General features: G+C 67.8%; 53 protein-coding genes (1 of these 53 running past the window's edge). 20 read left to right on the top strand and 33 right to left on the bottom strand.

All coding sequences use genetic code 11. The features are described 5' to 3' along the window. Positions 1-190, bottom strand: partial view of a DNA topoisomerase (ATP-hydrolyzing) subunit B gene (gene gyrB / locus ACP7AU_RS07980; RefSeq protein ID WP_426037849.1) — the 5' end (the start) only. The gene continues 2,258 nt to the left of window position 1, outside the view; the window shows 190 of its 2,448 coding nt (coding positions 1-190); it begins with the start codon at positions 188-190; its stop codon lies off the left edge, out of view. A gap of 233 nt (positions 191-423) precedes the next feature. Between gyrB and ACP7AU_RS07975 the strand changes: the two genes are divergently transcribed. Next, on the top strand, positions 424-1,647 hold the full coding sequence (locus ACP7AU_RS07975) for a cation:proton antiporter (protein ID WP_426051065.1): 1,224 nt from the start codon (positions 424-426) through the stop codon (positions 1,645-1,647). Between the two features lie 139 nt (positions 1,648-1,786). Here ACP7AU_RS07975 and recF read toward each other — a convergent pair whose 3' ends face one another. The 7 genes from recF to ACP7AU_RS07940 all read right to left on the bottom strand — a co-directional run bounded on the left by recF (position 1,787) and on the right by ACP7AU_RS07940 (position 9,613). Further along, a complete protein-coding gene (recF, locus tag ACP7AU_RS07970; protein WP_426037845.1) occupies positions 1,787-2,920 on the bottom strand; it encodes a DNA replication/repair protein RecF in 1,134 nt (377 codons plus the stop codon). A gap of 25 nt (positions 2,921-2,945) precedes the next feature. Next, complete coding sequence (gene dnaN / locus ACP7AU_RS07965) at positions 2,946-4,064, bottom strand: DNA polymerase III subunit beta (protein WP_303696651.1); 1,119 nt, start codon at positions 4,062-4,064, stop codon at positions 2,946-2,948. Positions 4,065-4,157: 93 nt separating this feature from the next. After that, positions 4,158-4,955, bottom strand: a complete 798-nt coding sequence (locus ACP7AU_RS07960) for an enoyl-ACP reductase FabI (RefSeq protein ID WP_426038467.1) — start codon at positions 4,953-4,955, stop codon at positions 4,158-4,160. Between the two features lie 50 nt (positions 4,956-5,005). Beyond that, on the bottom strand, positions 5,006-6,253 hold the full coding sequence (locus ACP7AU_RS07955) for a cation:proton antiporter (protein ID WP_426051064.1): 1,248 nt from the start codon (positions 6,251-6,253) through the stop codon (positions 5,006-5,008). Positions 6,254-6,347: 94 nt separating this feature from the next. Then, a complete protein-coding gene (gene fabB, locus ACP7AU_RS07950) occupies positions 6,348-7,577 on the bottom strand; it encodes a beta-ketoacyl-ACP synthase I (RefSeq protein ID WP_426051063.1) in 1,230 nt (409 codons plus the stop codon). Positions 7,578-7,622: 45 nt separating this feature from the next. Next, positions 7,623-8,180, bottom strand: a complete 558-nt coding sequence (gene fabA, locus ACP7AU_RS07945; RefSeq protein ID WP_426037838.1) for a 3-hydroxyacyl-[acyl-carrier-protein] dehydratase FabA — start codon at positions 8,178-8,180, stop codon at positions 7,623-7,625. Between the two features lie 848 nt (positions 8,181-9,028). Next, entirely contained in the window at positions 9,029-9,613 is a 585-nt protein-coding gene (locus tag ACP7AU_RS07940) for an SH3 domain-containing protein (protein WP_426037836.1), read from the bottom strand. 62 nt (positions 9,614-9,675) lie between these two features. Between ACP7AU_RS07940 and ACP7AU_RS07935 the strand changes: the two genes are divergently transcribed. Together ACP7AU_RS07935 and ACP7AU_RS07930 are read left to right on the top strand one after the other, a co-directional pair. Continuing rightward, on the top strand, positions 9,676-10,662 hold the full coding sequence (locus ACP7AU_RS07935; protein ID WP_426051062.1) for a 2-hydroxyacid dehydrogenase: 987 nt from the start codon (positions 9,676-9,678) through the stop codon (positions 10,660-10,662). 133 nt (positions 10,663-10,795) lie between these two features. After that, positions 10,796-11,293 (top strand): superoxide dismutase, encoded by a 498-nt coding sequence (locus ACP7AU_RS07930; protein WP_426051061.1) that lies wholly within the window; start codon positions 10,796-10,798, stop codon positions 11,291-11,293. Between the two features lie 70 nt (positions 11,294-11,363). Here the strand turns inward: ACP7AU_RS07930 and ACP7AU_RS07925 are convergent, their stop codons facing one another. After that, positions 11,364-11,618 (bottom strand): GlsB/YeaQ/YmgE family stress response membrane protein, encoded by a 255-nt coding sequence (locus ACP7AU_RS07925; protein ID WP_426037830.1) that lies wholly within the window; start codon positions 11,616-11,618, stop codon positions 11,364-11,366. A 194-nt stretch (positions 11,619-11,812) separates the two neighbouring features. On the opposite strand from ACP7AU_RS07925, the gene ACP7AU_RS07920 reads away from it, so the two are divergent. Continuing rightward, on the top strand, positions 11,813-12,199 hold the full coding sequence (locus ACP7AU_RS07920; RefSeq protein ID WP_426037828.1) for a helix-turn-helix domain-containing protein: 387 nt from the start codon (positions 11,813-11,815) through the stop codon (positions 12,197-12,199). A 155-nt stretch (positions 12,200-12,354) separates the two neighbouring features. Then, positions 12,355-13,140 carry a histidinol-phosphatase gene (gene hisN, locus ACP7AU_RS07915; RefSeq protein WP_426051060.1) on the top strand — a complete coding sequence of 262 codons (786 nt, stop codon included), beginning with the start codon at positions 12,355-12,357 and terminating at the stop codon, positions 13,138-13,140. A gap of 19 nt (positions 13,141-13,159) precedes the next feature. On the opposite strand, the gene ACP7AU_RS07910 is transcribed toward hisN, so the two are convergent. Then, positions 13,160-13,774 (bottom strand): DUF1134 domain-containing protein, encoded by a 615-nt coding sequence (locus ACP7AU_RS07910; RefSeq protein ID WP_426051059.1) that lies wholly within the window; start codon positions 13,772-13,774, stop codon positions 13,160-13,162. 126 nt (positions 13,775-13,900) lie between these two features. Between ACP7AU_RS07910 and ACP7AU_RS07905 the strand changes: the two genes are divergently transcribed. After that, positions 13,901-14,446 carry a hypothetical protein gene (locus tag ACP7AU_RS07905; protein ID WP_426051058.1) on the top strand — a complete coding sequence of 182 codons (546 nt, stop codon included), beginning with the start codon at positions 13,901-13,903 and terminating at the stop codon, positions 14,444-14,446. Positions 14,447-14,471: 25 nt separating this feature from the next. Here ACP7AU_RS07905 and ACP7AU_RS07900 read toward each other — a convergent pair whose 3' ends face one another. The 9 genes from ACP7AU_RS07900 to ACP7AU_RS07860 all read right to left on the bottom strand — a co-directional run bounded on the left by ACP7AU_RS07900 (position 14,472) and on the right by ACP7AU_RS07860 (position 23,683). After that, positions 14,472-15,008, bottom strand: a complete 537-nt coding sequence (locus ACP7AU_RS07900; protein WP_426037820.1) for a TIGR00645 family protein — start codon at positions 15,006-15,008, stop codon at positions 14,472-14,474. A gap of 55 nt (positions 15,009-15,063) precedes the next feature. Next, positions 15,064-17,508 (bottom strand): phenylalanine--tRNA ligase subunit beta, encoded by a 2,445-nt coding sequence (gene pheT, locus ACP7AU_RS07895; protein ID WP_426051057.1) that lies wholly within the window; start codon positions 17,506-17,508, stop codon positions 15,064-15,066. A 39-nt stretch (positions 17,509-17,547) separates the two neighbouring features. Then, positions 17,548-17,964: a hypothetical protein gene (locus tag ACP7AU_RS07890; protein ID WP_426051056.1), complete on the bottom strand. Its 417-nt coding sequence runs from the start codon at positions 17,962-17,964 to the stop codon at positions 17,548-17,550. Then, positions 17,961-18,371 (bottom strand): hypothetical protein, encoded by a 411-nt coding sequence (locus ACP7AU_RS07885; RefSeq protein ID WP_426051055.1) that lies wholly within the window; start codon positions 18,369-18,371, stop codon positions 17,961-17,963. The genes ACP7AU_RS07890 and ACP7AU_RS07885 overlap by 4 nt, the downstream gene beginning before the upstream one ends. Before the next feature lie 4 nt (positions 18,372-18,375). Continuing rightward, positions 18,376-19,464, bottom strand: a complete 1,089-nt coding sequence (pheS, locus tag ACP7AU_RS07880; protein WP_426051054.1) for a phenylalanine--tRNA ligase subunit alpha — start codon at positions 19,462-19,464, stop codon at positions 18,376-18,378. A gap of 92 nt (positions 19,465-19,556) precedes the next feature. After that, positions 19,557-19,910: a 50S ribosomal protein L20 gene (rplT, locus tag ACP7AU_RS07875; protein ID WP_303696636.1), complete on the bottom strand. Its 354-nt coding sequence runs from the start codon at positions 19,908-19,910 to the stop codon at positions 19,557-19,559. Between the two features lie 111 nt (positions 19,911-20,021). Beyond that, positions 20,022-20,219, bottom strand: coding sequence for a 50S ribosomal protein L35 (rpmI, locus tag ACP7AU_RS07870; protein ID WP_131250811.1), 198 nt, complete (start codon positions 20,217-20,219; stop codon positions 20,022-20,024). A gap of 160 nt (positions 20,220-20,379) precedes the next feature. Then, positions 20,380-21,675, bottom strand: coding sequence for an MFS transporter (locus ACP7AU_RS07865; RefSeq protein WP_426051053.1), 1,296 nt, complete (start codon positions 21,673-21,675; stop codon positions 20,380-20,382). A gap of 43 nt (positions 21,676-21,718) precedes the next feature. Beyond that, positions 21,719-23,683, bottom strand: a complete 1,965-nt coding sequence (locus ACP7AU_RS07860; protein ID WP_426051052.1) for an alpha/beta hydrolase family protein — start codon at positions 23,681-23,683, stop codon at positions 21,719-21,721. A gap of 208 nt (positions 23,684-23,891) precedes the next feature. Between ACP7AU_RS07860 and ACP7AU_RS07855 the strand changes: the two genes are divergently transcribed. Next, positions 23,892-25,496 carry an ATP-binding protein gene (locus tag ACP7AU_RS07855; RefSeq protein ID WP_426051051.1) on the top strand — a complete coding sequence of 535 codons (1,605 nt, stop codon included), beginning with the start codon at positions 23,892-23,894 and terminating at the stop codon, positions 25,494-25,496. Here ACP7AU_RS07855 and ACP7AU_RS07850 read toward each other — a convergent pair. The 5 genes from ACP7AU_RS07850 to ACP7AU_RS07830 all read right to left on the bottom strand — a co-directional run bounded on the left by ACP7AU_RS07850 (position 25,493) and on the right by ACP7AU_RS07830 (position 29,447). Further along, positions 25,493-26,287 (bottom strand): alpha/beta hydrolase family protein, encoded by a 795-nt coding sequence (locus ACP7AU_RS07850; RefSeq protein WP_426037804.1) that lies wholly within the window; start codon positions 26,285-26,287, stop codon positions 25,493-25,495. The genes ACP7AU_RS07855 and ACP7AU_RS07850 overlap by 4 nt on opposite strands. Continuing rightward, on the bottom strand, positions 26,233-27,333 hold the full coding sequence (locus tag ACP7AU_RS07845; protein ID WP_426051050.1) for a hypothetical protein: 1,101 nt from the start codon (positions 27,331-27,333) through the stop codon (positions 26,233-26,235). The genes ACP7AU_RS07850 and ACP7AU_RS07845 overlap by 55 nt, the downstream gene beginning before the upstream one ends. 162 nt (positions 27,334-27,495) lie before the next feature. Then, complete coding sequence (gene infC / locus ACP7AU_RS07840; protein WP_303696632.1) at positions 27,496-28,017, bottom strand: translation initiation factor IF-3; 522 nt, start codon at positions 28,015-28,017, stop codon at positions 27,496-27,498. Positions 28,018-28,139: 122 nt separating this feature from the next. Beyond that, entirely contained in the window at positions 28,140-29,093 is a 954-nt protein-coding gene (locus ACP7AU_RS07835; RefSeq protein ID WP_426037800.1) for a glycosyltransferase family 9 protein, read from the bottom strand. A gap of 39 nt (positions 29,094-29,132) precedes the next feature. Beyond that, a complete protein-coding gene (locus ACP7AU_RS07830) occupies positions 29,133-29,447 on the bottom strand; it encodes a DUF5076 domain-containing protein (RefSeq protein ID WP_426037798.1) in 315 nt (104 codons plus the stop codon). 43 nt (positions 29,448-29,490) lie between these two features. Here ACP7AU_RS07830 and ACP7AU_RS07825 point away from each other — a divergent pair, with 43 nt between their 5' ends. Further along, positions 29,491-30,249 (top strand): alpha/beta fold hydrolase, encoded by a 759-nt coding sequence (locus ACP7AU_RS07825; protein WP_426037796.1) that lies wholly within the window; start codon positions 29,491-29,493, stop codon positions 30,247-30,249. An 11-nt stretch (positions 30,250-30,260) separates the two neighbouring features. Here the strand turns inward: ACP7AU_RS07825 and ACP7AU_RS07820 are convergent, their stop codons facing one another. Continuing rightward, positions 30,261-31,622, bottom strand: coding sequence for a peptidoglycan DD-metalloendopeptidase family protein (locus tag ACP7AU_RS07820; protein ID WP_426051049.1), 1,362 nt, complete (start codon positions 31,620-31,622; stop codon positions 30,261-30,263). 396 nt (positions 31,623-32,018) lie between these two features. Between ACP7AU_RS07820 and ACP7AU_RS07815 the strand changes: the two genes are divergently transcribed. The 4 genes from ACP7AU_RS07815 to ACP7AU_RS07800 all read left to right on the top strand — a co-directional run bounded on the left by ACP7AU_RS07815 (position 32,019) and on the right by ACP7AU_RS07800 (position 37,991). After that, positions 32,019-35,195, top strand: coding sequence for an intermembrane phospholipid transport protein YdbH family protein (locus tag ACP7AU_RS07815; protein ID WP_426051048.1), 3,177 nt, complete (start codon positions 32,019-32,021; stop codon positions 35,193-35,195). Positions 35,196-35,271: 76 nt separating this feature from the next. Continuing rightward, positions 35,272-35,469 carry a YnbE family lipoprotein gene (locus ACP7AU_RS07810; protein WP_309627265.1) on the top strand — a complete coding sequence of 66 codons (198 nt, stop codon included), beginning with the start codon at positions 35,272-35,274 and terminating at the stop codon, positions 35,467-35,469. Positions 35,470-35,486: 17 nt separating this feature from the next. Continuing rightward, complete coding sequence (locus ACP7AU_RS07805) at positions 35,487-35,846, top strand: YdbL family protein (protein ID WP_426037790.1); 360 nt, start codon at positions 35,487-35,489, stop codon at positions 35,844-35,846. Between the two features lie 84 nt (positions 35,847-35,930). Further along, entirely contained in the window at positions 35,931-37,991 is a 2,061-nt protein-coding gene (locus ACP7AU_RS07800) for an OPT family oligopeptide transporter (RefSeq protein ID WP_426051047.1), read from the top strand. Between the two features lies 1 nt (position 37,992). Here ACP7AU_RS07800 and ACP7AU_RS07795 read toward each other — a convergent pair whose 3' ends face one another. Then, positions 37,993-38,418: a hypothetical protein gene (locus ACP7AU_RS07795; RefSeq protein WP_426037786.1), complete on the bottom strand. Its 426-nt coding sequence runs from the start codon at positions 38,416-38,418 to the stop codon at positions 37,993-37,995. Positions 38,419-38,467: 49 nt separating this feature from the next. Beyond that, positions 38,468-38,926 carry a cytochrome c gene (locus ACP7AU_RS07790; protein WP_426051046.1) on the bottom strand — a complete coding sequence of 153 codons (459 nt, stop codon included), beginning with the start codon at positions 38,924-38,926 and terminating at the stop codon, positions 38,468-38,470. Positions 38,927-39,106: 180 nt separating this feature from the next. Between ACP7AU_RS07790 and typA the strand changes: the two genes are divergently transcribed. After that, a complete protein-coding gene (gene typA / locus ACP7AU_RS07785) occupies positions 39,107-40,939 on the top strand; it encodes a translational GTPase TypA (RefSeq protein WP_426037782.1) in 1,833 nt (610 codons plus the stop codon). A 131-nt stretch (positions 40,940-41,070) separates the two neighbouring features. Here typA and ACP7AU_RS07780 read toward each other — a convergent pair whose 3' ends face one another. Together ACP7AU_RS07780 and ACP7AU_RS07775 are read right to left on the bottom strand one after the other, a co-directional pair. After that, entirely contained in the window at positions 41,071-41,808 is a 738-nt protein-coding gene (locus tag ACP7AU_RS07780; protein ID WP_426037780.1) for a HesA/MoeB/ThiF family protein, read from the bottom strand. 31 nt (positions 41,809-41,839) lie between these two features. Further along, positions 41,840-42,181, bottom strand: coding sequence for a BLUF domain-containing protein (locus ACP7AU_RS07775; RefSeq protein ID WP_426051045.1), 342 nt, complete (start codon positions 42,179-42,181; stop codon positions 41,840-41,842). Between the two features lie 189 nt (positions 42,182-42,370). Between ACP7AU_RS07775 and hslV the strand changes: the two genes are divergently transcribed. The 5 genes from hslV to ACP7AU_RS07750 all read left to right on the top strand — a co-directional run bounded on the left by hslV (position 42,371) and on the right by ACP7AU_RS07750 (position 47,798). Next, entirely contained in the window at positions 42,371-42,925 is a 555-nt protein-coding gene (gene hslV, locus ACP7AU_RS07770) for an ATP-dependent protease subunit HslV (protein ID WP_426037776.1), read from the top strand. Between the two features lie 198 nt (positions 42,926-43,123). Beyond that, positions 43,124-43,999 (top strand): DUF4440 domain-containing protein, encoded by an 876-nt coding sequence (locus tag ACP7AU_RS07765; protein ID WP_426051044.1) that lies wholly within the window; start codon positions 43,124-43,126, stop codon positions 43,997-43,999. Between the two features lie 19 nt (positions 44,000-44,018). Then, positions 44,019-45,320 (top strand): ATP-dependent protease ATPase subunit HslU, encoded by a 1,302-nt coding sequence (hslU, locus tag ACP7AU_RS07760; protein ID WP_426051043.1) that lies wholly within the window; start codon positions 44,019-44,021, stop codon positions 45,318-45,320. A 210-nt stretch (positions 45,321-45,530) separates the two neighbouring features. Further along, a complete protein-coding gene (gene rlmN, locus ACP7AU_RS07755; RefSeq protein ID WP_426051042.1) occupies positions 45,531-46,688 on the top strand; it encodes a 23S rRNA (adenine(2503)-C(2))-methyltransferase RlmN in 1,158 nt (385 codons plus the stop codon). A 324-nt stretch (positions 46,689-47,012) separates the two neighbouring features. Then, entirely contained in the window at positions 47,013-47,798 is a 786-nt protein-coding gene (locus tag ACP7AU_RS07750; protein WP_426051041.1) for a DUF3313 family protein, read from the top strand. A gap of 41 nt (positions 47,799-47,839) precedes the next feature. Here the strand turns inward: ACP7AU_RS07750 and argJ are convergent, their stop codons facing one another. Together argJ and ACP7AU_RS07740 are read right to left on the bottom strand one after the other, a co-directional pair. Beyond that, complete coding sequence (argJ, locus tag ACP7AU_RS07745; protein WP_426051040.1) at positions 47,840-49,240, bottom strand: bifunctional glutamate N-acetyltransferase/amino-acid acetyltransferase ArgJ; 1,401 nt, start codon at positions 49,238-49,240, stop codon at positions 47,840-47,842. Further along, the gene (locus ACP7AU_RS07740; RefSeq protein WP_426051039.1) at positions 49,237-50,250 is read right to left on the bottom strand and encodes a peptidylprolyl isomerase; all 1,014 of its coding nucleotides are present in this window, start codon (positions 50,248-50,250) and stop codon (positions 49,237-49,239) included. The genes argJ and ACP7AU_RS07740 overlap by 4 nt, the downstream gene beginning before the upstream one ends. A gap of 232 nt (positions 50,251-50,482) precedes the next feature. Here ACP7AU_RS07740 and secA point away from each other — a divergent pair, with 232 nt between their 5' ends. Beyond that, positions 50,483-53,338 (top strand): preprotein translocase subunit SecA, encoded by a 2,856-nt coding sequence (secA, locus tag ACP7AU_RS07735; RefSeq protein ID WP_426051038.1) that lies wholly within the window; start codon positions 50,483-50,485, stop codon positions 53,336-53,338. 68 nt (positions 53,339-53,406) lie between these two features. Beyond that, complete coding sequence (locus ACP7AU_RS07730; protein ID WP_426051037.1) at positions 53,407-54,573, top strand: aminotransferase class V-fold PLP-dependent enzyme; 1,167 nt, start codon at positions 53,407-53,409, stop codon at positions 54,571-54,573. A 7-nt stretch (positions 54,574-54,580) separates the two neighbouring features. On the opposite strand, the gene ACP7AU_RS07725 is transcribed toward ACP7AU_RS07730, so the two are convergent. Then, a complete protein-coding gene (locus tag ACP7AU_RS07725) occupies positions 54,581-55,489 on the bottom strand; it encodes a hypothetical protein (RefSeq protein ID WP_426037758.1) in 909 nt (302 codons plus the stop codon). Positions 55,490-55,691: 202 nt separating this feature from the next. Continuing rightward, positions 55,692-56,237: aldehyde dehydrogenase family protein (locus tag ACP7AU_RS07720; protein ID WP_426051036.1), on the bottom strand; the 546-nt coding region annotated here is incomplete at its 5' end.

Here is a 56,237-nt window from a genome sequence, read left to right as displayed (position 1 = left end):
CGTCGATGGCGTTGTCGACGACTTCGTACACCATGTGATGCAGGCCGGACCCGTCGTCGGTATCACCGATATACATTCCAGGGCGTTTGCGCACCGCGTCCAGGCCCTTGAGAACCTTGATGGATTCCGCGCCATAGGCGGCCTCTTCGGCCGTGTCTTCGGTGCGTGCGCTCAGGGGTTCGTCGGTCATTCAATCGTCCGGAGACGCGGGTGTCGCGGACCGCGCCCTGCGCCGTCCAACCCGCTGAGAAATGGCATTTGCCTGGCGACCGATTCAGGCCGCCCGGATGCGTCGTTTATATAGGAATTCGCAGGCGAAAAGCGAGCGATCAGGACGTTTTGCGGCCTTGTCCCTCGCCGGTTGAGACCCAATATCTGGCGTTCACCCATCAAGAGACACACCAGCCCTATCCAGGAGCGCCGATGCCGCATGCCGACAGCCTGATTTCCACCCTGGTCGCGGGCTTCGTGCTGGCTTTCGTGTTCGGCATGATCGCCAATCGGCTGAAGCTGTCGCCCCTGGTTGGCTATCTGGTGGCGGGCATCGCGGTAGGTCCCCACACCATCGGTTTCGTGGCTGACACCACCCTGGCGCCCCAACTGGCGGAAATCGGCGTCATCCTGCTGATGTTCGGCGTGGGCCTGCATTTCTCGCCCGCCGACCTGATGAAGGTCAGGAAGGTCGCCATTCCGGGGGCTCTGGTGCAGATCGCTTCCGCGACGGTGCTGGGCTGGGCGCTGGGCCGGTTCGCCATGGGCATGTCGGACATGGAGGGATTGCTCATGGGGTTCGCCCTGTCGGTCGCCTCCACCGTCGTCCTGATGCGGGCGCTGGAGGAGCGCCGCCAGAACAAGGGCGAGGTCGGCCGCATCGCGGTCGGCTGGCTGATCGTCGAAGACCTGGTCATCGTCATCGCCCTTGTCATGTTGCCGATGATCATCCTGACCAACGGCCAGGTCGTCGATCCGGCCGCCCTGGCCCTGAACGTCAGCTGGACCCTGCTGAAGGTCGCAGGTTTCGTGGTCGCCATGCTGTTCGTCGGCGGCAAGGTCCTGCCCTGGATCCTGGTGCGGATCGCCCATACCCGGTCGCGCGAACTGTTCACCCTAGGCGTCCTGGCCATCGCCCTCGGCATCGCCTGGATCGCCTACTATTTGTTCCATTCCTTTGCGCTCGGCGCCTTCCTGGCCGGTCTCGTGCTGAACGGCACGCCGCTCGGCCACAACGCGGCGGAGCGATCACTGCCGTTACGCGACGCCTTCGCAGTCCTGTTTTTCGTCTCGGTCGGCATGCTTTTCGACCCCATGATCCTCATCGAGCGCCCCCTGTCGGTGCTGGGCGTCCTCGGCATCGTCATCGTCGGCAAGACTCTCGCCGCACTGGCCATCACCCACAGTTTCGGTCTGGACCGGGCCACCGGTCTGACCGTCGCCGCCAGCCTGGCCCAGGTCGGGGAATTCTCCTTCATCCTGGCCGCGCTCGGAGTCTCGCTGGGGGCGTTGCGACAGGAGACCCACGACCTCATCCTGGCCGCCGCCCTGCTATCGATCTCGCTCAACCCCTTGGTTTTCCTGGTCATGGACAGTCTCGGGGGCAAGCCGCCCAACCCGCGCGTCGAAGGTGAAGCCAACCCGGCGACGGCATAGAGAAAATATTCCTTTTCCCCCTTGATCGTGCGCGCGGGCGAACCCACTTCACAAACAGGTTTTTGAAATCCTGAATACGGCGGCGTTCGTCCGTTTTGTCCGTTTCGTCAGCGTGTTTTCGACGGACGAAACGGACGCGTCATCCCGGCGTCAGCGCCCCACCCTCAACCCGCACGAAGGTCGCCCGCCCGACCAGCGGCTCGAACAGCTCGGCCTCGGTCCCGGTCATGAAGGCCTGCAGGCCCAGGGCCGTGATCTCGTCGAACAGGGCCGCCCGCCGATGGGAATCCAGATGCGCCGGCGCCTCGTCCAGCAGCAGGACCGGCGCGGCCCCGCCTCCCGACAGCCGCCCGACCTGGGCCAGGATCAGGTTGAGGACCAGGGCCTTCTGCTCGCCCGATGACCCCTCCGCTGCGGGTCGGTTCTTCTCCCGGTGCAGCGCGGTCAGGTCGGCCCGATGCGGCCCGAACAGCGACCGGCCCGCCGCCCCGTCCCGGCTCCGCGCCCGCGCCATCCCCTCGCGGATCGAACCCGCCAGGGCCTCCTCCTCAGCGCCGCACTCAGCCAGTCGCTCCGTTTCCCCGACCAGAGCCAGATCCGCCTGCGGGAAGGGCCGTTCCGAGCGAGCGTCGATCGCCGCCTGCAGCACCGCCAGCGCCCGCGCCCGCGCCGTCGCCGCCCGCGCCCCGGTCTCGCCCAGCCGCGCTTCCAGCGCATCGAGCCACAGCGGATCGGCTTCCCGCCCCTCGGCCCCGTCGATCAGCAGCCGCAGCCGCTCGCGCAGCGCCTTCTCGTATCCCGCGACCGCCGCCGCATGTCGGGGGTCGGCGGCGAACACCAGCCGGTCGAAGAACTTCAGCCGCTCGGCCCGCGCATCGGAGAACAGCCGGTCCTGCTCCGGCGTCGCCCAGACGGGCCTCAGATAGTCCAGCAACCGCCCGGGCTGGGCCGTCTCCCCGTCGATCCGCACCATCCGCCGCCCGGCCCCGGCGACCTGCACGCCCGTGCCCAGACGGACTTCGTCGCCATCAGCGCCGTCCAGCGTCAGCGCCACGGCCCAGGCTCGCCCCCCCGGCTCACCCGGCTCCCGCCGCCCCATCTCCTGCGCCGTCGCGGACCTCAGCCCCCTGCCCGGCGTGAACAGGCTCAGCGCCTCCAGCAGATTGGTCTTCCCCGCCCCGTTCGGCCCATGCAGCACCACCGGCCCCGCCGGAATGGGCAGGGCCGCAGAGGCATAGGACCGGAAATCGGTGAGGGTGAGGGAGGTAATCACGAGGGGCGAACCCGCCGCCTCGGGCTTAAACCCGCAGCGGCATCAGCACGTACTGGACGCCCGGATCACCCGGATCCAGCACCAGGGTGGGCGAGGCCGGGTCGGCGAACATGAAGGTGGCGTTCTCACCCGTGATCTGGCCGGCGACGTCGAGCAGGTAGCGGGCATTGAAGCCGATCTCGAACGGGGCTTCGGAATAGCCGATCTCGACCTCCTCGACGCCCTGGCCGGCCTCCATGTTGCGCACGGTCAGCGTGACGCGATCCAGCTCGAAAGCCAGTTTCACCGAGCGGCTCTTCTCGGCCGAGATGGTGGCGACGCGGTCGACGGCGGAGGCGAAGACGGCGTTGTCGATGTCGGCCTGTTTGTCGTTCCCCTTGGGGATGACGCGCATATAGTCCGGGAAGGCGCCGTCGATGACCTTGGACGTCAGGGACGCCTGGCCGAACTCGAAACGAATCTTCTGCGGCGAGACCTGGATCTCGACCGGGCCCGAGCCGTCGTCGAGCAGGCGACGGACTTGATCGATGGTCTTGCGCGGCACGATCACGCCGGGACCGCCGGCTGCGCCTTCCGGCGCCGGGGTCTCGGCCAGGGCCAAGCGGTGGCCGTCGGTCGCCACCGCGCGCAGCAGGGGGATCCCGCCCTCCGACACGGTGTGGAGATAGAGGCCGTTGAGATAGTAGCGTGTCTCTTCGGTCGAGACAGCGAAGCGGGTCTTGTCGATCAGACGCGCCAGATCTTCCTTCATCAGGGTGAAGCGTGTGCCCGAGGTCTCGGTCGACATGACCGGGAAGTCGCCGGCCGGCAGGACCGGCAGGTTGAACTTGGACCGGCCCGCCTGGACCGTCAGTCGCGGATCGTCGCCGTTGTAGATCAGGGCGACCTCGGCCCCGTCCGGGAGCTTGCGGACGATCTCGTAGAGGGTGTGGGCCGGCGCGGTGATCTGGCCCTCGACCTGGACGGTCGCATCGGCCTCGTCGACCATCTCCATGTCCAGATCGGTGGCGGCGAAGCTCAGCTTGTCGCGCCCCGCCGACAGCAGGACGTTGGACAGGATCGGAATTGTGTTCCGGCGCTCGACCACGCTCTGAACGTGGCCAAGGGCCTTCAGGAGCGCGGAACGTTCGATGGTCAGTTGCATGTCGTCTCAGGGCCCGGGGCGAGCTGAATCAGCGGTCGCCGATAGTCGTGGTCCCGGACACTAAAGGATTGGCGGCCGGGAGCAACCGTAGGGTCAGGCTTCCTCGTCCCCAGCCAGCCCCATCATGTGGAAGCCCGCGTCAACGTGGATGACTTCGCCCGTGGTGGAGAAGCCGAGGTCCGAGCACAGCCACAGGGCGGCGCCGGCGACGCCCTCCATTGAGGTGTCCTCCTTCATCGCCGACATGGCGCGGCCCTGGGCGATCATGCCCCGACCGCCGGAGATGCCGGCCAGAGACAGGGTGCGCATGGCGCCGGCCGAGATGGCGTTGACGCGGATGCCGCGCGGACCCAGATCGCGGGCAATGTAGCGGGTCGCCGCCTCCAGCGCCGCCTTGGCCACGCCCATGGTGTTGTAGTTCGGAATGGCCCGCTCCGAGCCGAGGTATGTCATGGTGATCATAGACCCGCCGTTCGGCATGATCTTCGACGCCCGCCGGGCCACATCGACAAAGCTGAAGCAGGAGATGTTCATGGCCAGCAGGAAGCTGTCGCGCGAGGTGTTGTCGACGAACGAGCCCTTGAGCTCGTCCTTGTTGGCGAAGGCGACGGAGTGGACGACGAAATCGATCGTGCCGAACTCGGCCTCGAGCTGTTCAAAGGCGGAGTCCATCGAGGCGTCGTCGGTGACGTCGGCCTGGATCAGCAGTCTGGCGCCGACGCTTTCGGCCAGCGGGCGCACGCGGCGCTCCAGCCCCTCGCCCATATAGGTGAAGGCCAGTTCGGCCCCCTGCGCGGCCAACTGGGAGGCGATGCCCCAGGCGATGGAGTTCGAGTTCGCGACCCCCATGACCAGGCCCTTCTTGCCCTTCATGAGTTCGCCTGCGGGCATGTTCCAGCCGCTCTCGCTCGCCATGGTCGTCTCTCCTTCAGGCCCGGCGGTCAGCCGAGTCGTTCGTCACGCGGAGGGTTAGCAGGGGCGGCTCTCCCCTGCAAAGACCGGCCGCCCAGTCGCTCCAGCAGTGCCATCAGAGGCGTCGCCGTGATCCCGTGGACGATGATCGACACCAGGATGATGAAGCCTGTGATCGCCCAGAGACGCTCCGAGTCTCCGAAATCCCCGTGGCTGAGGCCGTAGGCGAGGTAATAGACCGAACCCAGACCCCGGATGCCCAGCCAGGCGAGCATGACGCGATCACGCTTCAGCAGAGGCGATCCGATCAGCGACACGTAACCCACGACCGGCCGGACGATAAACAGAACCGCCAGGCCGATCAGGGCGTCGGTCCAGGTGAGGGCGTCCAGCAGGCCGTTGGCCAGGGCTCCCCCGAACAGAACCAGCACGAGCATCATCAGAAGCCGTTCGATCTGTTCGGCGAAGTCGTGCATCTCCTCGTGGAAATCGTCCTCACGCTCCGAGGCCCGGATCGTCAGGGCGCAGACGAAGACCGCGAGAAATCCGTAGCCGTGAACGATTTCGGTCGCCGCATAGGCGATGAAGGTGGCCCCTATCGCCACCAGTCCGTCGGCGTGGCGCGAGATGCCATTATTGTGGGCCTGGAAGATCAGCCAGCCCATCGCCTTGCCGACGGCCCAGCCCATGGCCGCCCCCGCGACCAGCTTCCAGGCGACATCGACTGCGGCCCATTGCGCCAGCCCCTGGCCTGTCCAGACCGCCGCCGCTGACAGCGAGACGAGAATGGCCAGATTTACGAACGGGAAGGCCAGGGCGTCGTTCAGCCCGGCCTCGGCGGTCAGGTTGAATCGGACCTCGTTCTCCTCGCCCGATTTCGGCGGTCCGGTCTGAACGTCGGACGCCAGGACGGGATCGGTCGGCGCCATCGCCGCCCCCAGCAGCAGCGACATCGCCAGGCTGAACCCCAGACCTGCGACCCCAAGCCAGGCCGTGGCCGCGATGGTCAGCGGCATGGCGATGGCGAGCAGCCGCCAGGTAGGTCCCCAGCCCTTCAGGCTGACCGGTCGATCCAGCTTCAAGCCCGCTCCCATCAGAGAGATGATGACGACCAGCTCCGTCAGCCGTTCGGTCAGGGTGTCCCACGTGCGCGGATCCGGATCGAAGGACATCACGTCCAGACTGAAGATCGCAACGCCCAGCCCGACGCAGATCATCGCCAGCGAGATGGGGAATCGGCTGAGCCCCTTTGGAGCCCAGGAGACGAGCAGAACCACCGCGCCAAGGCCCAGCAAAAAAAGGATATAGGGGTTGGGTTCCAGGGTTTCGTCTCCAGCGGTCCCGGGGGAATGCCGGCGCGTCCCGGTCGCGTCAGACCTTCGAGAAGATCAGCGTCCCGTTGGTGCCGCCGAAGCCGAAGCTGTTCGACATGACGTGCTTCAGCTCGCCGTCCTGGCGTTTGCGCAGGATCGGCATGCCCTCGAACTCAGGGTCGAGGTTTTCGATATGGGCGCTCTCGGCGGCGAAGCCGTGCTTCATCATCAGCAGGCAGTAGATGGCTTCCTGCGCACCTGCCGCGCCGAGCGAATGACCCGTCAGCGACTTGGTCGAGGAGATCATGGGCATCTGGTCGCCGAAGACATTGCGGACCGCCCCCATCTCCTTGGAGTCGCCCACCGGGGTCGAGGTGCCGTGCGGGTTGAGGTAGTCGATCTTCGGATTGCCGGCCATGTCGAGGGCGATCTTCATGCAGCGCTCCGCGCCCTCTCCCGACGGGGCGACCATGTCGTAGCCGTCGGAATTGGCGCCGTAGCCGGTGACCTCGGCATAGATGGTCGCGCCGCGGGCCACGGCCCGCTCATATTCTTCCAGCACGACGATGCCGGCCCCGCCGGCGATGACGAAGCCGTCGCGGTCCTTGTCATAGGCGCGGCTGGCGCGGCCCGGCGTTTCGTTGAAGTCGGACGACATGGCGCCCATGGCGTCGAACATGTTGGACATGGACCAGTCGATGTCCTCGACCCCGCCGGCGAAGACCACGTCCTGCTTGCCCCAGGCGATCTGTTCAGCGCCCGCGCCGATGCAGTGGGCGCTGGTCGCGCAGGCCGATGAGATCGAATAGTTGATCCCCTTCAGCTGGAACCAGGTGGCCAGGACGGCCGAGGGACCGGAAGCCATGGCCTTGGGCACGGCGAACGGGCCGATGCGCTTGGGCGCGCCCTTCTCGATCGTCGTCTGGGCCGCCTGCAGGATGACCTGGGTCGAGGGGCCGCCCTCGCCGACGATCAGGCCGATGCGCTCGGACTTGATCTCTTCCGGGGTCATGCCGGAATCCTTCAGCGCCTCCTCAAAGGCGATATGACCCCAGGCCGTGCCATTGGCCAGGAAGCGCGCCGCGCGACGGTCGACCAGCGGGGACCAGTCCTCGGCCGTCACGCCCAGCGACGGGGGCGCCCAGACCTGCGAGCGGAAGCCGTACTTGATGTGATCGGGGGCCGAGACCACGCCCGACCGGGCATTGCGCAGAGAGGCCGTGACCTCCTCCTGGCCCGTGCCGATGGAGGAGACGATGCCCAGACCCGTAACGACGACACGCCGCATAATGTTTCCTTTTGCCTTGTCCACGTTGGTCGCGGATTATGTCGATTAGCCGACTTCGGACGAGCCGCCGACCGGTTCGGAGGCGGTCTGACCCGCCCCGAACAGGCCCACGCGCATGTCCTTGGCCGTATAGATAGGCACACCGTCGGCTTCCATCACCCCATCGGCGATTCCCATCACCAGACGACGATTGATGACCCGCTTCAGGGTGATCTTGTAGGTGACCTTCTTCACGTCCGGCTGGACCTGGCCGGTGAACTTGACCTCACCGACGCCGAGCGCCCGACCCCGGCCGGGGCCGCCGATCCAACCCAGGTAGAAGCCGACCAACTGCCACATGGCGTCCAGACCGAGGCAGCCGGGCATGACCGGATCGCCGATGAAGTGGCACTGGAAGAACCACAGGTCCGGATGGATATCGAGTTCGGCCTCGATATAGCCCTTGCCATGCTCGCCGCCGTCGCCGCTGATCTCGGTGATCCGGTCGAACATCAGCATCGGCGGAGCCGGAAGCTGGGCGTTGCCCGGCCCGAAGAGCTCGCCCCGGCCAGAGGCCAGCAGGGCGGCGTGGTCGAACGACGAGGGGTATTTCGAGGCGGTCAAGGCGATTGCGACTCCGTGGTGTTGCGCCGAGGTTACACGAGGGGAGCGAAGGGCTCAACTGGTGACGGGGGCAAGCTTGGCTATTGGGCGAGGCTCTCCCTTCCCCTCGGGGAGGGTCGTCGCGCAGCGACGGGGTGGGGCGGCAGGGCGATGCGGATGCTGGGTTGCGGGGCTTTGCCTTGCCGCCCCCACCCGGTCTCCGCCTTCGGCTCCGACCACCCTCCCCCGAGGGGGAGGGAGAAGACTGGACGTGATTCATCGCTCTTCCGCTGTGAACGGGTCGGGGAAGCCGACGGAGCCCGGGCGGTCGCCCGGAACCGATATGGCCCCCTGCTTTCGCGTTACGGGGACCGGATGAGAATTTTCGGCTCGCGCCGGGGCTCCGTCGCGACCGGTTCACGCGAGCGGCCGGTGACGGGCTTCGTGCAGCCTGCCGGGGTGGTGTCTGTTCGACCCCCGGACCTTTGCGCCGCTTAAACCCAGTCCGACCTAAGCCCACGACGGGCGGAGGGTGTCAGGTCCCTCCGGGCTCCACGGTTTGTCACCCCGCAGACAGTCCTGCATCCGCGCCGGTTCGTGCCTCCACGGATCCAGGTCGTCGCCGGATCAGGGTCCTCGGCCGCGCGCAGCGATGCAGTTTCCCGCTCGATCGCGCCCCCTCGCACGTCCGGCTCCTGGGCCCAGGACGCCTTCCCCTCGCGACGGGACGGGAGAAGTGTACGCCCGGTTCGGAGGGCGCCTGCGATAAAGGCTCTAAAAAGTTTCGGCCATTGAAATCGTTGGGTGATTTCGGGCGTCCGTTGATGGGTATGAGGGTGTTTTGCCTCTCCCGGAGGGAGACGGAAGGGTCAGGGCGCTTCGCCCGCCGGGCGTGACGCGTCGCACAGGGGACGGGCGCCAGCGCCGAAGATCGACCCTTCCGCCACCCAGCCGCGCAGCTTGCGGGCGCGGACCTCGCACCAGCCGTCCTTGCAGTCGTCCAGGGCGACCACGGAGCGCGGTGAGAACCGGGCCTTCACGGCCGCGTCATCAGAGCGACCGGTGCGGATCGGGACCTCCTGCAGCGAGGCGTTGAAAGCTCCGCGTCGGGCCGAGACCACGCTGCGATGGACCCAGGCGACGGAGCCTTCAGGATCGCAGATCTTTCGCCATTCGCGCGTTTCGGCGATGACCTGCACCGGCAGGCCGGCGGCGCGATACTCCCAGAGAATACGGTAGTCGAGGCCCGGTCCCATGCGGGCGCGCACTTCCGAGGACTTCAGCGTCAGCCAGCGCGGCACCTCCAGCCCCGTCGGCGTCGGCCGCCCGTCGGGCATGGTGGCGCTCGCTCCGGCGAGGACCGCCAGACCCAGCAAGGCCGCCACGCCGCCGATGCGACGCGAGAGGCTTTGGAAGCGGCTGCGAGACTTGCTAGACCCGAACTTGCTAGTCACTGGCATCGACCCGGCGCACCCGGGCCTGCCCGTGTGGCGCCCGTGAATAACCCAAGGTCCCTATGTCCAGCCCCAGGCTTAAGGTCGTCTTAACCAGAAGATTGCCCGACGCAGTCGAGACGCGCATGCGCGAACTGTTCGACGCCGAACTGAACCTGAAGGACATCCCGATGGACCGGGCGGCGCTGGAGGCCGCCGTCCAGCGCGCCGACATCCTGGTTCCCACCATCACCGACGAGATCGACGCCGCCCTGATCGACGGCGCCGGCGCGCAGCTGAAAATGATCGCCAATTTCGGCGCCGGGGTGGATCACATCGACATCGACGCCGCCGTCGCGCGCCAGATCATCGTCACCAATACCCCGGGCGTCCTGACCGAGGACACCGCCGACCTCGCCATGGGTCTGATCCTCGCCGTCAGCCGCCGGATCGTGGAGGGCGCCGAGGTCGTGGCGGCCGGCAAGTTCGAGGGCTGGACCCCGACCTGGATGTGCGGACGCAAGCTGTGGGGCAAGCGGCTGGGGATCGTCGGCATGGGCCGGATCGGACAGGCCCTGGCCCGCCGGGCCCGGGCGTTCGGCATGCAGGTCCACTATCACAACAGGAAGCCTGTCTCGGAACGGATCGTCGAAGAGCTGGGCGCGACTTGGTGGGACGACCTGGACCAGATGCTGGCGCGAATGGACGTCATCTCGCTGAACTGCCCGGCAACGAGGGAGACGCACCACCTGCTGTCAGCCCGGCGGCTGGCGCTGCTGCCGCCGCACGCGATCCTGATCAACACGGCGCGGGGCGAACTGATCGACGAGGCGGCCCTGGCCGAGGCCGTGGCGCGCCGGGCGCTGTCGGGCGTCGGTCTGGACGTCTACGAGAATGAGCCGGTGATCCATCCGGGCCTGATCGGCCTGCCCAATGTCGTCCTGCTGCCGCACCTGGGTTCGGCGACGCTGGAGGCGCGTCAGGATATGGGCGACCGCGTGATCCTCAATGTGATGACCTACCAGAACGGCCACCGTCCCCCGGATCGTGTCATTCCCGCGATGCTCTGAGGCCGGAATCCGACGTGATCCGGCCGATACGGGCGCGGAAAAGGTCATTTCCGGGCGCCTGAAACAATCCGTAACGGATGTGGTTAGGTCCATCGGCGGGCGCTCTCGTCCCGCTCCATCAAGCGACAGAAACATGATCCGCAAGACAGTTCTTCTGGCCGGCGTGACCGCTGCTTTCCTGACCGCCGCCCCGGCCTTGGCCCAGGACGCCATGGCTCCGGCCGCGGCGCAGACCGCGCCGACCGCACAGGCCCAGGGCTCGCTCCAGCTGCAACCGGGTTCCAGCGTCACGGGCTCGGACGGCACGGTTCTCGGCATCCTCGAAGGTGTTCAAAGCAATGCCGCCGGCGAGCAGGAACTCACCGTTCGCGGCGCTGACGGCGATCTGCGCGGCGTCCCGCTGGGCGGCCTGACCCAACAAGGAGCCGATGTCGTGGTCGGCATCAGCTCGGCCGAGTTCAACACGGCTCCGGTGGTCGAAGAGGCTGCTCCGGCCGGCGAGACCAGGACTGAGCCTGCCGCCGGAGATCCGGCCACAAATCCGAGCCCGACCTCGGCGCCGGCTGAACCCAAGACGACCGACGACACCCGTGAGCCGGACGGCTCGACCCCGCCGACGCCCCAAGCCTAGGGTCTCGTCAGTCCAACGAAAAAGGGGCGGCCCGACGGGCCGCCCCTTCTTTGTTTCCGCTAACGGTGGATCAGCCGCGACGCTTGACCAGACCCAGCAGGAACAACAGCAGCACGGCGCCGCCGAATGCGACCAGCAGAGTCACCAGGTTGAAGCCGCCGACGGCCAGACCCAGCAGGTTGCCGGCGATGAAGCCGCCGAGCAGGGCGCCGATGACGCCCACGATCAGATTGGTGACGAGGCCGTGATTACGACCCATGACCTTTTCTGCGAGCCAGCCGGCGACGATGCCGATGACGATCCAGCCGATAATTCCGAGACCCATGGTTCCATTCCTTCCAAAGCTTAGGTGGCCTGAATAATGCGCTTCGGCGGCAGAGGTTGCCTGTCCATGATCGCGGGTTCCTCGACCCGCGTTCGCCATCGCTCGCCCGTCACGAGAACACGGCATGGTCGTTGCGGCAGTTCGGGCGAGCCGTGCCGCTTTGGCACAGCCCGCTAGACCAAGGGAACTGGGCAATGGCCACCGATATCGACCTTCACCTGGGGCGCCGCCTGCGCCGTCGTCGTCGCCTGCTGGGGCTGACGCAACAACAGCTAGCCGTCCAGGTCGGCATCCGCTTCCAGCAGATCCAGAAATACGAGTGCGGCGCGAACCGCATCTCGGCAGCGCGCCTGTGGCAGCTGTCCGAGGCGCTGGAGACGCCGATCAGCTATTTCTACGACGGCCTGGCCGAAGCCATGGAACGCAAGGAACAGGCCGGCGCCAACGGCGGAGAGATGTTTTCCCGCAAGGAAACCCTCGACCTGATCCAGGCCTACTACCAGCTGGGCGAGCGTCCGCGCCGCCGTCTGCTGGACCTGGCCAAGTCGCTGCACACAGAAGGCGAAGCCTCGCCTTCCTGATTTTTGAGGGCGCTACCGCTCGGCTCGCCCCCGGGTCCGATCTTCGATCGGCCGGAGGACAGGCTCCGCCTCGCTGCTTGAGCGCGGACTCGCGATTTGGATCGGAGTGTGTCTGGTGATGACGCGGGGGGGCGGCGTCTGTATGCCCTCCGCTCATGACCGAGTTTGAATCCTTCGCCGTCGAACTGGCCGCCGTGGCCGCCAGGGTGACCCTGCCCTTCTTTCGCGGCGACTACGCCGAGGAGAACAAGGCGGGCCCCGGCGCCTTTGATCCGGTCACCCAGGCGGACAAGGAGGCGGAGGCCGCCATCCGGCAACTGATCGCCAGCCGGTATCCCGACCACGGGGTCATCGGCGAGGAGTACGGAGAAGACCGGCCGGACGCGGAACACGTCTGGATCCTGGACCCCATCGACGGGACGCGCGCCTTCATCGCCGGCCTGCCATTGTGGACGACCCTGATTGCACTTTCGGTCGGTGGACGATCCACCGTCGGCGCCATCTCCCAGCCCTACATCGGCGAACTGTTCCTGGGCGGGCCTTCGGGCGCTGTCCTGATGAGCCGGGGCGAGACCCAACCGATCAAGGTCCGGGACTGCGCTAAACTGACCGATGCGGTCATCGCCACCACGGCGCCGGAGATCTTCACAGGGCCGGAACTGGGCGCCTGGACCCAGGTGATGGCGGCGGCCCGCCTGGCCCGCTACGGCTGCGACGCCTATGCCTACGCCATGCTGGCCATGGGCCGGATCGACATGGTGGCCGAGACCGGCCTGAAGCTGTGGGACTGGTCGGCCCTGATCCCGGTGGTCGAGGCGGCCGGGGGCCAAGTCACCGACTGGCGCGGCGGGCCGGTCAACGGCGACGGACGCATCATCGCGGTCGGCGACCCCCGGGTCCGCGAACAGGCCCTGGTGGCGTTCCGAAGGGGCGCTCAGTAGTCCGAACTTGTCTGCGAGATCAGAAGGGCAGCAGGTTGCGCTGGCGGCTGTAGGACATGGTGCCGACATTGGCGCCGAGACGCAGGCCCACGCCGGTACGGACCGGGGCCAGGACGATGCCGTCGGCGCGCTGATAGTTCACGCCCAGGCCGCCGATCAGATAGGCCGCGCCCTCAATGCCAGGATAGCGGCGATAGATCGCGTCGGGCGCGTAGAGGCCATAGACCAGGGTGAAGACCCGGCTGGCGTTGCCGCCGATGTCCCAGCCGATCGAGGTTCCCTGCCAGAACACGTCCTGCGAGGCGGAGTGGTCCTTCATATGCAGGGCGCCGCGGCCATAGCGCAGGCCGATCACGGCGGCGCCGGCGCCCTCTTCTCCGGCGATATAGGCGGTGGGGGCGTCGCCCTGGTCGCGGAAGATGCGTTCGATGGCGGAGCCCATGGCCTCGGCGGCGATGCCGAGTTCGCGCGAGCCGGCGGCGACCAGCTCGTCAGCCGTATAGGCCTGGGCATTGGCGTCCGAAGCGATCGGATAGTTCGGCTCGGTCGGCTGGCGCGGGCTGGTGGCGCAGGCGCCCAGCGCCGTCACGGAGGCGGCGGCGAAACCGGTCTGGATCAGGTGGCGGCGGTGCATGGCGGTGTCCCGAAAGAGGTGCGGCTCGTCCCCGCGAGCCTGTGACCAGCATCGCCGGGTTTTGCGTCAGCCTTGGGGCGACGAGGTTAACGAGAGGTTGCCGTTCGGGATCGCTATAGTGGGTCGATGGAATTGCCCCTGATCCCCGGCCGCGAATGCGGTCCCTGCGTCGAATGCTGCCGGTTCATTCCGCTGGACCTGCCCGAGCTGTCCAAGCCGACAGGGCGGCTTTGCGCCTATTGCGTCGACGGGGCCGGGTGTTCGGTCCATGCGGTGCGGCCGCAGACCTGTCGCACGTGGTTCTGCGTCTGGCGGGTCGTGGAGCTGTCGGACGACTGGCGGCCGGACCTCAGCGGCATCATCGTACGGCCGGACGGCCTGCTGACCGGCGAGATGACCCTGTATGTCGTGCGGCGGACAGAGTTTCTTCAGTCGAAACTGCTGTTCGACACCGTGGCGCAGTGGTTGTCGGAGGGGTTGAGGCTCGCGATCAGCGTGCCGGGACCGGTGGGGACGCTGCCGGTGCGGGCGGAGGTCACAGACTATCTGCTGCCGGCGGTGGCGGCCAGCGATGACGGGCTGTTCCAACGGCTGGTGCAGGCGTGCCTGGACAGTCTGGACCGGCATGAATTCGAGGCGGACGGGATCGAAGAGCGGTACGCCGTCACCTGATCCCTCTCCCTCCCGGAGAGGGCCCCTAGTGTTTGTCGGTCTTGCCGGTCAGCCAGTCCATCAGGGCCAGAAGCACCCCGGAGGTGACGAAGGTCAGGTGAATGATGACGCCCCACATGGCCTCGACCTGATTGATCTCTCCGCCCTCGGCGAAATGCATGAAGAACTTCAGCAGCTGGATGCCCGAGATCGCCACGATCGAGGCGATCAGCTTCATCTTCAGGCCCGAGAAATCGACGGTGCCCATCCATGGCGGCCGATCCGTCTCACCGTCCAGATCCAGCTTGGAGACGAAGTTCTCGTAGCCCGAGAACATCACGATCAGCAGCAGATTGCCGGCCAATGACAGGTCCACCAGCGACAAGACGGCCAGGATGACGTCGTTGGAGCTCATGCCGGGTCCGCCCGCGAAGGCCTGGGGCAGATAGTAGAAGAGCTCGCGCACGAAGACGACGAGCAGCATCAGAAGCGCTGCCGCCAGACCGACGTAGAAGGGCGCCATCAGCCAGCGCGAGCGGAACAGCAGGCGTTCGAACGCTGTCTCGAGTTTCGGCTTGGGCATGCGGTCCCCCTCAGTCCCGTCCGTTCTGGCCGAAAGGGCGCGAAGGGATCAAGGGCTAGCTTCGAAGCGTCGCACCCAGCTTGCCGGCCGCCGCGACGACCCTGGCCGACAGAGCCTCGATTTCGACGTCGGTCAAGGTGGCCTCGCGGGGCTGGACGACGACTTCGAGCGCCACCGACCTGGAGCCTTCCGGCACGCCTGCTCCGCGATAGACGTCGAACACCCGGACCTCGGCGATCAGGGCCTTGTCAGCGCCCTGGACGGCGCGGACGAGATCGCCCGCGGCCTTGTCGTCCTCGACCACGAAGGCGAAGTCGCGGGTCAGGGGCATGAGGTTGGGCAGGTCGGCGTTGCCGCGGGCCTTGGTCGCGCCGGCTTTCGACCGGGGCTCGGGCACGGCGTCGAGCACGATCTCGAACGCCAGGATCAGGCCGTCGGCGTCGAGCGCCTTCAGCACGCGCGGGTGGACGGCGCCGAACTCGGCGACGACGGTCTTCGGACCCAGCTGAAGCCGGGCGGAGCGGCCCGGATGCCACCAGTCGCGGTTCGATCCTTGCGCCAGTTGCAGCGAGGCGGTCGGGGCGCCGACGGCGTCGAGCACGGCCATCAGATCGGCCTTCAGCGCGAACAGGGCGTCGTCGCCCGAGCCGGCCCAGTGACGGGCGGCGCGCGGGCTGATCAGGCCGGCGATGACGGTGCGCTGGTCGTTCGGCTGGTCGCCGAGGTAGATCGGGCCGATCTCGAACAGGGCGACATCGCCGTGTCCGCGCGCGGCGTTGCGGGCGGCGGCCTGGATCAGGTTGGGCAGGGCCGAGGGCCGCATGCAGTCGAGGTCCGAGGCGATCGGATTATCGACGATCAGCCTTTCGTCGCCGCCGCCGAACAGGGCGGCGGTCTCCCGGCTGGTGAAGGACCATGTGACGGCTTCCGAATAGCCGAGCGAGGCCAGGGCGCGGCGGGCGATGCGGACGCGGGCCTGACGCGGGTTGAGCACGCCTTTGGACGGCGCGCCCTGATCCGGCAGGGGCGTGTTGGGCAGGTGCTGGAAGCCATGGATGCGGGCGACCTCCTCGACCAGGTCGGCCTTGCCCTCGACGTCGCGACGCCAGGACGGCGGGGTGACGATCCAGGGCTGGGCGGAACCGGCGGGGGCGGCCTGCACGAGGAAGCCGAGCTGGCCCAGGATGGCGCCGATGCGGTCGTCCTCAAGCTCCATGCCCGAGAGCTGTTTCACATAGGCGGGGTCGAAGGCGAACGGCAGCGGATTGGCCGGATGCTCGCCGGCCAGCACGATCTCCGACGGCTCGCCGCCGCAGAGGTCGAGGATCAGGCGGGTGGCCAGTTCGATGCCGGGCACGACCGAGGCCGGGTCGACGCCGCGCGCGAACCGGTACTGGGCGTCGGAGGAGATGGTCAGGGTCCGGCCGGTCTGGGCCGTCACGATGGGGTCGAACCAGGCGCTTTCGAGGAAGACGTCGGTCGTCTCGTCGGAACAGCCCGTGCTTTCGCCGCCCATGACGCCGCCGAGGCCGATGGGGCGTTCGCCGCCCGCGTCGGCGACGACGCACATGGTCGGGTCGACGGTGTAGGTCTTGCCGTCGAGGGCGATCAGATGCTCGTGCTCACCCCCCTTCTGGCTCGGCGTCGCGGCCGGGATCTGGCCGGCGCGGACGACGATCCCGGAGCCGACCAGCCTGGCCACGTCATAGACATGCAGCGGCCGGGCACGGTCATAGGCGATCAGGTTGGTGACATCGACCAGACGGTTGATCGAGCGCAGGCCGATGGCGGTCAGCCGGGTCTGGAGCCAGGCCGGCGACGGGCCGTTCTGCACGCCCCGGATGACGCGGCCGGCGAAGACCGGGCACATCTCCGGCGCGTCGAGCCGCACCGAGATCGGCGAGGGGAAGGCGCCGCGCACCGTGGCGACGTCATAGTGTTTCAGCGTGCCGACCCCGGCGGCGGCCAGGTCGCGGGCGATTCCGGCCACGCCCAGCCAGTCGGGGCGATTGGGGGTCACCTCGAAGTCGATGACCGGCTCGGCGCCGAACAATTTGGCGACGGGCGTGCCGATGGGGATCTCGGGCGGCAGTTCCTGGATGCCGTCGCTTTCCTCGGACAGGTTCAGTTCGGAGGCCGAGCACAGCATGCCGTTGGACACCACGCCGCGGACCGGCTTCTCGACCAGGGTGACGCCGAGCCCGGGCACCCAGGCGCCGATGGGAGCATAGATGGTGGTGAGGCCTGCCCGCGCGTTCGGAGCGCCGCAGACGATTTCCTTCATGCCGTCGATGGTCTCGACCTGGCAGACCTGGAGCCGGTCCGCGTTCGGGTGCCGGGTCGCCGAGACGATCTTCGCCACCGTGAACGGGGCCAGGGCGGCCGCCGGGTCGGCGACATGCTCGACCTCCAGCCCGGCCATGGTCATGGCCTCGGCGATCGCGTGGACCTCGGCGTCGGTTTCCAGATGGTCCTTGAGCCAGGACAGGGTGAATTTCACGGGATCAGGCTTTCCTGGAAGTCGAAGTAAAGGCGGGCGTCAGCCGACGGCCTTGATGGCGAGGATTTCGCTGAGGATCTGTTCATTGCCGGTGAAGCCCAGGGCGTGGAACTCACAGTTCTGGAAGATGCAGTTGATCACCGGGATCGCCCCGATGGCCATGTTGCGCACCGGGCGCAGGACCAGGTTGCCGATGTCGCCCTTGGACTCGCCGAAATTCACCGCGTCGAAGGTCGTGCCTGGAAGGATCAGCATGATCGCCGGGCCCTCGATGCGGCAGCCCGTGAAGCTGATGCCCTCGATCATCGAACGGCCGTGGCGAAGGTGGAAGGCGAACAGGTCGTAGAGGGCCATGTCCTCGTTGACGAAGGCGCGCTTGCCGAGGTCATCGGTAATGTTCAACGGGCGACCGAGGCCGGTCATCGGCAGGCCTCGCGCGGGATCGATGAAACTCATTGGCCGGACTCCTGAAGGCTGGACAGGCTGGGCACGCCGGCGGCGAACATCTCGCGGAACGCCTCGTGACCGACGAAGCCGACATAGAGGAAGCGGCAGCGCACGAAACGGCAGTCCGCCACGCCGATGGCGCCGGTGACCAGGTCTCCAACCGGCGCCAGCAGCAGGTTCTGCGGGCTCGCGGCCGCGCCCATATGGCAGTCCTCGAAGATCACGTCGCCGGCCGGCAACATGACCGCCGGACCCTCGATCAGGCATTCGGTGAAGGTCTTGCCGCGGATCGCGTCATGACCGGCGTTCAGATGCTCGACCGAGAGGCGCGGCAGCCAGATCGATTCGCCCTCGAACGCGGTGCGGGTCACGTCGGGCGACGGGGCGGCTGCGGTGGACGGGTTGATGTCGGTCATGATGTCAGCTCAGGCCGGAGGCCGGGTTGGGGGCGGCGAAGGCGGAGAAGCCATAGTGGGCCAGCCAGCGGATGTCGGCCTCGAACATCGGCCGCAGGTCGGGCACGCCGTACTTCAGCATGGCCATGCGATCGACGCCCATGCCGAAGGCGAAGCCCTGCCACTCGTCCGGGTCGATGCCGCATGACCGCAGGACGTTGGGATGCACCACCCCGCAGCCGAGGATCTCCAGCCAGTCGTCGCCTTCGTTGAGCACCAGCTTGCCGCCGGAACGGTCGCAGCGGATGTCCATCTCGGCCGAGGGCTCGGTGAAGGGGAAGTGGTGCGGGCGGAAGCGGGCGTCGACGCCGTCCAGTTCGAAGAACCGCGCCACAAAGGTCTCCAGCGTCGTCTTGAGGTGACCCATGTGGATGTCCTTACCGATCACCAGCCCCTCGATCTGGTGGAACATCGGGGTGTGGGTGGCGTCGGAGTCCTTACGGAAGGTGCGGCCGGGCGCGATGATGCGGATCGGCGGCGTCTGCGACATCATCGTCCGCACCTGGACCGGCGAGGTGTGGGTGCGCAGGACCTTGCGCTCGCCCGTCTCCGGGTCGGGCTTCAGGAAGAAGGTGTCGTGCATCTCCCGCGCCGGGTGTTTGGGCGGGAAATTCAGGGCCGTGAAGTTGTGGAAGTCGTCCTCGATGTCCGGGCCTTCGGCGACGGCGAACCCCATCTCGGCGAACAGGGCGATCATCTCGTCCATGACCTGCATGGTCGGATGGACCCCGCCCTTGCGGCGCGGACGGGCCGGCAGGGTCAGGTCAATGTGTTCCGACTTGAGGCGGGCGTCGAGTTCGGCGGCTTCGAGTTCGGCCTTCTTTTCAGCGATGGCGGAGGAGACCCGGTCGCGCAGGCCGTTGATCATCGGCCCCTGTTCGCGGCGCTCGTCGGGGCTCATGGCGCCCATGCCCTTCAGCAGGCCCGAGATGGTCCCGGTCTTGCCGAGAGCCGCGACGCGCACGGCCTCGACCTCGGTGACGGTGGTCGCGGAGCCGATGGCGTTGATCAGTTCAAGTTCGAGGACGGCGAGAGGCGTTGAAGAGTCTGGCATGGTGCGGATCGTCTAGCGGCTGGGGGCGAAAGCAAAAAGCCCCCCGGCGCGAACCGGAGGGCTTTTGATCGTTCCGGCGGACCGGATCAGTCCTACTTCAGGGCTTCGCGCACCTTGGCGGCGATGTCCGAGAAGCCGACGCCGTCCATGGCGATCGCGGCGAGGACCTTGCGGTCCAGCTCGATGCCGGCCTTCGACAGGCCGTGGATGAACTGCGAGTAGGTGAAGCCTTCCTGACGGGCGGCGGCGTTGATGCGCTGGATCCACAGGGCGCGGAAGTTGCGCTTGTTGATGCGGCGGTCGCGGTAGGCGTATTGCCCGGCGCGATCAACGGCGGCCTTGGCCGTGCGGATGGTGTTCTTGCGGCGTCCCGAAAAGCCCTTGGCCTGTTCGAGAACCTTCTTGTGACGGGCGTGCGATACGACGCCCCTTTTTACGCGAGCCATGATGTGTCTTTCTTCGGAAGGGCCCTAACGCTCGCGACGCGGTCGCTTGCTGCTTGAGGGCCCGAATTCAAATTCAATGCGGTGAGATCGGGTCTGATGTGCCGCCTACGCTTACGCGTACGGCATGTAGGACTTGATCTTCTTAGCGTCGGCGTCGGCCATGACCTTGGTGCCGCGGTTCTGGCGGATGTATTTGGAGTTGTGGCTGATCAAGCGGTGACGCTTGCCCGCAACCCCGGACTTCACCTTGCCCGTCGCAGTGAAAGAGAAGCGCTTCTTGGCGCCCGACTTCGTCTTAAGTTTCGGCATTTTCCACTCTCTTTTGGGGCTACCGTCCGGTCGGGCTACTTGAGCCCGAGGGTGGATGGTGGCCGGGATTAGGAACCGCCCAGGCATGCCTGTTAGCCCGGCGGTTCGTTACGCGAAGGCGCGGCTAGTAGGGGAACCGGCGCTCAAAGGCAAGCGGAGTCTACTCCGCGGGGACGCCGGCCGTCGTCGGGCCCCGCCGCAAGGCCCGCCCCGCGTTGATGGCGATGATCGCCGCCGGGACCGTCAGGGCCGCGCCGACCAGGAAGGGCCAGTTGTGGCCGAGGCCCGAAAACAGGGCGCCGGCGACGAGCGGGCCGAAAATGCGGGCGATCGAGCCCGTGGCCATGTTCAGCCCCAGCATGGAGCCCTGACGGTCCGGCGGGGTCGCGCGCGAGATCATGGCCGAGATGTTCGGCATCGCCATCGACATGCCGCAAGCGCCCAGCGCCATGATGATCGGGATGCTCCAGCCCTGGACGACCGGCAGGGTGAAGAGGCCGAAGTCGAGGGTGAAGGCCGGGAACCAGGCGACGGGGGCGATAGCCTGCAGCACCAGCGAGCCGCCGAACAGCAACATCCCCGTGGCCAGCACTCGGGTCTCGCCGAACCGTTTGGCCAGCTTGCCCGTGAACAGGCCCTGGTTCAGGGCCGAGACGATGCCGACAATCATGAAGCTGAGACCCACCTCGCGGGGGCCCCAGGCGTAGCGGTCCTCGGCCCACAGGCCGAACACGCTCTCCATCGCCGAGAAGCCGGCCATGTAGATCAGGGTCACAAGCAGGACGCGCGACACGACGGGATCGGCCCGCGCATCATGCAGTCCGGACATGAAGCCGGGACGGGGCACGGCCGGATCAGCCCTGGCGCGGCTCTCCTTCAGGAACACGATCACGCCGACGGCGGCGAGCGCGGCCAGGGCCGAGGCGACGAAGATCGGCAGTTGGTAGCCGATATGCCCCAGCCGCGGCTGGGTCAGGATGCCGCCGAGGCCCGGCCCCACGATAAAGCCCATGCCGAAGGCCGCGCCGATCATCCCCATACGGCCGGCCCGCTCGGCCGGCGGGGTCACGTCGGCCACATAGCCCTGCACCGTAGAGACGTTGCCGGCCCCCAGCCCTGTGAACAGCCGCACCGCCACCGCCAGCCAGATGTTCGGCACGAAGGCGAGGGCCAGATAGCCGACCGCGTTGGACACAAGCGTGATCAAAAGGACGGGCTTCCTTCCGATCCGATCCGACAGCCGGCCCCAGAAGGGCTCGGCGAAGAAATGACCCAGGGAATAGGCCGAGAACATCACCGTGATCTGCCACGGCTCGGCGTTCAGGCTCTGGGCGAAGAAGGGCAGCAGCGGCACCACCAGGCCGAACCCGACCAGGTTGATGAAGACGATCAGGAACAGCATCGCCAGCGCCGGAGCCTTGGCTTTCGGGGCGGGATCGGCGGGCGAAGAGGACATGAGGCGTTACTAGGCGGGCCGTCCCCCGGCGTCGATGCCCCGGTCAGTGGGCGGGGTTGTGGGTTTCGAGGAAACGAACCGTCTCCGTCAGCATCCGTCGCCGGGTGGCGGCGCGCGAGAGCCAGTGATCCTCGCCGGTCAGTTCGACGAACTCGTAGGGTTTGCCGGCCCTTTGCAACGCCTCCGCCAGGAAGCGGCTTTGCTCGATCGGCACCACAGTGTCGTCGCGCCCGTGCAACAGCAGGATCGGGGCGTCCGCGCGGGCCGCCTGGGCGGCGGGGGAGATCGCATCCAGATCGCGGTCGCCGAGCCGGTCCGCTCCCATGAAGCGGTTCCAGTAGCGCACCACCGGAGAGTCGCGCCGACCGCCCTGATCGGCCTCCCACTGCACCATGCGACGCAGGTCCGAGACCCCCGCGACGGAGACGGCGCAACGGTAGACTCCGGGGTCGAGCGTGGGGCCGGCCATGGCCGCATAGCCGCCATAGCTGGCGCCGACGATGCAGACGCGGGCCGGATCAACCCAGCCCTGGGCCGCCAGCCAGCGGACGCCGTCGGACAGGTCGGTCTGCATCTTGCGGCCCCATTCGCCATAGCCCGCCTCCAGATGGGCCTTGCCCAGGCCGTCCGAGCCGCGGAAATTGGGCTGCAGCACGGCATAGCCGCGCGACGCCAGGGCCTGAGCCCACCAGTCGAAACCGAGGTTGTCGCGAGCCGCCGGCCCTCCGTGCGGAAGCACCACGAGAGGCAAGTTTGCCGGCTCGGTCACCCCGGGCGGCAGGGTCAGGTATCCCGGGATCTCCATCCCGTCGGCTGCGGGGTAGTGGACCGCCATGATCCTGCCGACCCGGTCGCCCTGGATATCAGGATAGGCTTCCCCGACCATCTCGGCGCTGCGGCGGTCGAGATCGACGAGTTGCCAGGTGCCGGAATCGCCGTCGCCCTGGGTGAAGACGATGATCTGGCGAAGGTCCGCCGACCAGGAGCGCAGCGAGACCTGTTTCCCCGGGAAGGCCGCTTCGACCGAACGCCAGACTCCTTCCGCCGCTGGGTCCGTAAACCGCCGGATCGTCCGGTCGCCCTCGCCCTCGATCGCGGCGCCGATCAGCAGTCGGCTGAGCGGATGGTGGATCAGGCCGGTCACCCGGCCCTCAAACGGCAGGGGCGATATCTCGCCGCTCTGAAGGTTGACGCTGTAATAGCCCTCCGGCCTGCCGTCGATTTCGCCGGCCAGGACGACCTCGTCGGCAGTCTGGCCGAATCCGGCCAGACCCGGCGTGTCGATGCGCGCATCGGCGCGCCAGACGGTGCGCCAGAAACCTCCGAGACGGGCCTGCAGCTCCCATTCGTCGCCGTCGTAACGGAAGCGCGCCCGCATTTCCCCGCTCTGGTCGAGCAGATAGCTGCCCGCCTGGGCCTGTTCGTGCACCTCCCGGCCCGCGCCGGTCGTCAGGTCGATCCGATAGAGGCCGAGCCCCCGGTAGCCCGTGCCCGCCACGGTCAGGGTCGGTTCGCCGTCGATGGTACGCACGATCGGTCCGCCGGCGACCTTGCCCAGCGTGCCCTCGGTACGGTTGAGCGTCCCGGTCGGGCCGTAGATGCGGTTCAGCGCCATGACGACGTTGCGGGTCGGAATATCATAGAGCGAGAGGTCGGCGAACTCGGCCCGGCGTATCCCCAGGCTGGCCGCGACCTGGGTGGCGGTGCTGTAGATATAGACGTCGTCCTCGCCGACCCAGCCGACGTCGCGCACCTTCACCTCGCCGGCGCGGACGCCGCCGATCAGCGACATGTCGTTGAGGTCGTTGATGATCAGGCTGCGGTCTTCCCCGGTCGTGGCGACATAGGCCATGCGGTCACCGCTGGCGGACACCTCGACCAGATCATAGGCCGGAAGGGCGCCGTAGGCCTCGATCGGGGCCGTGTCCTGGGCCTGGGCCGACACGGGAGGGACGAGACACATAAACAGACCGGCGAGACCGCCGCGCCAACGATTGCAGACCGACATCGAACCCCCGCAAGTTGCAGCCTCCCAACCCTACGACCGTGCGCCGCCGCCGCAACTTGAAATTCGAGATCCCCGGCGTGCACAGCCACCCCCAATCTTATTCAATCCGCCCACGATCAGATTTCTTTGAAACTGCTGCAAAAAATTCAAGAACGGCAAAGCCTGCATTAAGGCGCGGCCCCTATCAGCGGCTCCGCAAGGAGTGTGCATGGCCCGTATCGGCGATTTCGTGGACGCAGTGGAGCCGGTCTCGCCAGAGACGCCGGGCTCGGTGGTGTTCGACCGGTTCCAGAACGAACCCAATACCCTGGCCATCGCGGTCGTCGATCCGGAGGGCCGACCGCTCGGCCTGATCGAACGCAACGCCTTCACCCTGAAGATGGCCGCCGAGTTCGGGCGCGCCCTCTATGCCCGCCGGCCCGTGTCCGGCCTGATGGACGCTAATCCCCCCCTGGCCGAGGCCGGAGCCAGCGCCGAGACCTTCTTCCATACCGTCGACGCCGCCGAACTGAACATGCTGTTGCGCGGCTTCATCGTGGTCGAGAACGGTCTATATGTCGGCGTCGGCGCGGGGGTGCAGATCCTTCAGGCCGGGGCGGCCCTGTACCGGACCAAGGCAGAGGAGATGGGACTGCTGGCCCGGAACCTGGCGGTCGCCGAGGCCGAGGCCCGGGCCTCCAGCCGCGCCAAGTCCGAGTTCCTGGCGGTGATGAGTCACGAGATCCGCACGCCGCTGAACGGAGTTCTGGGCGTGGCCGGCCTCCTCCAGCGCAAGCTGGAGCAGGAAGAACTGCGCCCCTATGTGGAGACCATCCTGGATTCCGGCCAGACGCTGCTGAGGCTGCTGACCGACGCACTGGACATGTCTCGGGCCTCGGCCGGCATCCTGACAGTCGATCCCGCGCCCCTCCGTATCGACGGCGTCGGCGCCGATGTAGAGTCAGTGTGGCGGCCGCGCGCGGAGGAAAGGGGGCTGATCCTGACCGTCGGTTGCGACACCGACGGCGCCGACTGGGTCATGGCCGACGCGATGCGGATCAAGCAGTTGCTCAACAACCTGATCGGCAATGCACTGAAATTCACTCAGGTCGGCGAGGTCGTCGTGTCACTCGCCTCGCGCCGGATCGCTGGAGCCATACGGCTCGACGCGATCGTCGACGACAGCGGCCCGGGCGTGCCGGACGATGCGGCCGCGACCATCTTCGAGCCCTTCAACACCGGTCAGGCCGGGCGCGAGGGCGCCGGCGCCGGGCTGGGCCTGGCCATCTGTCGCCAGATCGTCGAGCGGATGGGTGGGACGATCGGCCTGACCCGTTCGCCCCAGGGCGGGGCGCGGTTCCGGTTCTCGCTCGACCTTCCCGACTGCGGGCCCGAGACGCGCGCCGTCGCCGAGGTCGTGGCGGAGCCGACGCCGCACGAGACCCTGCATGTGCTGGTCACAGACGACAACGCCACCAACCGGTTCGTCGCCACCCGCCTGCTGGAGATGTTCGGCTGCACCCACGAGACGGCCGAGAACGGCGCCGAGGCGCTGGAGGCGGCGTCGCTGCGGCCGTTCGACCTGATCCTGATGGACATCAAGATGCCGGTGATGGACGGCGTCACCGCTACCCGGGCCATCCGCCGCCTGCCCGGCGCCGCCGGGCACACGCCGATCCTGGCCCTGACCGCCAACGCCGATCCCCGCGACGAGGCCGACTATGTCGCGGCCGGCTTGAACGGCGTCGCCCAGAAGCCCATCCAGCCGGACACCCTGCTGAACGCCATCCGCCTGGCGCTGGGGTCGACTGTCGTCGAGGCGGAAGCGGCCTAATCCGCCGGGTTGTTCGCCTGCAGGAAGTCCACCGTTTCGGTCAGCATGCGCTGGCGGGTGTCGCCGCGCGAAAGCCAGTGGTCCTCGCCTTCAAGCTCGACGAACTCGACCGGCTTGCCGGCGCGGCGCAGAGCGGTGGCCATGATCCGGCTCTGGTCGATGGGGACGACGGAATCGTCGCGACCATGCAGCAGCAGGATCGGCGCACCCGCCTGTTCCGCCAGCTTCACCGGCGAACGCTCGTCCAGCGACCTGTCGCCCAGACGGTCGGCGCCCATGAACCGGTTCCAGTAGCGCACGGTGACGTTCTCGCGCCTCGCGCCGTCCGACGCCTCTTCCTCGACCATGCGGCGCAGATCGGAAATCCCGGCCACGGAGACGGCGCACCGATAGATGTCCTGCTGAACGGTCACGCCCGCGAGCGCCGCATAGCCGCCGTAGCTGGCGCCGACGATACAGACGCGCTGCGGATCGATGAGGTCCTGTTCCGCAAGATAGCGGACGCCGTCTGACAGGTCGGTCTGCATCTTGCGACCCCACTCGCCATAGCCGGCCTCCATAAAGGCATCGCCATAGCCGGTCGAGCCCCGGAAATTGGCCTGAAGCACGGCATAGCCGCGGGACGCCAGGGCCTGGCCCCACCAATCGAACCCGACGATGTCACGAGACGCCGGACCACCATGGGCCAGAACCACCAGCGGCAGGCCGCGCGCATCCTCGCGCCCCGGCGGCAGGGTCAGGAAGCCGTGAATCTGCAGTCCATCGCCAGCGGCATAGGTGATGCTGCGCATCGGGGCGACCTGATCCGGCGTAATCGCGGCATAGGCGCCGCCGGCCGGGGTGACCGGGCCGCATCGAGATCGAGCAGGTGGTAGGAACCGGAATCGTGCGGACCGCTGGTGAAGACCACAGCCTTTCTGAGGTCGTCGCTCCAGCTGACCAGCTCAGGCGAACGGCCTGCGAATGCCCGCGCCCCCGTCTCCCACAGCTGCCGGGCCTGGGGGTCGGCGAAGAACTCGGCGTCCTCGCGGCCAGGCTGGCTCAGGTCGGGCCGTTCCGCGGCGAGGATGACACTGTCGCCGCTGAGTCCCAGCCCCATCAGATTGGGCTGATCGATCGGCGCCGTTGTGTCCCAGGTCTTCCGGAAGGAGCCGCCCTGACGCAGATAGAGGCTCCAGGTCTGGGAGCGCGGTTCGTATTCGCTGCGGGCGATCGACTCGCCGTCGGCGCCCATGATGTAGGCGGTGACGGCGACGCCCATGACCTCGGCCAGCCGGGCGCGGCCCGTCGCCAGATCGATGCTGAAGAGGTCGGTTCGCTCCGGGTTCTCGAACGAGAAGGCGCGGACGAGAACCTGGGATCCCCCGGCTGCGTCGATGACGTCTGGGGTGCTGAACAGGGCCGGGAACAGGCCGCGCGAGTTGGCCAGCATGGCCACGATCCGGTTGGCTCCGGGGTCGTATATCTGGCCGGAGAACAGTTCGGCGTTGAACAGGCCAAGCTGAGGCACGGTCTCGGTCTTGGAGGTGGTGATCAGGACCCGCTCTTCGCCGATCCATGCCAGATCGCGGACCTTGGCCTGGCCGACATCCACGCCGCCAATCTGGGCGCGAGTTTCAAGGTCAAGCAGGACGAGCACACGCTGTTCGCCCGACACGGTGACGAAAGCCAGCCGGCGGCCGGACGGCGACACTTGCACCAGCTCGAGCGACGGCAGGGCGCCATAGGCCGCGAGCGGAGCGGGCGGCGCCTGGGCCGCCACGGGGCTCGGCGCGAAGGCGGTCAGGGCGGCGGCGAGGAAGGCCGCAAGGGCCGCATGGAAAACAGGACGCACCATGATGAGACCACCTACGCAGGAAAGACGGCCATCATCCCACGCCGGGGCGCAATCACAAGTGGTTAAGGCGACACTGCCGACCGAAAGCGCGAACCCCCTGAGACCAAACGCAAAACGCCCCGGACGATGCCGGGGCGTTGGAAGCTGTAGTGACGCCGGCGCCTACTTCGGCGCCAGGATCATGATCATCTGGCGGCCTTCCATACGCGGCGCGTATTCGACCTTGGCGATCTCGTCGAAGTCGGCCTGGACCTTGTTGAGCAGCTTCATGCCCAGTTCCGGGTGAGCCATTTCGCGACCGCGGAAGCGCAGGGTCACCTTGACCTTGTCGCCCTCGTCGAAGAAGCGCGTCATGGCCTTGGTCTTCACTTCGTAGTCGTGGACGTCGATGTTGGGGCGGAGCTTGATCTCTTTCAGCTCGACGACCTTCTGGCGCTTGCGGGCCTCGGCCTTCTTCTTCTGCTCCTGGAAGCGGAACTTGCCGTAGTCGAGAATCTTGGCGACGGGCGGCTCCGACGTCGAGACGATCTGAACCAGATCCATGCCCGCCTCTTCGGCGGCCTCCAGCGCGGCGGAGGTCGGCATGACCCCCTGTTTCTCGCCGTTCTGATCAATGAGCAGAACGCGCGGGGCGCGGATATCGTGGTTCATGGGCGGGCCGTCCTTGGTGGGCGGCTGGTTCATCGGACGGCGAATGAGCGTCGTTTCCTTGTGTTTCTGAAAGCGCAGTGATGTCGCAGAGGACAGCGCACGGCATACCGCCGCGTTCCCTCACGAAGCCTATATGACCGCGAACGGCCCACGCTTCAAGCCGTGGCAGGGTCCGATGCGCCGATCCAGGTGTCGTGCAGCGCGAGGACGGCCTCGAAGACACGCTGGGTCGTCAGGGCTTCGATCGGCGCGAACTCGCCCCGGACCGGGTTGGAGGCCGCGATGGCGGTGCGGGGACCGCGTGGCCCGTACAGCCACCATTCGGTCGGCCCGAACAGCCCCAGCGTCGGCTTTCCGGCGGCGGCGGCCACATGCATGAGGCCGGAATCATTGCCGATGAACAGGGCCGCCCGGTCGATGGCGGCGGCCGAGGCCAGGATATCGCCCTTGCAGACGAAGTCGATGGCGAGGGGGCCGGCGGCTTCAAGCGCGGGGGTCGCGGGCGGCCGGTCGCCGGGTCCGCCGACGGGCATGAAGCGCCAGCCGGCGAAGCGGGGCTCGGCCTTCAGCATTTCCACCAGCTCACCCCAGCGATCGGCGGGCCAGCTCTTGCCCGGCTGGTGGGCAATGGGGGCCAAAGCGATGATGGGTCCGGGCGCGGTGGCCAGCTGTGGGTCGATCACGGCCGCCGCCTCGGCCAGGGCCTGGTCGTCGATGAACAGCTCCGGCTCCAGCGGCCGGTCCGACCCCATCAGCCGCGAGATCATCTCGACCTTGGGCAGGCCCGTCTCCCAGCGGCGGTTGTAGACGATGCGGCGATCGGCGTTCAGCAGGTAGGACAGGGCCGAGCCGCGAATGTCGATGACGAGGGCCCAGTGGGTCCCGATGACCTGACGCCACAGATCGAACCAGTGTCCGGCGGCCTTCTTCTTGTCCAGAACGATGACCCGTTCAACGCCCGGCGCCGAGCGGAAGAAGGGGGCCGGCGGGCGACCGCAGGCGACGGTGATCTCCGCGCCCGGGACCTGCCGCGCGATCTCGCGCAGGATTCCCGACGAGATGATGCAGTCGCCGATGCGGTTGGAGGTGACAAACAGGACCTTTGGCATCCGCGCGTTATCGGCGGCTGGGCTGGAAGATCAAGGTCGCTACTGTTTCGTTTGCTTAAACTCGCCCACAGTCGGCGAAGTCGGATCGTCCAATTCCATGGCGATCGAACGTCGGATTTCAGCGAGCGCCCCTGCCGCATCCTGCTCGTCCCCGGCCTCCAGCAAGGCATCCGCAACGTGACGTGCCATGTCGGCGATCATCACGCCCCATGCTGTCGCTTCCCTGAACCCGCTATCGCGATAAGTCCCAACATTCAGGACCCAGTGAAGACCCTGCTGTGCGACCCAGACACGCGCCATCTCCACGGCCTTAGGGTCAGCCAGGGCCGCCGGTGGAATTCCAATTGCCTTCATCGCCCGCTCCTATGACACCTGAGCGGATCATTCCGGAGGATCGATGTCGACCCTAGAACGCCTGGACCGCCCCGACGGCGAGACCCTGGCCTGGCGCCGCATCGCGGGCTTCGGTCCGACCGTGGTCTGGATCGGCGGGTTCCGCTCCGACATGGAGGGGACCAAGGCCTTGGCGCTGGAGGCGGCGGCGAAGGCGCGAGGGTGGTCCTACGTCCGGTATGACCATTTCGCCCACGGTCAGTCCTCGGGCGACTGGCGTCAGGCCACGATCGGACGCTGGCGCGAGGATGCGATCGCCCTGATCGACGCTCTGGAAGGGCCGGTCCTACCGGTCGGATCGTCGATGGGCGGCTGGGTTGCGCTTCTATTGGCGCTGGCCCGGCCTAAGCGGATGCAGGGCCTGGCCCTGATCAACCCGGCCCAGGATTTCACTGAACGGCTCATGTGGCCGTCCCTGCCAGACCATGTGCGCCAGTCGATCCTCAGGGACGGCGAGGCGCTGATCGTCGAGGAGGGCGCCCCTGGACAAGGATTGGGCGAATACGTCCTGACGCGGCGGATGTTCGAGGAGGCGCGGGACTGGATGTTGCTGGATGCGGCCATTCCGATCGCGGCGCCGGTGCACATTCTTCAGGGGCGGGCTGACGAGACCGTGCCTGAGTCCCATGCCCTGGCTCTGGTCGAGCGTCTAAGCGGCGGCGATGTCCGGCTGGATCTGGTCGAGGGTGGCGATCACCGCCTGTCGACGCCGCGCGATCTGGCGCGGCTGGTCGAGGCGGTGGAGGGCCTTAGACGCCTTTAGGTCGCAGGTTCTTACGTGGCTCTGGCAGCCGGACGCAGGCCTTCGATATTGGCTTGCAGCACCGTCGGGCGACGCTCGCCGCCGGAGGCGATGATGCGGTCGATGCGAGCCTTCTCTGCGCGGAAGGCGGCCAGATCATTACCGGCGAGGACGGAGCTCTCGTCCATGCGGATGCCGGACGGATTGATCCGTTGGCCGTTGCGCCAGATTTCATAGTGCAGGTGCGGACCGGTCGAGGCGCCGGTCGAACCGACATAGGCGACGACCTGGCCCTGGGAGACGCGCTGGCCGGCGCGGATGCCTGCGCCGTAGCGCGACAGGTGGCCATAGCCGCTCTCCAGGCCATTGGCGTGACGGATGCGCAGCCAGTTGCCATAGCCGCCCCAGCGACGCGCCTCGACGACGACGCCGTCCGAGGGGGCCACGACCGGGGTGCCGGTGCCGGCGGCGAAGTCGATGCCCTGGTGCATCTTGCGATAGCCCGAAATCGGGTGGACGCGGAAACCGAAGCTGGACGAGACGCGAGCGGCGCGATCCAGCGGCGTGCGCATCATCGAGGAGCGCATGTTCTTGCCGGTGGCGTCGTAGTACTGGGCCTCGCGCTCGCCGGCGGGCTGGAAGCGATAGAAGACCACGCCCTTCATCTCGGCATACAGCAGGTCGCCGGTGTCCACGGTGCGACCGTTCTCGGTGACCGAACGGTCGAACACCAGGGTAAACTCGTCGGCGGCGCGGACATCCCGGTCGAGGTCAAAGCGGTGGGCGAACAACTGGGTCGCCTTGCGACGGACGGCGGCGTCGGCGCCCATGCGCTGGGCCGTGGCCGACAGCGAGCCTCGCACTTCGGATTTCAGGACGACGGTCTCGTGCGTCACGCGCTCCTCGAGCGCCCGCAGGCGCAGCGCGCCGTCGAAGCTGCGCGACACGGTCAGCTGGCTGGCCGGGCCGGTGCGCATCGTCAGGCCGATCAGGCGGGCGTCGCCACGGCCGCCGCGCGGACGCGAGACGGCAGTTTCGAACCGGAGGCCGGCGCGCAGCTGGGTCAGGTCGAAGGCGTTGGAAATGGTCGCGGCGACAGCCGAGGCGTCGGCGGCGCCGATGCCGGTGCGGCGGACGGCCTGTTCGAAGGTCTCGCCGCGGCGGATCTGGACGGGAATGGCTTCGGGAGCGGTGAGCCCGGCGGGGGTCCCCGCAGCGTCGAACGCGCGGGCCTCCAGCGAGGCGATCTGCAGGGCGGTCAGTTCGGGAACGACTTCGGCCTGGGCGGGTTGATAGACGCGACTGGCAAGCATGGCCACCGTCACGGCGGCGGCGGCCGTCAGAAGATGCGGAGCGAAGCGCATCGGCTGGCGTCGCGGATCGAACTGGGCCATCGGTCCCCGGCAGAAAACGACGCCGTGCGGCGCCCAGTCACAACTCAAAGCAAGGATCGCGCCCAAGTCCCCCCGGCCACGAAGCGCGTCCTATAACGCGCCGGCCCCAAGATGGGAAGACGGGTTGTTACAAATGATTAACCGCAGTGATACTGGCCGGTAATTCGAGGCGCTTTTGGGTATTCCGACAGGTCACGGGACAGTCTATCGCCAAGCTATGCTCGTCTGTGCCGCCGTTCCTGAATCATTGCGAGACGCTCGCAGCCCTCGCTGCACTCAAAGTGACCGTGGCGCCACTCATTGTGGCGCGTTCGCAACGGTCGTGTCCCGATGCGACACCTTGGGGATGCTGATGGATGACTCAGTCCTGATTCGGGACAGAGGGGAGCGCGCGGAATGAGCGATGCGCCTCCGGAGGGAAAAAGGCGGCGCGGCCCTCGCCTGGCGCGTACAATCGGGATCGGCCTGGCGGTCGGGCTCATCGTCCTGTCGCTGCTGGCCGCGGTCATCTGGCTGAACCGGCGGGCGGCGGCGCGCGAGGTGTTGGTCGGCTGGCTGGACCAGCGCGGCATCCAGGCGGATGTCGAGATCGAACGCCTGGAACTGAACGGCTTCGTCGGCAGCGTCCGCATCGGCGACCAGACAAATCCCGATGTGACCATCCAGCGGGTCGAGGTGGACTACGCCCTCGGCCTGCCCTGGTCCTCGACCGGTCTCGGCGTGACCCCCAGCCGCATCCGCCTGGTCCGCCCGGTCGCGCGGGCGACGTGGAAGGACGGCGAACTGTCGTTCGGTTCGCTGGATCCGTTGATCGAGGAGTTGATTGGCAAGCCGCCCCGCCCCGACAGCCGGGGCCCTGTCGTCATCGTCGAGACCGGCCGCCTGCGTCTCGATACGGAATACGGCCCCCTGTCGCTGCTTGCCGATGCCCGCATCGACGACGGCAAGCTGATGCGCCTAGCGGCGCGCATGCCCGCCGCATCGCTGAAGAGCGGTGAGATCGAGGCGCGGAGTCTCGGCGGATCAGTTGACCTGACGACCATGGGTGACCGGGTCGCGCTGGACATCGATCTCGTCGCCGAGGGGTTGGCTGCGCCAGGCCTGAGCGGCGAGGACGCCCGCCTGTCCGGGACGGCCGAGCTTCCCTATCCCGACCTGAAGGCGCGTCGCGGCGGCGGACGCGCCGCCGTCGACCTGACCCTGTCCGGCGACCGGCTGGCCGTCGGAGATGCGGCGACGACGGGCGCGGTCCTGACCCTGATCGCGGACGGACAGGTCAGCGGCTGGATCGAGACCCTGGCCTTCAACGGAACCGCATCGACCCGGCTGCGCTCGGCGAGCGTGTCAGCGCCAGGCCTGTCCGCCCGCTCGGCGGAGGGCTCCGCGACGGAGGCTCGCGTCGCCCTTCAGCAAAGCGCCGACGGCCTGTCGTGGAGCGTCGAGGGCCCTGCCCGCCTGAGCGCCGCATCGGGGCAGGCCGGCGACCTGGTCCTGAGCGGCACCGAGGCCACGTCCTCCCGACTGGCGGTCAGCGGCGCGGCCGGCGCCGTCGAGGCCAGCGGCCCGCTGTCGGCCCGCCTGTCGCGCGCGACCTTTGGCGCTCTGGTGTTGAACCAGGTCGGCGGACGATTCGCCCTCGACTTCGCCTCCGCGCGGTCGACCGCGCTAGTGATGACCGGCTCTCTGGCCTCAGCGCGCGGCGCCTGGCCCCTGTTTGGCCCGGTCACGGCCGACGACGTGCCGGAACTGGCGGAGATGAAGCGGGCCGTGGGCGCTTTCGCCCTCGACGTCCCGGCGCTTCGCCTGACCAGCGGCGACGCCGGTCTGACCGTGACCCTGGCGCGCGCCGCGCGCCTGACGCCTGCCAATGGCGGCGCCCTGACCATCAGCCCGGTCGCCACGCCGATCTTCGTCGCCCGGCCCGGCGAGCGCGGCGGCGGAGCCTTGAATCTCGTCGCCACGCGCGGACAGGGGCTGCCCGAAGCGACCTTCGTCGTCCCGAACTGGCGGCTGACGGCGGGTGGGTTCGAGGCGACCCTCGACGGCCGCGCCACGCTCGACTTCGGCCTGGCGCGTGGACTGAACGTCCAGACCCGGGGCGTGCTGGCGACCAATGCGGGCCGCCTGACCTATGTCGCGTCCGACTGCCTGACCTTCACGGCCGAGCGGCTGGAGCTGGAGGAGAACGACGTCATGGATCTGTCCGGCGGCCTGTGCGCCTCGGGGGGGCCTCTGGTCGTGTCGCAGGACAGCCGCTGGCGCGCGGGGGGGCGGCTGACCGACGTGGCTGCGTCTGCGCCTTTCCTGGCCATGGGCTTCTCCGCCATCCAGGGCACGGCCTTCGCCACCGGCTCAAAGGCTGGTCTCGGACTGGAGGCCATGATCGCCTCCGCCGACGTCGAGGACGCCACGCGACCCCGCCGATTCAACCCGCTGACCGCTTCCGGTTCGGCGAACTTGGCCGAAGAGCGCTGGACGGGCGTCTTTGACCTCGCCCGCAAGGACATCGTCCTCGGCAAGCTGACGCTGGCCCATGACGGACCGACCGGAGAGGGCGGCATCGTCATCGACGCCCCGTCGCTCACCTTCGCCGAGGGCGGGCTCCAGCCCGCCGACCTCAGCCCGCTGGCGGCCGATTTCGTCCAGTCGCCCGCGACCGGCACGGCCGCCTTCAGCGGCCGTCTCAACTGGAGCGACGACCTGCCGGAAGGAACCAGTTCGGGCCGTCTCGTCATCCCCGGACTCGACTTCGTCAGTCCCGCCGGGGCGGTGAAGGGCCTGAGCGGAACGATCGACTTTACGAACCTGGCGCCCCTGACCACGGCGCCGGACCAGACCCTGCGTGTCGCCACCCTGGAGTCGGTCGCCGACTTCACCGAGCTGGACCTGACCTTCTCGCTCGACAAGGCGGCGATCAGCGTGGCGGGCGGGGAAATCCGTGCGGCCGGCGGGACGATCAGGGTCGAACCCTTCTCCGTGCCGCTGGACCGGCGTCCGTTCTCGGGCGTCATCGTGCTGGACCGGGTGCAGCTGGGCGAGCTGATCGCGGGCGCGGGCTTCGGCGACCGGGTGAAGCTGGACGCCGTGGTGTCCGGCCGCCTGCCCTTCACCTCCGACCCCGATGCGGGCGTGCGGATCACGGGCGGGACACTCTACGCCGCCCAGCCCGGCCGCCTGTCGATCGCGCGCGACGCCCTGTCGGACCTCGAGGCCGGCGGCGGCGGCGACGTGCCCCCGAACACCGTCGAGGATCTAGCCTACCAGGCGATGGAGAACCTCGCCTTCGACACCCTGACCGCCGACCTCGAATCTAAGGACGAGGGCCGGCTGGGCGTGCGCTTCCACATCATGGGTCGACACGATCCGCCACAGCGACAGGAACTGCGTCTCAGCCTGTCCGAACTGATCAGCCGCGAGTTCCTGAACCGGACCCTGCCCCTGCCGTCCGGCACGGGGATCAACCTGACGCTCGACACCACCTTGAACCTAAATCAGCTCGTCTCGGACCTGCTGGCCGTCAATCGGGCCAGAAACGGCGATCCTGACCCTGAGTCTGGCCCGGAACAGCCTTGACCGTTCAGAGCCCGTTCACGCGACAGGGTGCATCCCCTGTGCCAGTGAGAGCGTTGAAGACCCTGGAGACCGACCGATGACCCCACCTTCCTCCCGCGCCGTTCGCCTCGGCCTCCTGGCCCTGGCCGCCTCGGCCATGCTGGGCGCCTGCACTCCGACGATCCGGCTGGAGGTCGCGCCGATCGAGATCTACGCCAAGCTGGACGCCGACGTCCGGGTCCGGCTGGACCGCGAGCTGCAGGACCTGCTGGCCGAAAATCCCAATCTGTTCTGATGGAAAAGAGCTCCTCCATGACCTTCCGAAAATTCTTTGTCCTGGGCGCCGCCGTCGTGGCCCTGGGCGTTGCCGCGGGGGCCGCCCTCGCACAGACCCCGGCCCAGAAGTCGCTGATCGATGCGGCCAAGGCTGAAGGCGTCGTCGGCGAACAGGCCGACGGCTACCTCGGCATCCGCACCACCGCCGCTCCGGAGCTCCGGAGCGCCATCACCGTAACCAACAACGCCCGCCGCCAGGTCTACGCCGCCAGCGCCGCAGATGTCGGCACCTCCACAGAGGTCGCCGCCGCCCGGATGTTCGAGAGCCAGCTCTTGCCGCGCATCTCGACGGGGCAATGGTACCGCAACGCCTCGGGCCAGTGGGTGCAACGCTAGACGAGACATCCGGAGAATCCACGCCCCGTTGATCCCCCCGCAGTTTCCGGCTTAGGTCTGAGGCTTCTTCGAGGGGACCGCCTGATGACCGATACGCCCGCCGCCGCCCCCGTTGCCGGGCCGACAAAGCGCGTCGAACTCACGGTCCGCGCCCTGATCCTGGGCTGTCTGCTGGCGGTCGTGTTCACCGCGGCCAATACCTATCTGGGCCTGAAGGTCGGGCTGACCTTCGCCTCGGCCATCCCGGCGGCGGTCATCTCCATGGCCATCCTTCGGGCGTTCAAGACCTCCACCATCTGGGAGAACATGACCGTCCAGACCGTGGCCTCGGTCGGCGGGGCCATGAGCTCGATCATCTTCGTCCTGCCCGGCCTGGTCATGGTCGGCTGGTGGCTTGAGTTCCCGTTCTGGGAATCGGTGCTGATCTGCGTCTTCGGCGGCGTGCTGGGCGTCACCTTCTCAATCCCCCTGCGCCGCGCCCTCGTGGTCGAGGCCGGCCTGCCCTATCCCGAGGGCGTCGCCGCCGCCGAGGTCCTGACCGTCGGCTCGCGCGGCGCCGAACAGACCGACAGCGCCGTGCGCGAGAACAAGGCCGGCCTGCTGGTCGTCAGCACCGGCGCGATCGTCTCGGCGGGCTATGCCCTGCTGGTCGCCGGCCGGGTCTTTGCAGGCGAAGCCGCCAGGTTCATCAAGATGCCGGCGGCACTGGGCGGCGGGGCCACGGGTCTCGGCTTCGGCATGCAGTTCGCCCTGCTGGGCGCCGGCCACCTGATCGGCCTGACCGTGGGCCTGGCCCAGCTGTTCGGCCTGATCGTGGCCTGGTTCATCTTCGTGCCGATCATGACGTCGCCCGATTTCATCGCCTGGCTGTCGTCGCACGGCATCGCCTCGATCGCCTCGACCGTGCCCGTCGGCGCTTCTCCCGAGGAGCTGGCCGTGACGGTCTGGCGCAACGAGGTCCGCTTCATGGGCGCGGGCGTCATCGGCGTCGCCGCCATCTGGACCCTGATCAAACTGGCCGGTCCGCTGGTCGGCGGCCTGACCTCGGCGCTCGCCGCCAACCGCCGCCGCAACGCCGGCGAGGTGCTGGACCGCACCGAACAGGACATTCCGATCAATATCGTCGCCGGGCTATCGGTCGCCTGTCTCATTGGCATCGGCGGCATCCTGGCCTGGTTCGCCCAGGGCAATCCGACCCTGGCGAGTTCGACCGTCCTGCTGGTCGCCGGCGGCCTCATCTATGTCGTGCTGATCGGTTTCGCCGTGGCAGCCATCTGCGGCTACATGGCCGGGCTGATCGGCTCCTCCAACAGCCCGGTATCGGGCGTCGGCATCCTGGCCATCGTCATCGCCTCCGTGCTGATGCTGGGCGTGCTGGCCATCGCCGGCCTGCCCGCCGATCCGTCGGTCGTGGCCTTCGCCCTGATCGTGACGGCCGTCGTCTTCGCCGTCGCCGTCATCGCCAACGACAACCTTCAGGACCTCAAGACCGGCCAGCTGGTCCAGGCCACGCCCTGGCGTCAGCAGACAGCCCTGATCGTCGGCGTCATCGCCGGAGCCATCGTCATCCCCCTGATCCTCAACCTGCTGAACAAGGCCTTCGGCTTCGAAGGCGGCCCCGCCGGCATCGCTGACGAGCCGCTGGCGGCCCCGCAGGCCACCCTGATCTCGGCCCTGGCGCGCGGCGTCATCGGCGGCGACCTGCGCTGGGACCTGATCGGCATCGGCGCGGTGATCGGCGTGGTCATCATCGTGCTGGACGCGGTGCTGAACGCCTCGACCAAAGGCAGGGTCAAGCTGCCGCCCCTGGCCGTCGGCATCGGCTTCTACCTGCCGGCTGCCGTAACCACGATGCTGGTCATCGGCGCCGTCTGCGGCTGGATCTACGACAAGTCCATCAAGACCACCCGCTTCGCCGACGTCGGTCGCCGCATGGGCGTCCTGCTGGCCTCGGGTCTGATCGTGGGCGAGAGCCTGTTCCTGGTCATGACCGCCGGAGTCATCGTCAGCACCGGCAATGACGCCCCCTTCGCCATGCTGCCGGAAGGCTCGACCTTCCCGGCCATGACGGCGGCCATCATCGCCTTCACCGTCCTGATCGTCGCCCTCTACGCCTGGGTGCGCGGACGCTCGGCCAAGATCTGAGTTAGACCTCAGGCGCGAAAGCCTGTGTCACGAACCGCTTCCAGCCGGTCTTGACCCGACTTTCGACCGTGAAATGGAATCCGGGTTCGCCGTCGTCGCGCGGCCAGTAGACCATGCGCGCCAGTCCGGCCTTCATCTGGGCCTCGAAGGCGATCGCGTCCGGATGGACGTCGGTCCCATCCGTCAGCCGACCGGTCGACCGCTTGCCGTCGTTGGTAAAGGAGTGGAACGCCAGTGTCCCGTCCTCGCCCTTTCCGAACAGGGCGACCTCGCGATAGGGCGGGCGGTCGCCCATCCGCCATTCCGCCTCCAGACGGATCCAGTCCTTGCCGAAGGCGGTGAAGGCGCGACTGCACGACATTCCGTGGGCCGGGGTCGAGCCCTCGCCCGCGCCCGTCGTGATCCACGCCCCGATCAGCGGCGCCATGGGGCCGAGCGCGCCCCGCCCCTTCTTCCAGCCGGACAGGATCCCTGTCCTACGACCTGTAGGTGTCGTGGCAGGACTGGCACGAGGCCCGCACGACCATGAACTGGGCCTGGGCTCCGGCCGCATCGCCGGCGGCGATCAATTCCTGCAGCCGTGCGGCGGCGGCGGCGTAGTCGTCGGCCCTGGCCTCGAAACCCGCGCGGTCGGTCCAAATTTCGGGCCTAGCCTTGGTCGCGGCGCCAAGCGTGTCGGATCCCGTGCCCGCCGGAAACATATTCGGCAGGGCTGTGGCCCAGCGTGTCAAAGCCCCGGAACTGAACCCCATCGACTGGGCCGGGGCGCCGGCGTCCAGCCCCGCCTTGATCGAGCCCATGGTCACGCCGGACATCATCAGGGACGCCTGACGCGCCGCAACGATCTCGGCTGGAGACATTGCGTCCTCCTGAGCCCCCGCCGCACCACCAGCGCACATCAGGGCCACCGCGCCCGCCACGATCAAACGTTTCATCCGCCCACTCCAGAGTCAGGTCCGAACGCTGCTCCCCGACCGGAAGCCTGTCAAACGCTCGCCATCTTGACCCGCTATGGCGTTTCGCCCGCCCAAGCTGTAAGAGGCGCGCGCTCCCCGCATGACACCCCTAACGAGCGGCCCCCGCATTTGTCGGCCGCCTTTTCGCATTGAACGACCATGAACCTACGTAACGTCGCCATTATCGCTCACGTTGACCACGGCAAGACCACTCTGGTGGACCAGCTGCTGGCCCAGTCCGGTGTCTTCCGAGCCAACGAAGCCCAGACCGAACGGGCCATGGACTCCAACGACCAGGAGAAGGAACGCGGGATCACCATCCTCGCCAAGTGCACCTCGGTGCTCTGGCACGGCAAGGCGGGCGACACGCGCATCAACATCATCGACACCCCGGGCCACGCGGACTTCGGCGGCGAGGTGGAGCGCATCCTGGGCATGGTGGACGGCTGCGTCATCCTTGTGGACGCCGAAGAGGGCGTCATGCCCCAGACCAAGTTCGTTCTGACCAAGGCGCTGAAGATGGGCCTGCGTCCGATCCTCTGCATCAACAAGGTCGACCGCGCCCACGCCGACCCGGACCGCGTCCACAATGAAGCCTTCGACCTGTTCGCCGCCATCGGCGCGACCGACGAGCAGCTGGACTTCCCGCACATCTACGCCTCGGGCCGGAACGGCTGGGCGACAATGGACATGAATGTCCCCAACGATAACCTGGCTCCGCTGTTCGACCTGATCGTCGAGCACGTCCCGCCGCCCAAGGTCGCCGAGAACAAGGACAAGCCGTTCCAGATCCTGAACGTGCTGATCGAGTCCGATCCGTTCCTGGGCCGTCTGCTGACCGGCCGCATCGAGAGCGGCAAGGCCGTTCCCGGCATGGCGATCCACGCCCTCGACCGTGACGGCAAGGAAATCGAGCGCGGCCGCATTACCAAGGTGCTGGCCTTCCGCGGCCTGAAGCGTCAGGCCGTCGAGGAGGGCGCCGAAGCAGGCGACATCGTCGCCATCGCCGGCATGTCCAAGGCCACCGTGGCCGACACCCTGTGCGCCATGGAAGTCACCGATGCGCTTCCGGCCCAGCCGATCGATCCGCCGACGATCTCCATGACCGTGTCGGTCAATGACAGCCCGCTTGCCGGTCGCGAGGGCGACAAGGTCCAGTCGCGCGTCATCCGCGACCGCCTGCTGAAGGAAGCCGAAGCCAACGTCGCCATCCGCGTGACGACCAGCGAAGGCGGCGACGCCTACGAAGTGGCCGGCCGTGGCGAACTGCAGCTGGGCGTGCTGATCGAGAACATGCGCCGCGAAGGCTTCGAGGTCTCGATCTCGCGTCCGCGCGTGGTGTTCCAAGAGGGCCCGAACGGCGAGAAGATGGAGCCGATCGAAGACGTCATGATCGATGTCGACGATGAATTCTCGGGCGTCGTCATTGAGAAGCTGTCGGCCCGCAAGGCCGAGATGACCGACATGGGCCCGTCGGGCGCCGGCAAGACCCGCATCAGCCTCAAGGCGCCGTCACGCTCGCTCATCGGCTATCAGGGCGAGTTCCTGACCGATACGCGCGGTTCGGGCGTGCTGAACCGCGTCTTCAGCCACTACGAAGCCTACAAGGGCGAGATCGCCGGCCGCCTGAAGGGCGTGCTGGTCTCCAACTCCGACGGCGACACCGCCGCCTTCGCCCTGTGGAACCTCGAGGATCGCGGCATCATGTTCGTCGGCGCCGGCGAGAAGACCTATGAAGGCATGATCATCGGCGAGAACGCCCGCTGGGATGACCTGGACGTCAACCCGATCAAGGGCAAGCAACTGACCAACGTCCGCGCCTCCGGCAAGGACGAGGCCGTTCGCCTGACCCCGCCGCGCCAGATGTCGCTGGAACAGGCGATCGCCTACATCGGCGACGACGAACTGGTCGAGGTCACGCCCAAGTCGATCCGTCTGCGCAAGCAGATCCTGAACCCGTCGTTCCGCAAGAAGCGCGCGCGTCCGGAGTAGCCGTCCTCCCCCATCGGGGGGAGGGGACCACGAAGTGGTGGAGGGCGCTCACCGCAGACACTGCATCTGGAGTGAGCCCCCTCCGTCACGTCGCGAAGCTGCTCCGCGCCACCTCCCCCGATGGGGAGGATTTACACCGCGCACACCGGACACCCCGGATCGGCCGTGACCGCCACGACCCGACTGGTCGCCGCGAGGCCGTCGTAGAGCATCAGCCGCCCGGTCAGCGGCTCGCCCGCCCTGGTGATGAGCTTGATCGCCTCCAGCGCCGCCATCGCTCCGATCACCCCGGCCAGAGCGCCCACGACACCAACCCGCGCGCAGGTTTCGGCGTCCGGCGGGGTCTCGGGCACCAGGCAGCGGTAGCAGGGCTTGCCCGCGAACACGCCGACCTGACCGGTCCAGCGGCCTAGCGCCCCGGACACGAGCGGAACCCCTGCCGCCACGCAGGCTGCGTTCACCCGATAGCGGGTCTCGAAATCGTCGGCGCCGTCCAGCACCGCATCCGCTCCGGCGATTACCGAGGCGGAGTTCTCCGCTGTCAGCCGATAATTCAGCGTCTCGACGCGGACATGGGGGTTGATCGCCTCAAGCCGTCCGGCCGCCGCCTCGACTTTCGGCCGGTCGATATCGGCCGTGTTGAACAGGATCTGGCGCTGCAGGTTGGACAGGGAGACGATGTCGCCGTCGATGATGCGCAGCGATCCGACGCCCGCGGCCGCGAGATAGAGCGCCGCCGGAGAGCCCACACCGCCCGCACCGACGAGGACCACGGTCGCGGCCTTCAGCCTCTGTTGGCCCGGGCCGCCGACTTCCGACAGGACCAGGTGACGGGCGTAGCGTTCGACCTCTTCGGGGGAGAAACTCATGCGCCTCAAGTAGGCGCGACGGGCTTCGGCGTCACGCGGCCAGTTTCAGTCCCACGATCTTCTCGGCCTGATAGCCGGTGATCCCGGCCAGATCGGCGAGGCCGACGGCGCCGATCATGGCGCGGGGATCGTCGCAGAGGGTCATCGGCTCGCAGAAAGACCGCGCCGCGATCGGCTTGTCGACCAGGACCCGCAGGCCTTTCAGGCGGCGATCTTCCGTCAGGCGCCGCAGCAACCGGTCGACATCGACGCGATGTCCCTCCATGCCCATCAGGCACCAGCCATCAAGAAACATCAGGCCGCTGGTGATGTCATCGCGACGATTGTTGCGCTCTGAGATGCCGACAATTTGCGCGATCGACAGGGTCGACACACCGGTCGATCCGACAGTTTCGGCCGCAATGATCGCGCGATATAGCAAAGCTTAGCCTCGTTCTTGTATGTTTGGGGTTTGATCATCCCTTGTAACGGGTTACATGGCTAGAAATATGGCTAATTCCGAACGTTGTTTTTCCAGGGATTTCGTCTTGCCCCGACGCATTTCGGTCGCCATCTGGTCAGGATGAGCAAGACTTTCGACAGCTTTCCCGACTGGCACGGCACGACCATCCTGGCGGTGCGAAAGGACGGCAAAACCGTCATCGCCGGCGACGGCCAGGTCTCGATGGGAGCCACCATCGTCAAGGGCGCGGCGCGCAAGGTCCGCACCCTGGCGGGTGGCAGGGTGCTAGCCGGCTTCGCGGGCGCCACGGCCGACGCCTTCACCCTGATCGAGCGGCTGGAGGCCAAGCTGGAGCAGTATCCGGATCAACTGGCTCGTGCCTGCGTTGACTTGGCCAAGGACTGGCGAACCGACCGCTACCTGCGCCGGCTCGAGGCCATGCTGCTGGTCGCCGACAAGGACGCCATCTTCACCGTCACCGGCGTCGGCGATGTGCTGGAGCCGGAATACGGCGTCGCCGCCGTGGGATCAGGCGGCAACTACGCCCTGGCCGCCGCCCGGGCCCTGATCGACAACACCGACCTGGACGCCGAGGCGGTCGCGCGCCGGGCCATGGCCATCGCCGCCGACATCTGCGTCTACACCAACGGCAATCTGACGGTGGAGCGGCTCTAGCCTCGCTCATGCAGCAAGGCAGAGCCTGTCCACCGGCCGATCAGAGATCGGACCGGGGGGCGCGTCGAACGATAGCGACCAGAAATGAAGCCAGCGCCGGGACCCGATCAGGAATCGTCAGGAATGTGCGCCCGGGGGTTTCCGCGATTTAACGGGACATCCACGCCGATCCCGGCATGACTGAAGGCTGGAGCTCCCATGCCTCGTCTGATCGTTCTCGTCACCCTGCTGCTGGCCTTCGCCCGCCCTGTCACGGCACAGCCGGCCGAGGCCTCGTCCATCGTGGCGGCCGAGCGCGCCTTCGCGGCCGACGGCCTGACGATGGGCGTCGACGGCTCCTTCCTGAAATGGTCGGCGGACGACGCGATCATGATCGTGGGCGGAGCGCCGCGACTGGCGCACGACATTCTCGACCCCGCCGCCGTCTTCGATCCGGCCGCGCCGTCTCTGGTCTGGTGGCCGAACTGGGCGGGGATTTCGAAGTCCGGCGACCTGGGCTTCACTACCGGCGGGGTCGAGATCAGCGGCGCACGCACCGGCCACTACTTCACGATCTGGAAGCGCCAGGCCGACGGCTCGTGGAAATGGATCTATGACGGCGGGGTCGCTGCGAGCGCCGCCGACGTTCCCAGCCCCGGGACCGAGCCCCTGCTGCTGCCCACCTCCATCCTGGAATCGTTCAGCCCGGATGCCGCGATGTCCGAGGTGCGCGCCGTCGAGGCCGTGCTGGCCGCCGCCGTAACGCGCGATCAGAAAGAGGCCCACCTGGCCCTGCTGGCCCCTGACGGTCGCCTCTATGTCGCCCCGCTGCCTCCAGCGATCGGCGCCGGGGCCTTCCCCGCCGCGCTCGACGCCTGGCCGCGCCGTTTCGAGTTCAGCGCCCCGTTCGGCGGTGGATCGTCGGCTGCCGGCGACATGGTCTGGACCTATGGTCGCGCCCTGTGGACCCGCGACGAGACTCCGCTCGCCGGCCACTACGTCCACCTGTGGCAGAAGCGCTCGATGGGCTGGGTGCTGGTGTTCGCCCAGATCCTGGCGGATCCGCCGCCTCCGCCCCCTCCCGCTGCGGGCTGACAGCGACTATCTGCGGACCATGACCGATCTGTCCCCCCGCGAAATCGTCTCCGAACTCGACCGCTTCATCGTCGGCCAGCACGACGCCAAGCGCGCCGTCGCCGTGGCCCTGAGGAACCGCTGGCGCAGGAAGCGCGTGCCCGACGACCTGCGCGACGAGGTCACGCCCAAGAACATCCTGATGATCGGCCCGACCGGGGTCGGCAAGACCGAGATCGCACGTCGCCTGGCCCGCCTCGCCGGCTCGCCCTTCCTGAAGGTCGAGGCGACCAAGTTCACCGAGGTCGGCTATGTCGGCCGCGACGTCGACCAGATCATGCGCGACCTGGTCGAGGCCGCCCTGGTCATGGTCCGTGACGCCCGCCGCACCGGCGTCCGCGCCAAGGCCGAGGCGGCCGCCGAGGAGCGCATCCTTGACGCCCTGGTCGGTCCGGGGTCGCAACCGGCCACCCGCGACAGTTTCCGCAAGAAGCTCCGTGCCGGCGAAATGGACGACAAGGAGATCGAGATCCAGCTGGCCGACACCTCGTCGCCGATTCAGGGGCTGGATGTCGGCGGCGGGGGCAATGTCGGACTGCTCAACCTTTCGGACATGCTGGGCAAGCTCGGCGGCGGGCGCACGAGATCGGTCCGTACTACGGTCAAGGACGCGGTCGCCCCGCTGGTGACTGAGGAGAGCGACAAACTGCTGGATCAGGACAGTCTGACCCGCGAAGCCCTGCTGCTGGCCGAGAACGAAGGCATCGTCTTCATCGACGAGATCGACAAGGTCGCCGGTCGTCAGGATCGCGGCGGCACCGACGTCAGCCGCGAAGGCGTGCAGCGCGACCTGTTGCCCCTGATCGAGGGCACCACCGTCTCGACCAAATACGGACCGGTGAAGTCGGACCACGTCCTGTTCATCGCCTCGGGCGCCTTCCATGTCGCCAAGCCCTCGGACCTGTTGCCCGAGCTTCAGGGCCGCCTGCCGATCCGGGTCGAACTCAAAGCCCTGACCCGCGACGACTTCGTGCGCATCCTGACCGAGCCCGAGGCCAATCTGATCCGTCAGAACCAGGCACTGCTGGCCACCGAGGACGTGACCCTGACCTTCACCCCCGACGCGGTCGAGGCGATGGCGGACGCGGCGGTGGCGGCGAACGGCGCGGTCGAGAACATCGGGGCGCGGAGGCTGGTGACCGTGATTGAGCGGGTGCTGGAGGAGACCTCGTTCAAGGCCTCAGACCTGTCGGGCCAGACGCTGGTCTTCGACGGCGACGCCGTGCGTGACAAGGTCGGAGACCTGTCGAAGAATGCGGATCTGAGCCGGTTTATTTTGTGACGCCCTTCTCCCTCCCCTTCATGGGGAGGGACGACCGCGCAGCGGTCAGGGTGGGGTCCGAATCGTGAGTTTCGCACCGCCGGTCGAACCCCACCCGACCTCGCTTCGCTCGGCCACCCTCCCCATGAAGGGGAGGGAGAAAGCGTACGCCTTAAATCGAGCCCGAACCGTGCTATAGGGGGCGTTCCCCTTCACCCAGGATCACCGCCCGTGAGCGTTACGCTCGACCTGTCGCGCACTTCTGCCCCGGCCAAACAGGCCCCCGTCAACCTCAGCGGTCTGACACGCTCGGGCCTGCGCCAGGCGCTGATCGACGCCGACATCTGCCCGCCCGAGAAGGCGAAGATGCGCGCGTCGCAGGTGTGGAGCTGGATTCATCACTATGGCGTCACCGACTTCACGGCGATGACCAATATCGCCCGCACCGCCCAGGAGGCCATGGCCGGCGCCTTCACCCTGGCCCGCCCCGAGATCGTCGAGCGTCAGGTCTCGGCCGACGGCACGCGCAAATGGCTGATCCGCACGGCCCCGGGCATCGAGATCGAGACGGTCTACATCCCGGATGTCGGCCGCGCCGGCGCCCTGTGCGTCTCGTCCCAGGTCGGCTGCACCCTGAACTGCACCTTCTGCCACACGGGCACCCAGGCCCTGGTCCGCAACCTGACCGCCGCCGAGATCGTGGCCCAGGTCCAGGTCGCCCGTGACGACCTGAACGAATGGCCGTCGCCCAAGGAAGACCGCCGCCTGTCGAACATCGTCTTCATGGGCATGGGCGAGCCGCTGTACAATCTCGACCACGTCGCCGACGCGATCGACATCATCTCGGACAACGAGGGCATCGCCCTGTCGCGCCGCCGGATCACGGTCTCTACCTCGGGCGTCGTGCCCCAGCTCGACCCGCTCGGAACCCGCACCCAGGCCATGCTGGCGATCAGCCTGCACGCCACCAACGACGCCCTGCGCGACGTCCTGGTGCCGCTGAACAAGAAGTACAATCTCGAAGCTCTGATGGCCGGCATCCGCGCCTATCCGGGTCTCTCCAACGCACGGCGCGTGACGTTCGAATATGTGATGCTGAAGGGCGTCAACGACAGCCCCGACGAGGCCCGCGCCCTCTTGAAGCTGATCGAGGGCATCCCGGCCAAGGTAAACCTGATCCCGTTCAACCCCTGGCCCGGCACGGACTACGTGTGCTCGGACTGGAAGACGATCGAACGGTTCGCCGCCATCCTCAACAAGGCCGGATACGCCTCGCCCATCCGCACCCCGCGCGGACGCGACATCCTCGCCGCCTGCGGCCAGCTGAAGTCCGAAAGCGAAAAGGTCCGGGCGTCGACGCTCAGGAAGGCCGAGCAGGCGGCAGCCTGAGCGCGCCTGCGATGACCGCCAATCGCGACATGGCTGAAACCGCAATCTCATGGCTGAATTCGAGCGGCGGTGAACGGCAATCTTTTGGCGACGTGAACCGCCGACACCGCAAATGCGCCAGCCAACACAGCCGTTCGCGCAAAGCGCGGCGCCTGCCCTAGATGTGAGCGTTCGACGGGTGAGTTTCGGCGCCCTTGGAGCGCGGACCTCCAGGGCCGCGCCCCTTTGAGTCCCTTTGACCGCCGAACGCCCCAGCGACAATCGGCGGGTGATCTTTTCAGTCGCTGCGGTGTTAAGCCGCCACCTCCTCTGCGGATACGCACCATGACCCATCGCCTTCTTCGAACCGCTCCCGTGATCCTTGCAGGCGCGTTCGCCCTCGCCGCCTGCCAGACGGCCCCTGCGGCCGACGGCGGCTTCCTGCAGAGCTATGACGGCCTGCAGACCAAGGAGGGCACGCTGCGCGTCTCCGTGCGTGACCGCCGCGACGACACTGCCGCGCAGGCCATCGAACGCGTCTTCGTCGAGCCCTCGGTCCTGACCGCCGGCGCGGCTGACGGCATCGCTCCGGCCGACGTGGCGATGGTGCTGGGCGAGGTGGATCGTCAGGTCTGCTACGAGATCAGCGAACGGTTCACGATCGTGCCGCAGCCGACCGCCGACGCCGCCCGCGTCCGCGCCGCCGTCACGCGGATCGTTCCGACCGAGCCCACGGGTTCCGGCGCGGCGGCAGTGGCCAACTTCTTCATCCCCGGCCCGATCGGCGTGCGCGCGCCCGGCACGACCGGAACCCTGGCCGCAGAGGCCGAACTGATCGCCGTGGGCGGGACCCGGGTCGCGGCCCTGGCCTGGGCCCGCTCGGCCAATGTCGTGGGCATGGACACGCCGTCCCGGTCGCGGGTCGGCGACGCCCTGCAGTTCGCTGAATTGTTCGGAGACCAGGTCGGCGACAGCTTCGCCCCCAGGGATCGCAAGGTGCGCGCCATCGCCACGCCCGATCCCTGCGAACGTTTCGGTCCCCGCAACCAGCCGGGCGGCTTCATCACGCGGGCGGTCACCGGCCTCTATGTGCCCCAGACCCAGGGCGTCAGGCCCCAGACACCGCAGTAGCTGGACCATTCCTCCCCCCACCGGGGAGGAATGACCCGCGGTCAGCTCCGGTAGTCGCCGTTGATCTCGATGTAGCCCTTGGTCAGGTCGCAGGTCCAGACGGTGGCGGAGGCGCGGCCCAAGCCGACGTCGACGCTGATGTCGATCTCGGCGTTCTTCATATAGGCGCTCATCTTCGCCTCGTCGTAGGTCGGGGAGACGGCGCCGTCGACGGCGGCGACGTGGGGGCCGAAGCGGATGGCGAGGTGGTCGCGGTCGACCGGCTCATCGGTCTTGCCGACGGCCATGACGACCCGGCCCCAGTTGGCGTCTTCGCCGGCGATGGCCGTCTTGACCAGGGGGCTGTCGGCGATCGACTTGGCGAGCTTGCGGGCCGAGGCAGGCGAGGCCGCGCCGTCAACGGTGACGCGGACGAACTTGGTCGCCCCCTCGCCGTCCCGGACCAGCTGATGGGCGAGGTCGAGCATGACCTTGTCGAGGGCGGCCGAGAAGTCCTTCAGGCGACGGTCGCCGACCCGGCCGATGCGCGGCGCGCCCGAGGCCCCGGTGGCGAACAGCAGGCAGGTGTCGTTGGTCGAGGTGTCGCCGTCGACGGTGACGCTGTTGAAGGTCGTGCGGACGTGCAGGCCCAGAAGCGCCCGCAGCACGGTCGGGTGGATGCTGGCGTCGGTGACGATGAAGCCCAGCATGGTCGCCATATCGGGCGCGATCATGCCCGAGCCCTTGGCGATGCCGGCGATGCGAACCTTGAAGCCGTCGATGGTCGCCTCGGCATAGGACCCCTTGGGGAAGGTGTCTGTGGTCATGATGCCGCGACCGGCGGCGGCCCACTGCGCCGTCGGCGGGACGTCGGAATCGAGCTTCGTCTCGACCTCCTGCAGCCGCGCGGCGATTTTCTTGTCGTCCAGCAGGACGCCGATCACGCCGGTCGAGGCCAGCATGACATCGCGCTGGCGGCAGCCGAAGCGCTTGGCGACCTCGGAGGCCGTGCGGCGGGCGGCGTCGGCTCCGGCCTTGCCGGTGAAGGCGTTGGCGCAGCCGGCGTTGACCACCAGGGCCCGGACGTCGAGCCCGCCTCCGGGCGCGTCGAGTTGTCGACGGCACCAGTCCACCGGAGCCGAGCCGACCTTGTGGCGGGTGAAGACGCCGGCGCAGGTCGTGCCGCGGGCGAAACGGAAGATCGTCAGGTCGTCGCGTTCATGCTTGTAGAAGCCCGCGCGGGCAGTGGTGATCTCGACCCCGCCGATGGGCGGAATGGCCGGGAAGGGCACGGCCAGCGGCGAGATCTTGAGGCCGGGTTTGCCGGGGGCGGCGGGCGGCGGCGTGACCGGCTGTGGCTGGGTGGCGCGCTTGATGGCCGAGGCCAGCGGGTCGAGGGCCTTTTCGATGGCGTGCTCGATGGCCTTGCCGGTCGAGCCGGGCTTCTTCGCGTCGTTGCTCACCGGGCGGCGGCTTTCGCAGTGGTCGCTGTGGACGGGGCGGCGGGCGTGGGCGTCGCGACCGGCGCGACCGTGGGCGCCGGGGCCGTAGCGGTCGGGGCCGTCGGGGCCGTCGGGGTCGGGCCAGGCGCAGGCGCGGCGGAGGCGGGTTCCTGGGGCGCGCCGCTCTCGGCGGCCAGCAGCACGTCGACCTTCGCCTTGCCGCGCAGTTCCTCAAGCAGCTGACGCACGCCTTCATAGGTCAGGTAACGGACGATCTGGGGCCGGGCCTGATCGAGCGTCGGCGGGCTCTCGCGGCGGCGGTCCTCGACCCGCAGGACGGCCCAGCCGCCCTCGGTCTGGAACGGACCCACGGTCGAACCGGCGGCGGCGTCACGCAGGGCGTTGGCATAGGCCTGGGGCATGACGTCGGCGGTGGAATAGCCGAGGTCGCCGCCGGAGAACCGGGTTGCCTCGTCGATGGAGCGTTCCTGGGCCACGGCCTCGAAGCTGGAGCCCTGGCCCAGGATGCCGATGACGGCGTCAGCCTCGGGCTTCGTCCGCGACAGGATCAGGCGCACGCGGATCTCCTCCGAAGTGCGGGCGAGGCGAAGTTGCTCCTGGTACAGGGTCTGGACGGCCTGGTCCGAGATGGCGCCGTTGACGACGTTCTCCACCAGCATGTCGCCGAGGATGCGCTCGCGGGTCGCCTCCAGCCGGCGCTGGGCCAGGGCGGAGTTGTCCAGGCCGCGGCGTTCGGCCTCGCGGGCCAGCAGCTTCTGGTCGATGACCTCGTCCAGCACCCGGCGGAACAGGTCCGAGGTGACGTCAAGGGGCTCGCCCTCGCCGACCAGACCCTGGGCCACCGCCTCCCGCTTGACGTCGGAGGCCCAGATGGTCTGGTCCTGCACCTTGGCCACGGCTCGGTCGCCCGGTTCCGGCGCGCGATCGTCGCCCCCGCCGCGCCCGCAGGCCGCCACCGTCAGGACCAGCGCGAGGCCGAGGAAAACCAAAGGGTTGCGCGAATGTCGCATCGGACGCTCCGTCCCGCGTGAAGGGGTCCAAACGCCGGGCCGCCAGGCCCCTCGCGTTGACAGGGGTATGGCCGGTGCTTAAGTCCCGCCTGCGCCCAAGTCGAGGGGTTTTCGATCGTATGCGCGGCGTGTTTCGCCGCCTTGCCCGGCAGCCCCTCTCGCGGCGTCTCATCGCCGCCCCTCATGGGCAAATTCCAGAGCTCTAGACCGCTCGATCGCCACCGGATCGCCCATGCTCGGCTTCGCCAAGAAATTTTTCGGCTCTTCCAACGACCGCAAGGTCAAGGACTTCATGAGCCGGGTTCAGAAAATCAACGATCTGGAGCCGAAATTCGCCGCCCTGTCGGACGACGAGCTGCGGATGATGACGCAGACCTTCAAGGACCGGGTCGCAGCCGGCGAGACGCTGGACAAGATCATGAACGAGGCCTTCGCCGTGTCGCGCGAAGCCTCCAAGCGTGTCCTGGGCCAGCGCCAGTACGACGTGCAGCTGACCGGCGGCATGATCCTGCACGACGGCGGCATCGCCGAGATGCGCACGGGCGAGGGCAAGACGCTTGTGGCCGTGGCCCCGGTGTATCTGAACGCCCTGTCCGGCAAGGGCGTCCACGTCATCACCGTGAATGACTATCTGGCCCGCCGCGACGCCGAGTGGATGGGACGCGTCTATCGCTTCCTGGGCCTGGAAGTGGGCGTCATCGTCAACGGTCTGTCGTCCGGTCAGCGTCAGGCCTCCTACGCCGCCGACATCACCTACGGCACCAACAACGAGTTCGGTTTCGACTATCTGCGCGACAACCTGGTTTATGACCGCAAGGAGATGGTGCAGCGTCCGCACCATTTCGCCATCGTCGACGAGGTCGACTCCATCCTGATCGACGAGGCGCGCACGCCCCTGATCATCTCGGGCCCGACCGAGGACCGGTCGGACCTCTACAAGATCTGCGACACCCTGATCAAAGAGCTGATCAAGGACACCTCGACCTTCGACCTCGACGAGAAGCAGCGTCAGGCCCTGCTGACGGAAGAGGGCTCCGAACAGGTCGAGCAGCTGCTGGAAGCCGGCGGCCATTTCGCCGAGGACACAACGGGCCTGTACGACGCGGCCAACATCAGCCTGGTGCACCACGTCAACCAGGCCCTGCGCGCCAACACCCTGTATCAGAAGGACAAGGACTACATCATCAAGGCCGGCGAGGTCGTCCTGATCGATGAGTTCACCGGCCGGATGATGACCGGACGCCGTCTGTCCGAGGGCCTCCACCAGGCCATCGAGGCCAAGGAGGACGTCAAGATCATGCCCGAGAACCAGACCCTGGCCTCGGTGACGATCCAGAACTATTTCCGGCTCTACGAGAAGCTGTCCGGCATGACCGGCACGGCCGCGACCGAGGCCCAGGAATTCCTCGACATCTACAAGATGGACGTCCTGGAAGTGCCGACCAACCGCCCGGTTCTGCGCATCGACTATGACGACGAGGTCTACCGGACCTATGCCGAGAAGAACCTGGCCATCGCCCAGCAGATCGCCGACTGCCGCGAGCGCGGCCAGCCGATCCTGGTCGGCACGGTCTCGATCGAGAAGTCCGAACAGCTCTCGGCCCTGCTCGACAAATACGAGCACAAGGTCGAGATCTCGCGCACGCTGAAGAAGGAATTCGTCGGCAAGGACAAGGAGGCCGCCAAGGTCGGCGACGCCGCCTACGACATCAAATACGAGACCAAGTTCAAGGGCATCCCGCACAACGTCCTGAACGCCCGCCAGCACGAGCAGGAGGCCTTCATCGTGGCCGACGCCGGCCTGCCGGGCGCGGTGACCATCGCCACCAACATGGCCGGTCGCGGCACCGACATCCAGCTGGGGGGCAACCTCGAGATGCGTCTCGAGAAATACCGCCTCGACCAGCGGAACCTGGCCGTCGAGGTGACGCCGGAGATGCTGAAGGTCGAGGAGGCCCGGCTGAAGGCCGACATCGCCGTCCAGAAGAAGATCGCCCTGGACGCCGGCGGCCTGTTCGTCCTCGGCACCGAGCGCCATGAAAGCCGCCGCATCGACAACCAGCTGCGCGGCCGAACCGGCCGTCAGGGCGACCCCGGCACGTCGAAATTTTACCTGTCGTGCGAGGACGACCTGCTGCGCATCTTCGCCGGCGATCGTCTGGATGCGATCATGCGCAGCTTCGGCGTGGCCGAGGGCGAGGCGATCTCGCATCCCTGGCTCAACCGCGCCGTCGAAACCGCCCAGAAGCGCGTCGAGACCCGCAACTACGACATCCGCAAGAATCTGCTGAAATACGACGACGTCGTGAACGACCAGCGCAAGGCCGTGTTCGAACAGCGCCAGGAGTTCATGGACTCCACGGACCTGTCGGAACTGGTCGGGGAGTTCCGTCGCGACGTGGTCACCGACCTGGTTGATCGCTTCATGCCGCCCAAGGCCTATGCCGAACAGTGGGACATCGACGGCCTTGACGAGAAGGTGAAGTCCACGCTCGGTCTCGACCTGCCGCTGCACGACTGGGCCGCCGAGGAAGGCGTGTCGAACGAGGAGGTCGAGGAGCGTATCCAGGCCGCCGCCGAGGCGCGCGCCGCCGATCGACTCGCGCAACTGGGCGAGACCCAGACCCGGGGACTGGAGAAGCAGTTCCTGATGCAGATGATCGACATGCAGTGGCGCGAGCATCTGGTGCATCTGGACCATCTACGCGGCGTCATCGGCCTACGCGGCTACGGCCAGCGCGATCCGCTGAACGAGTACAAGACCGAGGCCTTCTCGCTGTTCGAGACCCTGCTGCACGAGCTGCGCCACAATGTGACGCGCTGGCTGATGACGGTGGAGTTCCGCTTCGAGGCCCCGCCGGCGATGGAGATGCCGGAGTTCCAGGAAATCCACCTGAACCCCGGCACCGGCGTCAACGAGATGGCGGATCCACTGGCCCAGAATCCCGAGGGGCAGCTGACCGGCGACGCCCGTTCGCGCCTTCCCGTCGAGCTTCTGCCGGCCGGCTGGGAGCGCACGCCCCGCAACGCCGACTGCCCCTGCCACTCGGGCCGGAAGTTCAAGCACTGCCACGGGGCGCTGGTTTAAGGGCGTTAACGCGAGCGACGCGGTCGCTCGCTGCTTGAGCGCGGGCGTCGTCTGGGGGAAGAGGGGAGATGACCTACAAACACCTCTTCTCGCGCGCCCTCACCCTCGATCCCGAGCGACTGCATTTCGCGGCGCATAGCCACCATCTGTGGCCGGACGCCTCGTTCGACGGACAGGTGCGGGCCTGGGTCGAGGCCAACCATTTCGCCGACCGCAAATGGGATCTGATCTTCGGCGAGGTCGTGCCCGAGGCGCAGAGACATATCGCCAAGGAGCTGGGTCTGCCGGACCCGGAGACGGTGGTCTTCGCGCCGAACACTCATGAATTCCTGATCCGCATCTTCTCAGGCTGGGAGACGAAGCCCGTCCGCATCCTGACCACGGACGGCGAGTTCCACGCCTTTCGCCGTCAGGCCGAGCGCTGGGAGGAGAGCGGCGACGCCGTCGTCGCGCGCGTGCCGCTGGAGCCGTTCGAGACCTTCGACGCGCGGTTCACGGCGGCGGCGCAGGCGGGCGGTCACGACGTGATCGTGGTCAGCCAGGTCTTCTTCAAGACGGGCCAGGCCATTGGCTGCATCGACGACCTGGCGGCGCTGGCGAAACCGGAAGGGCCGTGGGCGATCGTCGACAGCTATCACGGCTTCATGGCCACGCCGACGGACCTGTCGGCACTGGCGGACAAGATCTTCTACGTTGGCGGCGGCTACAAATACGCCATGACGGGCGAGGGCGCAGGCTTCCTGCACGCGCCGGCCGGCTTCTGCGAGCGGCCTGTGGCGACCGGCTGGTTCGCCGAGTTCGGCAATCTGATGGGACCGCCCGAGGGCGTTCAGTACCGGGGCGACGCAGGGCGGTTCTGGGGCGCGACGTTCGATGCGACTCCGCTGTACCGGTTCAACGGCGTGCGGCGGATGCTGGACGAACAGGGGCTGACGACGGCAGCCGTCTCGGCCCACGCCGATCGGTTGCAGGCGCGGTTCGCCCGGGCCCTGGCGGCCGGAGAGTGCGGCGCTCTGGGCGAGGCCGAGGTTTTGAACCCGATCATGGGCGACAACCGGCCGCGCGCCCGGTTCCTGGCCCTGAAGCACAGGGACGCCCAGCGCTGGCGAGCCGATCTGCTGGCCGCCAATGTCGTCACCGACGTGCGCGACGAGGTCATCCGCTTCGGCTTCGGCCTCTATCAGACCGACGAGGACGTCGAACGGCTGATCGGCGTCTGCAAACGCCTGTTCTGACGGCCGCCTAGAAGAAGGTCGTGTCTTCCTGCTGCGTCGCTTGCGGCGGAGCGGCCGGCGTGGTGCGCGGCGGCGTGGTCGGGCGGGCAGGGGTGGTTCCGGGCGCCGCGCCCGGCCGGGCCGTCCCCGGCAGGGGCGGAATCCCCTCCCCGGCGGGCGGGATCGGCCCCAGGGTCGGATAGGGCAGGCTTTCCGGCGTGCCGTCGCCGGGTGTCGGCACGGTGGGCGGGATGGCCGGGCCGGGTTCTCCCAGGCCTGCCGGGGCGACCACGTCAGGGGCCGAGAAGTCGTCGCGGATGAAGGCCCAGGACCGGCTGTCGGCGCAGGCGCAGGCCTTCATGAAGCCGTCCCGGTCGCGCCAGATCACCAGGGGATAGCCGGTCGGGGCGCCCGCATCGCGCAGCAGCGCGTTCAATCGGGTGACGAACTGGCGGCTGGCCTCGACCACGGCGGAGCGGGCCAGGTTGCCATCGGCCGCCGGAATGCCCGCCGCCGTCCAGTTGCGTGACGGAGTGGCGGTCCAGCGCTGATAGAGGCTCCAGTCGCGGCTCAGCCACAGCTCGGCCACCGTGGCCCGTTCGGCGGGGGTCGACTGGACCTGACCCTCGCGGTCCGGGCGGGCGAAGACGACCACGCGGGCCTCCACGCCGCCGGCGCGCAGTTTCTCCGTCTCTTCCCGCTCGTAGCGCTGGGTGGAGGCGCTGTCGCGATAGCCGATGATGTAGAGGGGCTCGCCGCCCCCGCCGCCGGACACCCACGACGCCTCGTCCAGCAGGCGCTGGATCTCGGCCTGGTTGCGGCTGATCGTGACCGGCTGGAACCGGGCGTAGAAATTCCAGTAGGCCCAATAGCCTCCGCCGGCCAGGGCCAGGCCGATGACCACCGCCAGGGCGGACCAGATCAGAAAGCGACGCATGCGGGGGAGCGCTCCAGCTTCAGCATATGTGCGAGCTTAACGCTTAACACCGAATTGCGTCGCCTGCTCTATTCCTCCCCCAGCGGGGGAGGGGGACCGCCAAGCGGTAGAGGGGGCCGGCTCCGGACACCGAATCCGGGATGAGCCCCATCCGCCTCTACGCTGAGCTTCAAGCCACCTCCCCCGATGGGGGAGGAATGGATCACCCCATCGTCGGGATGACGAAGCTCGAATCCGCGTGTTCCAGCTCCGAGTCCGGCCAGCGGGCGGTGATGGTCTTGACCTTGGTCCAGAATTTCACCCCCTCCATGCCGTGCTGGTTGGTGTCGCCGAAGGCCGAGCGCTTCCAGCCGCCGAAGGTGTGATAGGCGACCGGCACCGGGATCGGGACGTTGATCCCCACCATGCCGACATTGACCCGGGCGGCGAAGTCGCGGGCCGCCCGGCCGTTCTGGGTGAAGATGGCGACGCCGTTGCCGTACTGGTGCTTGCTGGGCAGGCTCAGGGCCTCCTCGAAGCTGGCGGCGCGGACGATCTGCAGCACGGGGCCGAAGATCTCCTCCTTGTAGGATTCCATTTCCGGGGTGACGTGGTCGAACAGCGACGGGCCGATGAAATAGCCCCGCTCGTGCCCCTGCAGCGAGAAGCCGCGGCCGTCGACGACCAGTTCGGCGCCGTCTTTCACCCCCTGCTCGATCCAGCCCTCGACCCGGGCCTTGTGCTGGGCCGTGACGACGGGGCCGTAGTG

The organism is Brevundimonas sp. SL161 (assembly GCF_049896985.1).
Lineage (GTDB): Bacteria > Pseudomonadota > Alphaproteobacteria > Caulobacterales > Caulobacteraceae > Brevundimonas.
Note: the sequence above shows the minus strand (reverse complement) of the source record. Positions and strands in the feature narration are given on the sequence as shown.

Coding starts and splice junctions, on each gene's coding strand:
- ACP7AU_RS07975 (WP_426051065.1), top strand. CDS start 424: ATGCCGCATGCCGACAGCCTGATTTCCACCCTGGTCGCGGGCTTCGTG.
- dnaN (WP_303696651.1), bottom strand. CDS start 4,064: ATGCAACTGACCATCGAACGTTCCGCGCTCCTGAAGGCCCTTGGCCAC.
- ACP7AU_RS07960 (WP_426038467.1), bottom strand. CDS start 4,955: ATGCCCGCAGGCGAACTCATGAAGGGCAAGAAGGGCCTGGTCATGGGG.
- fabB (WP_426051063.1), bottom strand. CDS start 7,577: ATGCGGCGTGTCGTCGTTACGGGTCTGGGCATCGTCTCCTCCATCGGC.
- ACP7AU_RS07935 (WP_426051062.1), top strand. CDS start 9,676: ATGTCCAGCCCCAGGCTTAAGGTCGTCTTAACCAGAAGATTGCCCGAC.
- ACP7AU_RS07930 (WP_426051061.1), top strand. CDS start 10,796: ATGATCCGCAAGACAGTTCTTCTGGCCGGCGTGACCGCTGCTTTCCTG.
- ACP7AU_RS07925 (WP_426037830.1), bottom strand. CDS start 11,618: ATGGGTCTCGGAATTATCGGCTGGATCGTCATCGGCATCGTCGCCGGC.
- ACP7AU_RS07920 (WP_426037828.1), top strand. CDS start 11,813: ATGGCCACCGATATCGACCTTCACCTGGGGCGCCGCCTGCGCCGTCGT.
- hisN (WP_426051060.1), top strand. CDS start 12,355: ATGACCGAGTTTGAATCCTTCGCCGTCGAACTGGCCGCCGTGGCCGCC.
- ACP7AU_RS07910 (WP_426051059.1), bottom strand. CDS start 13,774: ATGCACCGCCGCCACCTGATCCAGACCGGTTTCGCCGCCGCCTCCGTG.
- ACP7AU_RS07905 (WP_426051058.1), top strand. CDS start 13,901: ATGGAATTGCCCCTGATCCCCGGCCGCGAATGCGGTCCCTGCGTCGAA.
- ACP7AU_RS07900 (WP_426037820.1), bottom strand. CDS start 15,008: ATGCCCAAGCCGAAACTCGAGACAGCGTTCGAACGCCTGCTGTTCCGC.
- ACP7AU_RS07890 (WP_426051056.1), bottom strand. CDS start 17,964: ATGAGTTTCATCGATCCCGCGCGAGGCCTGCCGATGACCGGCCTCGGT.
- ACP7AU_RS07885 (WP_426051055.1), bottom strand. CDS start 18,371: ATGACCGACATCAACCCGTCCACCGCAGCCGCCCCGTCGCCCGACGTG.
- pheS (WP_426051054.1), bottom strand. CDS start 19,464: ATGCCAGACTCTTCAACGCCTCTCGCCGTCCTCGAACTTGAACTGATC.
- rplT (WP_303696636.1), bottom strand. CDS start 19,910: ATGGCTCGCGTAAAAAGGGGCGTCGTATCGCACGCCCGTCACAAGAAG.
- rpmI (WP_131250811.1), bottom strand. CDS start 20,219: ATGCCGAAACTTAAGACGAAGTCGGGCGCCAAGAAGCGCTTCTCTTTC.
- ACP7AU_RS07865 (WP_426051053.1), bottom strand. CDS start 21,675: ATGTCCTCTTCGCCCGCCGATCCCGCCCCGAAAGCCAAGGCTCCGGCG.
- ACP7AU_RS07860 (WP_426051052.1), bottom strand. CDS start 23,683: ATGTCGGTCTGCAATCGTTGGCGCGGCGGTCTCGCCGGTCTGTTTATG.
- ACP7AU_RS07855 (WP_426051051.1), top strand. CDS start 23,892: ATGGCCCGTATCGGCGATTTCGTGGACGCAGTGGAGCCGGTCTCGCCA.
- ACP7AU_RS07850 (WP_426037804.1), bottom strand. CDS start 26,287: ATGCGCAGCATCACCTATGCCGCTGGCGATGGACTGCAGATTCACGGC.
- ACP7AU_RS07845 (WP_426051050.1), bottom strand. CDS start 27,333: ATGGTGCGTCCTGTTTTCCATGCGGCCCTTGCGGCCTTCCTCGCCGCC.
- infC (WP_303696632.1), bottom strand. CDS start 28,017: ATGAACCAGCCGCCCACCAAGGACGGCCCGCCCATGAACCACGATATC.
- ACP7AU_RS07835 (WP_426037800.1), bottom strand. CDS start 29,093: ATGCCAAAGGTCCTGTTTGTCACCTCCAACCGCATCGGCGACTGCATC.
- ACP7AU_RS07830 (WP_426037798.1), bottom strand. CDS start 29,447: ATGAAGGCAATTGGAATTCCACCGGCGGCCCTGGCTGACCCTAAGGCC.
- ACP7AU_RS07825 (WP_426037796.1), top strand. CDS start 29,491: ATGTCGACCCTAGAACGCCTGGACCGCCCCGACGGCGAGACCCTGGCC.
- ACP7AU_RS07820 (WP_426051049.1), bottom strand. CDS start 31,622: ATGGCCCAGTTCGATCCGCGACGCCAGCCGATGCGCTTCGCTCCGCAT.
- ACP7AU_RS07815 (WP_426051048.1), top strand. CDS start 32,019: ATGAGCGATGCGCCTCCGGAGGGAAAAAGGCGGCGCGGCCCTCGCCTG.
- ACP7AU_RS07810 (WP_309627265.1), top strand. CDS start 35,272: ATGACCCCACCTTCCTCCCGCGCCGTTCGCCTCGGCCTCCTGGCCCTG.
- ACP7AU_RS07805 (WP_426037790.1), top strand. CDS start 35,487: ATGACCTTCCGAAAATTCTTTGTCCTGGGCGCCGCCGTCGTGGCCCTG.
- ACP7AU_RS07800 (WP_426051047.1), top strand. CDS start 35,931: ATGACCGATACGCCCGCCGCCGCCCCCGTTGCCGGGCCGACAAAGCGC.
- ACP7AU_RS07795 (WP_426037786.1), bottom strand. CDS start 38,418: ATGGCGCCGCTGATCGGGGCGTGGATCACGACGGGCGCGGGCGAGGGC.
- ACP7AU_RS07790 (WP_426051046.1), bottom strand. CDS start 38,926: ATGAAACGTTTGATCGTGGCGGGCGCGGTGGCCCTGATGTGCGCTGGT.
- typA (WP_426037782.1), top strand. CDS start 39,107: ATGAACCTACGTAACGTCGCCATTATCGCTCACGTTGACCACGGCAAG.
- ACP7AU_RS07780 (WP_426037780.1), bottom strand. CDS start 41,808: ATGAGTTTCTCCCCCGAAGAGGTCGAACGCTACGCCCGTCACCTGGTC.
- hslV (WP_426037776.1), top strand. CDS start 42,371: ATGAGCAAGACTTTCGACAGCTTTCCCGACTGGCACGGCACGACCATC.
- ACP7AU_RS07765 (WP_426051044.1), top strand. CDS start 43,124: ATGCCTCGTCTGATCGTTCTCGTCACCCTGCTGCTGGCCTTCGCCCGC.
- hslU (WP_426051043.1), top strand. CDS start 44,019: ATGACCGATCTGTCCCCCCGCGAAATCGTCTCCGAACTCGACCGCTTC.
- ACP7AU_RS07750 (WP_426051041.1), top strand. CDS start 47,013: ATGACCCATCGCCTTCTTCGAACCGCTCCCGTGATCCTTGCAGGCGCG.
- ACP7AU_RS07740 (WP_426051039.1), bottom strand. CDS start 50,250: ATGCGACATTCGCGCAACCCTTTGGTTTTCCTCGGCCTCGCGCTGGTC.
- secA (WP_426051038.1), top strand. CDS start 50,483: ATGCTCGGCTTCGCCAAGAAATTTTTCGGCTCTTCCAACGACCGCAAG.
- ACP7AU_RS07730 (WP_426051037.1), top strand. CDS start 53,407: ATGACCTACAAACACCTCTTCTCGCGCGCCCTCACCCTCGATCCCGAG.
- ACP7AU_RS07725 (WP_426037758.1), bottom strand. CDS start 55,489: ATGCGTCGCTTTCTGATCTGGTCCGCCCTGGCGGTGGTCATCGGCCTG.